This is a genomic window from Micromonospora sp. NPDC007208 (genome assembly GCF_042869175.1).
Taxonomy (GTDB): domain Bacteria; phylum Actinomycetota; class Actinomycetes; order Mycobacteriales; family Micromonosporaceae; genus Micromonospora; species Micromonospora foliorum.
Genome location: NZ_JBIAFG010000002.1, coordinates 170503 through 227085, shown reverse-complemented (window position 1 = coordinate 227085; position 56583 = coordinate 170503). Strand labels below are relative to the sequence as shown.

Annotated in this window: 52 protein-coding genes, 1 tRNA gene, 1 other RNA gene and 2 pseudogenes (2 of these 56 cut by a window edge); 20 read left to right on the top strand and 36 right to left on the bottom strand. The window is 71.4% G+C overall.

Features of this window, described 5'->3' with window-relative positions; all coding sequences use genetic code 11:
• Together ACFYL6_RS04510 and ACFYL6_RS04505 are read right to left on the bottom strand one after the other, a co-directional pair.
• On the bottom strand, positions 1-212 hold the beginning of the coding sequence (locus tag ACFYL6_RS04510; RefSeq protein WP_387167341.1) for a hypothetical protein. It extends 322 nt beyond the left edge of the window; only the first 212 of its 534 coding nucleotides appear in the window; the start codon lies at positions 210-212; the stop codon falls past the left edge of the window.
• A gap of 45 nt (positions 213-257) precedes the next feature.
• Entirely contained in the window at positions 258-1409 is a 1152-nt protein-coding gene (locus ACFYL6_RS04505) for a hypothetical protein (RefSeq protein ID WP_387167338.1), read from the bottom strand.
• A 134-nt stretch (positions 1410-1543) separates the two neighbouring features.
• Here ACFYL6_RS04505 and ACFYL6_RS04500 point away from each other — a divergent pair, with 134 nt between their 5' ends.
• On the top strand, positions 1544-3121 hold the full coding sequence (locus tag ACFYL6_RS04500; protein WP_387167335.1) for a gluconokinase: 1578 nt from the start codon (positions 1544-1546) through the stop codon (positions 3119-3121).
• A 22-nt stretch (positions 3122-3143) separates the two neighbouring features.
• Here ACFYL6_RS04500 and ACFYL6_RS04495 read toward each other — a convergent pair whose 3' ends face one another.
• Entirely contained in the window at positions 3144-3428 is a 285-nt protein-coding gene (locus ACFYL6_RS04495; protein ID WP_387167332.1) for a putative quinol monooxygenase, read from the bottom strand.
• Positions 3429-3582: 154 nt separating this feature from the next.
• On the opposite strand from ACFYL6_RS04495, the gene ACFYL6_RS04490 reads away from it, so the two are divergent.
• Positions 3583-4950, top strand: coding sequence for a serine hydrolase (locus tag ACFYL6_RS04490; protein WP_387167330.1), 1368 nt, complete (start codon positions 3583-3585; stop codon positions 4948-4950).
• 7 nt (positions 4951-4957) lie between these two features.
• Here ACFYL6_RS04490 and ACFYL6_RS04485 read toward each other — a convergent pair whose 3' ends face one another.
• The 4 genes from ACFYL6_RS04485 to ACFYL6_RS04470 form a co-directional block, all read right to left on the bottom strand.
• Positions 4958-5731 carry a hypothetical protein gene (locus ACFYL6_RS04485; RefSeq protein ID WP_387167327.1) on the bottom strand — a complete coding sequence of 258 codons (774 nt, stop codon included), beginning with the start codon at positions 5729-5731 and terminating at the stop codon, positions 4958-4960.
• 53 nt (positions 5732-5784) lie between these two features.
• A complete protein-coding gene (locus tag ACFYL6_RS04480) occupies positions 5785-6543 on the bottom strand; it encodes a MerR family transcriptional regulator (protein WP_387167324.1) in 759 nt (252 codons plus the stop codon).
• 50 nt (positions 6544-6593) lie between these two features.
• Positions 6594-8849, bottom strand: coding sequence for a putative bifunctional diguanylate cyclase/phosphodiesterase (locus ACFYL6_RS04475; RefSeq protein WP_387167321.1), 2256 nt, complete (start codon positions 8847-8849; stop codon positions 6594-6596).
• A gap of 315 nt (positions 8850-9164) precedes the next feature.
• Complete coding sequence (locus ACFYL6_RS04470) at positions 9165-9398, bottom strand: zinc-ribbon domain-containing protein (protein ID WP_328650828.1); 234 nt, start codon at positions 9396-9398, stop codon at positions 9165-9167.
• A gap of 102 nt (positions 9399-9500) precedes the next feature.
• Between ACFYL6_RS04470 and ACFYL6_RS04465 the strand changes: the two are divergent.
• A pseudogene (locus tag ACFYL6_RS04465) lies at positions 9501-9854 on the top strand (type II toxin-antitoxin system RelE/ParE family toxin); the annotation flags it as partial.
• Between the two features lie 7 nt (positions 9855-9861).
• A complete protein-coding gene (locus tag ACFYL6_RS04460; protein WP_238659418.1) occupies positions 9862-10179 on the top strand; it encodes a helix-turn-helix domain-containing protein in 318 nt (105 codons plus the stop codon).
• A 127-nt stretch (positions 10180-10306) separates the two neighbouring features.
• Here ACFYL6_RS04460 and ACFYL6_RS04455 read toward each other — a convergent pair whose 3' ends face one another.
• The 4 genes from ACFYL6_RS04455 to ACFYL6_RS04440 all read right to left on the bottom strand — a co-directional run bounded on the left by ACFYL6_RS04455 (position 10307) and on the right by ACFYL6_RS04440 (position 14565).
• Positions 10307-11176: an SRPBCC family protein gene (locus ACFYL6_RS04455; RefSeq protein WP_387167316.1), complete on the bottom strand. Its 870-nt coding sequence runs from the start codon at positions 11174-11176 to the stop codon at positions 10307-10309.
• The gene (locus tag ACFYL6_RS04450; RefSeq protein WP_387167313.1) at positions 11169-11726 is read right to left on the bottom strand and encodes an ArsR/SmtB family transcription factor; all 558 of its coding nucleotides are present in this window, start codon (positions 11724-11726) and stop codon (positions 11169-11171) included. The genes ACFYL6_RS04455 and ACFYL6_RS04450 overlap by 8 nt, the downstream gene beginning before the upstream one ends.
• Before the next feature lie 101 nt (positions 11727-11827).
• A complete protein-coding gene (locus tag ACFYL6_RS04445; protein WP_387167310.1) occupies positions 11828-13171 on the bottom strand; it encodes a class I SAM-dependent methyltransferase in 1344 nt (447 codons plus the stop codon).
• A complete protein-coding gene (locus tag ACFYL6_RS04440) occupies positions 13168-14565 on the bottom strand; it encodes an FAD-binding oxidoreductase (protein WP_387167307.1) in 1398 nt (465 codons plus the stop codon). The genes ACFYL6_RS04445 and ACFYL6_RS04440 overlap by 4 nt, the downstream gene beginning before the upstream one ends.
• A 93-nt stretch (positions 14566-14658) precedes the next feature.
• Here ACFYL6_RS04440 and ACFYL6_RS04435 point away from each other — a divergent pair, with 93 nt between their 5' ends.
• Positions 14659-15129: an aminoacyl-tRNA deacylase gene (locus ACFYL6_RS04435; RefSeq protein WP_387167304.1), complete on the top strand. Its 471-nt coding sequence runs from the start codon at positions 14659-14661 to the stop codon at positions 15127-15129.
• Positions 15130-15193: 64 nt separating this feature from the next.
• On the top strand, positions 15194-15907 hold the full coding sequence (locus ACFYL6_RS04430) for an RICIN domain-containing protein (protein WP_387167301.1): 714 nt from the start codon (positions 15194-15196) through the stop codon (positions 15905-15907).
• Between the two features lie 19 nt (positions 15908-15926).
• Here the strand turns inward: ACFYL6_RS04430 and ACFYL6_RS04425 are convergent, their stop codons facing one another.
• Positions 15927-17282, bottom strand: a complete 1356-nt coding sequence (locus ACFYL6_RS04425; protein ID WP_387167299.1) for an MFS transporter — start codon at positions 17280-17282, stop codon at positions 15927-15929.
• 1 nt (position 17283) lies between these two features.
• Between ACFYL6_RS04425 and ACFYL6_RS04420 the strand changes: the two genes are divergently transcribed.
• Complete coding sequence (locus ACFYL6_RS04420) at positions 17284-18291, top strand: GlxA family transcriptional regulator (protein ID WP_387167296.1); 1008 nt, start codon at positions 17284-17286, stop codon at positions 18289-18291.
• 114 nt (positions 18292-18405) lie between these two features.
• Here ACFYL6_RS04420 and ACFYL6_RS04415 read toward each other — a convergent pair whose 3' ends face one another.
• From ACFYL6_RS04415 to ACFYL6_RS04380, 8 genes are all read right to left on the bottom strand, one after another.
• The gene (locus ACFYL6_RS04415) at positions 18406-18870 is read right to left on the bottom strand and encodes a hypothetical protein (RefSeq protein WP_387167293.1); all 465 of its coding nucleotides are present in this window, start codon (positions 18868-18870) and stop codon (positions 18406-18408) included.
• A gap of 28 nt (positions 18871-18898) precedes the next feature.
• The gene (locus ACFYL6_RS04410) at positions 18899-20851 is read right to left on the bottom strand and encodes a VWA domain-containing protein (RefSeq protein ID WP_387167290.1); all 1953 of its coding nucleotides are present in this window, start codon (positions 20849-20851) and stop codon (positions 18899-18901) included.
• A 2-nt stretch (positions 20852-20853) separates the two neighbouring features.
• On the bottom strand, positions 20854-22314 hold the full coding sequence (locus ACFYL6_RS04405) for a magnesium chelatase (protein WP_387167288.1): 1461 nt from the start codon (positions 22312-22314) through the stop codon (positions 20854-20856).
• 56 nt (positions 22315-22370) lie between these two features.
• On the bottom strand, positions 22371-23447 hold the full coding sequence (locus tag ACFYL6_RS04400; protein WP_387167285.1) for a hypothetical protein: 1077 nt from the start codon (positions 23445-23447) through the stop codon (positions 22371-22373).
• 76 nt (positions 23448-23523) lie between these two features.
• Positions 23524-24174 (bottom strand): response regulator transcription factor, encoded by a 651-nt coding sequence (locus tag ACFYL6_RS04395; RefSeq protein WP_238666568.1) that lies wholly within the window; start codon positions 24172-24174, stop codon positions 23524-23526.
• The gene (locus tag ACFYL6_RS04390; RefSeq protein WP_387167281.1) at positions 24171-25415 is read right to left on the bottom strand and encodes a sensor histidine kinase; all 1245 of its coding nucleotides are present in this window, start codon (positions 25413-25415) and stop codon (positions 24171-24173) included. The genes ACFYL6_RS04395 and ACFYL6_RS04390 overlap by 4 nt, the downstream gene beginning before the upstream one ends.
• 55 nt (positions 25416-25470) lie before the next feature.
• The gene (locus tag ACFYL6_RS04385; protein WP_387167278.1) at positions 25471-25977 is read right to left on the bottom strand and encodes a hemerythrin domain-containing protein; all 507 of its coding nucleotides are present in this window, start codon (positions 25975-25977) and stop codon (positions 25471-25473) included.
• Complete coding sequence (locus ACFYL6_RS04380) at positions 25974-26954, bottom strand: aldo/keto reductase (RefSeq protein ID WP_387167275.1); 981 nt, start codon at positions 26952-26954, stop codon at positions 25974-25976. Before ACFYL6_RS04380 ends, ACFYL6_RS04385 begins: the two co-directional genes overlap by 4 nt.
• Before the next feature lie 70 nt (positions 26955-27024).
• Here ACFYL6_RS04380 and mgrA point away from each other — a divergent pair, with 70 nt between their 5' ends.
• Positions 27025-28020, top strand: a complete 996-nt coding sequence (gene mgrA, locus ACFYL6_RS04375) for an L-glyceraldehyde 3-phosphate reductase (protein ID WP_387167273.1) — start codon at positions 27025-27027, stop codon at positions 28018-28020.
• A 28-nt stretch (positions 28021-28048) separates the two neighbouring features.
• On the opposite strand, the gene ACFYL6_RS04370 is transcribed toward mgrA, so the two are convergent.
• On the bottom strand, positions 28049-28969 hold the full coding sequence (locus tag ACFYL6_RS04370; protein WP_387167271.1) for a lytic polysaccharide monooxygenase: 921 nt from the start codon (positions 28967-28969) through the stop codon (positions 28049-28051).
• 124 nt (positions 28970-29093) lie between these two features.
• Here ACFYL6_RS04370 and ACFYL6_RS04365 point away from each other — a divergent pair, with 124 nt between their 5' ends.
• Positions 29094-29216, top strand: coding sequence for a 50S ribosomal protein L36 (locus ACFYL6_RS04365; RefSeq protein WP_030490864.1), 123 nt, complete (start codon positions 29094-29096; stop codon positions 29214-29216).
• An 84-nt stretch (positions 29217-29300) separates the two neighbouring features.
• Here the strand turns inward: ACFYL6_RS04365 and ACFYL6_RS04360 are convergent, their stop codons facing one another.
• Positions 29301-29642 (bottom strand): VOC family protein, encoded by a 342-nt coding sequence (locus ACFYL6_RS04360; protein ID WP_387167268.1) that lies wholly within the window; start codon positions 29640-29642, stop codon positions 29301-29303.
• Positions 29643-30371: 729 nt separating this feature from the next.
• Here ACFYL6_RS04360 and ACFYL6_RS04355 point away from each other — a divergent pair.
• The 6 genes from ACFYL6_RS04355 to ACFYL6_RS04330 all read left to right on the top strand — a co-directional run bounded on the left by ACFYL6_RS04355 (position 30372) and on the right by ACFYL6_RS04330 (position 37310).
• Complete coding sequence (locus ACFYL6_RS04355) at positions 30372-32120, top strand: carbamoyltransferase N-terminal domain-containing protein (protein WP_387167264.1); 1749 nt, start codon at positions 30372-30374, stop codon at positions 32118-32120.
• Positions 32110-33435: an MFS transporter gene (locus ACFYL6_RS04350; protein ID WP_387167261.1), complete on the top strand. Its 1326-nt coding sequence runs from the start codon at positions 32110-32112 to the stop codon at positions 33433-33435. The genes ACFYL6_RS04355 and ACFYL6_RS04350 overlap by 11 nt, the downstream gene beginning before the upstream one ends.
• The gene (locus tag ACFYL6_RS04345) at positions 33425-34645 is read left to right on the top strand and encodes a hypothetical protein (RefSeq protein WP_387167259.1); all 1221 of its coding nucleotides are present in this window, start codon (positions 33425-33427) and stop codon (positions 34643-34645) included. The genes ACFYL6_RS04350 and ACFYL6_RS04345 overlap by 11 nt, the downstream gene beginning before the upstream one ends.
• A 50-nt stretch (positions 34646-34695) precedes the next feature.
• On the top strand, positions 34696-35661 hold the full coding sequence (locus tag ACFYL6_RS04340) for a sulfotransferase domain-containing protein (protein WP_238662816.1): 966 nt from the start codon (positions 34696-34698) through the stop codon (positions 35659-35661).
• Complete coding sequence (locus ACFYL6_RS04335) at positions 35654-36958, top strand: acetyl-CoA carboxylase biotin carboxylase subunit family protein (RefSeq protein ID WP_387167256.1); 1305 nt, start codon at positions 35654-35656, stop codon at positions 36956-36958. The genes ACFYL6_RS04340 and ACFYL6_RS04335 overlap by 8 nt, the downstream gene beginning before the upstream one ends.
• Before the next feature lie 91 nt (positions 36959-37049).
• Positions 37050-37310: a YciI family protein gene (locus ACFYL6_RS04330; RefSeq protein WP_387167253.1), complete on the top strand. Its 261-nt coding sequence runs from the start codon at positions 37050-37052 to the stop codon at positions 37308-37310.
• A gap of 133 nt (positions 37311-37443) precedes the next feature.
• On the opposite strand, the gene ACFYL6_RS04325 is transcribed toward ACFYL6_RS04330, so the two are convergent.
• A tRNA-Ala gene (locus ACFYL6_RS04325) sits at positions 37444-37516 on the bottom strand.
• Positions 37517-37604: 88 nt separating this feature from the next.
• Entirely contained in the window at positions 37605-38195 is a 591-nt protein-coding gene (locus ACFYL6_RS04320) for a YqgE/AlgH family protein (protein WP_112582369.1), read from the bottom strand.
• A gap of 322 nt (positions 38196-38517) precedes the next feature.
• On the opposite strand from ACFYL6_RS04320, the gene mdlC reads away from it, so the two are divergent.
• Positions 38518-40113 carry a benzoylformate decarboxylase gene (gene mdlC / locus ACFYL6_RS04315; RefSeq protein ID WP_387167250.1) on the top strand — a complete coding sequence of 532 codons (1596 nt, stop codon included), beginning with the start codon at positions 38518-38520 and terminating at the stop codon, positions 40111-40113.
• Positions 40114-40124: 11 nt separating this feature from the next.
• On the opposite strand, the gene ACFYL6_RS04310 is transcribed toward mdlC, so the two are convergent.
• The 10 genes from ACFYL6_RS04310 to pruA all read right to left on the bottom strand — a co-directional run bounded on the left by ACFYL6_RS04310 (position 40125) and on the right by pruA (position 48987).
• Entirely contained in the window at positions 40125-41078 is a 954-nt protein-coding gene (locus tag ACFYL6_RS04310) for a hypothetical protein (protein ID WP_387167247.1), read from the bottom strand.
• Positions 41079-41123: 45 nt separating this feature from the next.
• Positions 41124-41633: a hypothetical protein gene (locus tag ACFYL6_RS04305; protein WP_387167244.1), complete on the bottom strand. Its 510-nt coding sequence runs from the start codon at positions 41631-41633 to the stop codon at positions 41124-41126.
• A 167-nt stretch (positions 41634-41800) separates the two neighbouring features.
• Complete coding sequence (locus ACFYL6_RS04300) at positions 41801-42478, bottom strand: hypothetical protein (RefSeq protein WP_387167241.1); 678 nt, start codon at positions 42476-42478, stop codon at positions 41801-41803.
• An 82-nt stretch (positions 42479-42560) separates the two neighbouring features.
• Positions 42561-42936: a transfer-messenger RNA gene (gene ssrA, locus ACFYL6_RS04295) on the bottom strand.
• 104 nt (positions 42937-43040) lie between these two features.
• A complete protein-coding gene (smpB, locus tag ACFYL6_RS04290; RefSeq protein ID WP_387167238.1) occupies positions 43041-43520 on the bottom strand; it encodes an SsrA-binding protein SmpB in 480 nt (159 codons plus the stop codon).
• Positions 43521-43738: 218 nt separating this feature from the next.
• Entirely contained in the window at positions 43739-44614 is an 876-nt protein-coding gene (gene ftsX, locus ACFYL6_RS04285; protein WP_387167234.1) for a permease-like cell division protein FtsX, read from the bottom strand.
• A 67-nt stretch (positions 44615-44681) separates the two neighbouring features.
• Complete coding sequence (ftsE, locus tag ACFYL6_RS04280; protein WP_030331491.1) at positions 44682-45362, bottom strand: cell division ATP-binding protein FtsE; 681 nt, start codon at positions 45360-45362, stop codon at positions 44682-44684.
• A 118-nt stretch (positions 45363-45480) separates the two neighbouring features.
• Positions 45481-46602, bottom strand: a complete 1122-nt coding sequence (gene prfB / locus ACFYL6_RS04275; RefSeq protein WP_387167230.1) for a peptide chain release factor 2 — start codon at positions 46600-46602, stop codon at positions 45481-45483.
• Between the two features lie 64 nt (positions 46603-46666).
• On the bottom strand, positions 46667-47182 hold the full coding sequence (locus tag ACFYL6_RS04270; protein ID WP_091393967.1) for a PadR family transcriptional regulator: 516 nt from the start codon (positions 47180-47182) through the stop codon (positions 46667-46669).
• A gap of 176 nt (positions 47183-47358) precedes the next feature.
• On the bottom strand, positions 47359-48987 hold the full coding sequence (gene pruA, locus ACFYL6_RS04265; RefSeq protein WP_387167227.1) for an L-glutamate gamma-semialdehyde dehydrogenase: 1629 nt from the start codon (positions 48985-48987) through the stop codon (positions 47359-47361).
• A 292-nt stretch (positions 48988-49279) separates the two neighbouring features.
• Here pruA and ACFYL6_RS04260 point away from each other — a divergent pair.
• Positions 49280-50305: pseudogene (locus ACFYL6_RS04260) on the top strand (hypothetical protein); the annotation flags it as partial.
• Positions 50306-50659: 354 nt separating this feature from the next.
• On the opposite strand, the gene ACFYL6_RS04255 reads toward ACFYL6_RS04260, so the two are convergent.
• On the bottom strand, positions 50660-51169 hold the full coding sequence (locus ACFYL6_RS04255; RefSeq protein ID WP_387167224.1) for a DUF6912 family protein: 510 nt from the start codon (positions 51167-51169) through the stop codon (positions 50660-50662).
• A 217-nt stretch (positions 51170-51386) separates the two neighbouring features.
• Between ACFYL6_RS04255 and ACFYL6_RS04250 the strand changes: the two genes are divergently transcribed.
• Both ACFYL6_RS04250 and ACFYL6_RS04245 read left to right on the top strand, forming a co-directional pair.
• Positions 51387-51614, top strand: a complete 228-nt coding sequence (locus ACFYL6_RS04250; RefSeq protein WP_091393976.1) for a helix-turn-helix domain-containing protein — start codon at positions 51387-51389, stop codon at positions 51612-51614.
• Between the two features lie 231 nt (positions 51615-51845).
• Positions 51846-52436, top strand: coding sequence for an Rv3235 family protein (locus ACFYL6_RS04245; RefSeq protein WP_387167221.1), 591 nt, complete (start codon positions 51846-51848; stop codon positions 52434-52436).
• 254 nt (positions 52437-52690) lie between these two features.
• On the opposite strand, the gene secA is transcribed toward ACFYL6_RS04245, so the two are convergent.
• Entirely contained in the window at positions 52691-55618 is a 2928-nt protein-coding gene (gene secA / locus ACFYL6_RS04240) for a preprotein translocase subunit SecA (RefSeq protein WP_387167218.1), read from the bottom strand.
• Between the two features lie 168 nt (positions 55619-55786).
• Here secA and ACFYL6_RS04235 point away from each other — a divergent pair, with 168 nt between their 5' ends.
• Positions 55787-56583, top strand: partial view of a GNAT family N-acetyltransferase gene (locus ACFYL6_RS04235; RefSeq protein ID WP_387167215.1) — the 5' portion only. It continues 352 nt past the right edge of the window; 797 of the gene's 1149 nt are visible here — the first part of the coding sequence; its start codon is at positions 55787-55789; its stop codon lies beyond the right edge, outside the window.

Below are 56583 nucleotides of genomic sequence, written 5' to 3'. Positions count from 1 at the left end.
CAGCCGCCGAGCGCGCGGGCCTCCTCGACCATGAGGCTCGGGTAGTGGTGTGACCAGGTCTGGCCGTCGGCGGTGCGGGCGTCCACCTCGATGAGCAGCCAGTCGTGCCAGCCGGGCGTGGCCCCGTCGGGGTCGTCGGGCGGGTCGATGCCGGGCTGGTAGCCGACGGGGCGTACCCGCACCCGAGCGCCATCGTCAGACCGGATCTCCACTCGATCATTCTGGCGGAGCGAAGCGGACTTTAAGCACCGAATCGGTCACTTGGTAACGGTCCGCCGCACACCCCGGTGTTCGGCGCAGGCGTTGGACCGCCCGCCGGCCAGGCTCACCGAGCCGTCGCGGCACTGCACGAGGTAACCGCGACCGGCCCAGAACTGCGGTACGCAGTCGAACCAGTCGCACACCTCGGCGGCCGGCTTGCGGATCCGCGTGCCGCCGCAGAAGTCGTACCCCAGGGGGTTCTCCGGCGCCCCGCAGCGCGGGCCCGGGGTCGCGCTGGGCGACGGGCGTGGTGACGTTGTCGACTTCGGCGGCGGGGGCTTCAGCGCGAGCGCCGGGCCAGCCGGGCGGATCAGCGCGGGCTTCGCGCTGGCGGTGGGCGCCGGGGTGGCGGCGACGGCGACCTCCGCGCCGCCGGTCGGGTCGGACGGGTCCGACTCGATCAGCGCCGCCGGCACCAGCAGCGCGATGGCCGCCGCCACCGCGAGGGTCCTGCGGCCACCGGGCACGAACGACGACAGCCGGGCCTGCCCGGGGGTGGCCGCGGCCGGCCGGAACGGCTTGAGCTGGGCGTGCTCGGCGATCTGCTCGTCGAGTTGGGCGACCACCGCGGCGCGCTGTTCGATCGCGTCGGCGAAGGCCAGCGTGAGCTTGAACCGGAAGTCCGGCGCGGCATCGGTGGGCAGCAGCAAACCTGAGGTACGCCGCCGGTCCAGCACCTGGATCAGGGTGACCGGCGCCGCCGGGTCGTGGGCCAGGCCGGTTATTCGGCCGTACGCCCAGTCGCGCCGGCCCCGCCCGCCGAGCAGCACGAGTCGACGGCTGGTGATCACGGCCATGCCGGCGTCGGTGACGCGTACGCCGTCCGGGCGGCGCGGACGCAGCGGCCCGGTTCGCGGTGCGACAGTGAGGTCCGGCGCGGGCAGCACTGTGGTGTGCCGTACCTCGACCAGTTGTGCGGCGGGCAGCGCCCAGAGCACCACCTCGTCGGCGGCCAACTCCAACGCCAGACCGGCGCCGGCGGCCGCCGAGCCCCGGAAGTCGGCGGCCAGGGCGCGCAGCCGCCGTAACTCGTCGTCGCGTCGCCGCCACGCCGCCTCAGCGCCGCGGTACGTGCTGACCCGCCGCACGTTCTGCCGGTGCGCCCACCGGTACCGCCATGTGGAACCCGTCGAATCAGTCTTCGCCACGCCGACTCCTTCGCCGCGCTGGCCACCAATCTGGGGGTGTCACGAGGTTTAACAGGTCCGGCGCGGCGCCCGGACACGCCGAAACGGGCGAACTACCCGATCGGCGGAGCAACCAGCACGATAGGGGGATACTGGTGCCGACGTTCATGTTCTCCGAGGGGGTGGCGGTCGTGCCGGCAGTCACGCGGCCCGGGGTCGTGATCGGGGTCGACATCGGCACCACCAGCACCAAGGCCGTCGCGTACGACACCGACGGGCGGCAGCTCGGCAGCCACCTGATCGGCTACCCGCTGAACAACCCGCAACCCGGCTACGCCGAGCAGGACCCGCAACTCATCCTCGAAGCGGTGCTCAAGTCGATCAGCATGGTCGTGGCCGAGCTGGTCCAACCGGTGGCCGGGCTGTCGTTCGGCTCGGCCATGCACAGCCTGATCGGGTTGGACCGGGACGGCACTCCACTCACCCCGTCGGTGACCTGGGCTGACTCGCGGTCCACCCAGCAGGCCGAGCGGTTGCGGGCGGTGCCGTCGGGGCTGGCCCTGCACCGGCGTACCGGCACGCCGATGCACCCGATGTCACCGCTGCCCAAGCTGCTGTGGTTCGCCGAGCAGGAGCCGAAACTCTTCGAGCGGGTGGTGCACTGGGTGGGCATCAAGGAATGGGTGCTGCTGCGGCTCTGCGGCACGCTGGTCACCGACCACTCGATCGCCTCGGCCACCGGCCTGCTCGACATCCACAAGCTGGAGTGGGACGGCGAGGCGCTGAGCATCGCCGGCATCACCGAGGAACAGCTCCCGCAACTGGTCGCCACCACCGCCGTGCTGCCCAACCTCACCCCGCAGACCGCGGCCGAGACCGGCCTGCCGGAGCGCACCCCGGTGGTGGTCGGCGCGGGCGACGGACCACTGGCGAACCTTGGCCTGGGCGCGGTGCACCCCGGCATGGTGGCCTGCTCGATCGGCACCAGCGGCGCCATGCGGGTGATGGTCGAGCGGCCCGGTGTGGACCCGCTCGGCGGGGTGTTCTGCTACGCGCTGACCGAGCAGCGCTGGGCGGTCGGTGGCGCGATCAACAACGGCGGCATCGTGCTCAAGTGGGCCGGTGCGGCGCTCGCCCCGGATCTGGGCGAGCACTCCGAGGAGGATCTCGTCGCCCTGGCGGCCCGCGCGCCGGTCGGCTCCGGTGGGCTCATCATGCTGCCGTACCTGCACAGCGAACGGGCACCGCACTGGAGCGCCCTGCCGCGCGGCGCGTACGTGGGGTTGACCCACGCACACCGCCGCGAGCACCTGGTGCGGGCCGCGCTGGAGGGTGTCTGTCAGCAGCTCGCGCTGGTGCTCAGCTCGGTGCGCGCCGCCGGAAACGAGGTCCGCGAGGTCCGGGCCGGTGGCGGTTTCGCCCGCAGCGGGCTGTGGCGGCAGATGCTCGCCGACGTGCTCGGCCTGCCGGTGAGCTTCCCGGCCGCGCACGAGGGGTCGAGCTTCGGCGCGGCGCTGCTCGGCATGGAGGCGCTCGGGCTGATCCCCAGCATCGACGTCGCCGCCGACCTGGTGCGGATCGAGGAGACGATCCGCCCCGACCCGGCCGCCGCCGCCACCTACGCGGCGCTGCTGCCGCTCTTCGCCGAGCTGTACGAGGCCCTCACGCCCGCCTTCGCCTCGATCCGCCGGATGGCACCCGGCCTGCCCACCGGCCCGTTATCACCGACGTGAGCGGTGCCGGCTCGCCGTTGGGTCAGGGTGCCTCGACGCCGGCGATCAGGTAGCGCCGCACATCGGCGTCGAGGATGGCCGCTTCCTGCGCGTCGTCCGGCCCGGAGCCACGGAACGCGGCCAACTGCTCCGCGGACTCCCAGCGTTCGTAGACGTGGATCCGGTCGGGCTCCAACGGGTCGGCCGCCAGCAGGAAGTCGAGGCAGCCGGCGGTGGCGCGTGCCCGCGCCATGACGTCTTCGCAGCCGGCCAGGTACGCCTCGCGGGTGCCCGGTTCGACCTGCAGACTGCCGGCGATGATCAGCATTGGGTCCCCCGGGGGGTGAGTGGCTGAGGAGCGTGATGCCTGTGAGTCATATTTATACCTGTGGGTCATGGCGTTCGCCGGGACATTGCCGCCCGGACGGGTGACGCCGGTCCCGCCGGTCTCACCAGCCTCCGCGGCTTCATATCGTGCAAACGTGAGAAAAAGCGACAAGAGGCGCTCATCTTCCCTGCTGGGGAACTCTGCCCGCGTACCCCTGAAGGTGCTGTCGGCGGCGGTCGCGCTCGCGGTGCTCGCGACGACCGGGCCGGCCACCGCGGACGGCCCGGGCCGCGGGCCCGGCGCGGACCCGGCGCAGACGACCGAGCCGGGGTACGGGGTGGGGCCCGGTGACGGCCAGAGCCACGAGCCCGGGTTGGACCCGTCGCCGGAGCGTCCGCCGACCAGCGAGGTGTCCTGGCTGTCGTTTCCCGGTGGGGTGTTCGCGGTGGACTCGCTCGGGCACACCGTGCGCTACCGCGCCTGCGACGGCGACACCGGTCGGGTCGCCGACCCGACCATGCGGGTCGCCGCCGGGGTGGCCAGTGGGGCGGTGGTCGTCGGAGGCACGGCGTACCGCTACCGGGTGCCGCTGGTCGGGCGTGGCGAGGGCACGCTGGAGGTGATCCAACGGCACCGCCCGCCGACGACGCTGACCGGCGTGGTGGTCACCAGCCCCCAGCCACCCACCGACCCGGCCGCCGGGGCCCAACTGTTCCCGCTCAGCGGGCAGCTCGCCCGGGTGGTCGCCGACGCGAGCCTCAACCCGGCCGGGGTCACCGTCCGCGACCTGTCCGGCCGCTACGGCGACCAGCAGATCGCCGTCAACGGATCCCTGCGCCCCAAGGCGGCCAGCGTCATCAAACTGTGGATCCTCGTCGAGCTGCTGCGTCGGGTCGACTGTGGACAGGTCTTCCTCGACGACGGGGTGCTGGTCACCCCCGAGGACGTGGTCGGCGGCACCGGTCAGCTGCAGTTCGAGACGTTCCCGCAGGTCGTCACCCTGCACCGGCTCGCCCAGTACCTGATCAAGTACAGCGACAACGTGGCCGCGAACGTGTTGATCACCTACCTGGGTGGGTTCGCCCCGGTCAACGCGCTGATCGACTCGATGAACCAACGCTCCACCATCCTGGCCCGCCGGATGCTCGACAGCGCGGCCGCGCAACGCGGCGAGGAGAACTACACCAGCCCGGACGACGTGGTGTCCCTGCTCGGCGCGGTCTGGGACGGCGAGATCCTCACCCCCGCCTCCCGCGACCTGATGATCGGGTTCATGCGGGAACAGACCCTGAACACCAAGATCCCGGCGGCGTTGCCACCCGGCGTGCCGGTGGCCCACAAGACCGGTGACCTGCCGGACGCCTCACACGACGTCGGCTACTACCTGATCCCCGGCACCGAGACCGCCGTCGCGTTCCTCACCGCCGGACCCATGGCCACCGGCGACGAGACGGTCCGACGGATGGCCCGCACCGTCTACGACTTCCTGGTCACCCCGGTCGAGGGGGCGGTCGAGGAGTGAGCCGACGTCACGCGCCGGGGATGTTCGCCGGCGGGTCCTCGCCCACCAGGTCGGCCGCCGGCGGGTCCGCCGACACCGGCAGCCCGAAATCCGAGTACGTCAGGTCGAGCTGCGCGGTCTGCGACTGCTCGCTGGCCAACTCGATGCGGTAGCGGACCAGCCGCCCCTGCTCGTCGACGGCGGCGGTGAACGGCACCGCCCCGGCCCGGTCACCGAGCACGCTGCCGACGCCGCTGCCCAGCACCGCGCCGCTCTGGCGCAGGTCCAGTGTGCCCGCGTACTCCCGCTCGGCGGTCTGCCGAACCCCCGCGGGCGCGCCCAACGTGCTGGCCAGTCGGGTGTTGTCCAGGCCCTGCTTGGCCGCCGGGGTGCCTGGGGCGCCGACGTGCCACCAGGTCTTGCCGTCCCAGACCGGGACGCGGCGGTCCGGGGCGGTGACCCGCACGTACACGTCCGGCCCGGTGGTCAACCGCTCGATCTTCACCACGCCGGCGGGCACCTTCAGCGAGGTCGTCTCCAGACCACGCCTCGCCGTCGGGTCCCAGAGCAGCACCGTGGCGTCGCCGTCCGCGCCGCCGGTGCCCACGGTCAGCTTGTACGGCTGCTCGTCGGCCTTCGCGGCGGCGGCCTTCAGCACGCCGACCGGGTCGGCCGCGTTCGCCGACGCCGCCGGGCGACCCGCGTCCGGTTCGTCGTCACCGGCGGCGACCAGTGCCCACGCCCCGGCCCCCACCGCCACCACGACCACGGCGACAGCGGCGATCAGCTTCGGTTTCTGCACTGTCATCTCCCCCGGGCGGTGCGGTCCGGCCAGACTAGCCGGACCGCACGCTGTCACGCCCGGCTGATCGCGTTGGCGTGGATCGCCTCGTGCAGATACCCGGCCAGCCCCGGCGCGATGTTCTCGTAGTGCGCGGTGAACCGCTCGTCGGCCAGGTACATGTCGGCCAACCCGGTCTGCACCTCGTACGAGCACTCGTAGAACCAGCGGCTGATGAGCTGCCGGTGCTCCTCGGCCAACTCCATCGCCTCCGGGCTGTCCGCCGGTGCGCCCGAGGCCATCAGCGCGACGATCCGCCGGCCCCAGTCCTCGTTCTCGGCCTTGATCCGCAGCCAGTCGTCCTTGGTGTAGCGGGAGGCCCGCCGGTTCGACTCCCGGTACGCGTCGGTGTCGCCCCACCGCCGCTCCGCCTCGGCCTCGTGCTCCTCCGGGCTGAAGTCGCCGAAGACCTCGAACCGCTCCTCCGGTGTGAGTTGGATGTTCAACTTGCTCGCCTCCATCGCGAACTCGATCGCCGCGACCATCTCCTGCAACCGTTTGAGCCGTACCGTCAGCAGTTCGTGCTGTCGGCGCAGGTGCGCGGCCGGATCGGCCGCCGGGTCGTCGATGATCGCGGTGATCTCCTCAAGCGGGAAACCCAGCTCGCGGTAGTACAGGACGAGCTGCAACCGTTGCAGGTCCGCGTCGTCATAGCGGCGGTAACCGGCCGAGGTGCGCCCGCTGGGCGAGAGCAACCCGATCTCGTCGTAGTGGTGCAGCGTCCGCACCGTCACGCCGGCTACCTTCGCCACCTGACCCACCGTGTACGCCATGGTTCCCCTCCCTTCCGGGAACCAGGCTCCTGCCTGCCGTTACGTGAGAGTCAACTCCGATTCTGGCCCACCATGGCGGGGCCGTCCGGCCGCCCGTACAGATAGCCCTGGCCGCGTGGGCAGCCGATCGCGGTGACCGCCTCGTGCTGACGCTCGGTCTCCACCCCCTCGGCGACCACCGCCAGGTCGAACGCGCCGGCCAGGCGGGTGACCATCTCCACCGTGGCGTACGCCCGGTCGTCGGTGCCCAGCCGGGCCACGAACGACCTGTCGATCTTCAGCTCGGTGGCCGGGATGCGGTGCAGGTAGCTCAGCGACGAGTAGCCGGTCCCGAAGTCGTCGATGGCGATCCGGATGCCCAGCTCCCGGAGCTGGTGCAGCCGCTCCAGCACCGCCTCGGTGCCCTCGATCAGCGCCGACTCGGTCAACTCCAGGGTCAACGCCCGCGGCGCCAGGCCGGCGGCGCTGGTGGCCGCGGTGACCGTGGCGATCAGGTCCGGCCGACGCAGGTGCGCGGCGGCGATGTTCACCGCGACGGTCGCCTCCGGTGCCCGGCCCCGCCAGGTCGCGGCGGCCCGGCACGCCTCGTGGATCACCCAGCGGTCGATCGGCAGGATCAGCCCGGTCTCCTCGGCCAGCGGCAGGAACCTCGCCGGCGGCAACATCCCCAGGCGGGGGTGCCGCCAGCGCACCAGCGCCTCGGCGCTGCGCACCGCACCGGTGGCCAGGTCGACGATGGGTTGGAACTCCAGGTGCAGCTGGTCCTCGTCGACCGCGCGGCGCAGGTCGGCGATCAGCTCGGCGCGGGAGACGGCCGACTCGCGCAGCGCCGGCGTGCACGTGCGGTACGCGGACTTCCCGGCCGCCTTGGCCGCGTACATGGCGATGTCGGCGTCGCGCAGCAGGTCGGTGTGGGAGGCGTGCTGCGGGCCGAACTCGGCGATACCGATGCTCGCCGACGGGTGCACCCCGACGTCCTCCTCGTCGTCGGAGGGCCGCAACGCGTCCAACAGCCGCTCCGCGAGCCGTTCGGGAGACACCGGCCCGTCGCCGTCGACAAGCACCGCGAACTCGTCGCCGCCGAGCCGGGCGATGGTGCCGTCGCCGTTCACGGCAGTATGCATCCGGGCCGCGAGCCCGGTCAGCAGGGTGTCGCCTGTGGCGTGCCCGAACCGGTCGTTGACCTGCTTGAACCCGTCCAGGTCGAGCAGCAGCACGGCCACCGGTCGCCCGTCGCGCAGGGCCAGGCGCAGCCGCCGGTTGAACAACAGCCGGTTGGGCAGCCCGGTGAGCTGGTCGCCGTACGCGAGCCGGCGCAGCCGGGCCACCAACCTCAGGTTCTCGTTGGCGGCCAACCCCTGGCGGACGGCGAGGGCCCCCAACAACACCATCATGGTCACGAACACCAGCTGCGGGGTCTGCCCGGTGGGCCGACGGGCCAGCACCACCGCGATGATCGCCCCACCCACCGGCAGGTACGGCAGTGCCACCCGCCACCAGGGCGGCAGCGGCGACTCGGCGGTGTCGTCGGTGCTGTCGCAGTCCGGTGGCGGCGGGTTCCGGGTGGCCAGGCCGATCAGCAGGTAGCTCAACGGCCAGCACAGGTCGATCGGGTGACCGGCGGCGTAGTCGGCGCGGGCGACAAGCGACACGTAGACGACGTCGGCGACGACCCGCAGGGTGAGGCTCGCCGCGAGGATGGTCATCGGCCGCCACATCGGCCGGGCCGGCCCGGAGACCGCGACCAGGATGGTGAGCTGCATCAGATCGAACATCGGGAAGAGCAGCCCCAGCGTGCGCGCCGGGTCGGCCAGCTCGGCGGCGGCGACCCCACGGAAGACCAGCACCCAACCGATCGGCACCAGCGCCAGGGCGACGATCACCCCGTCCAGCAACGTACGGGCCCGTCCGACCGCGGTCCGCGGCGCGGACGGTGAGCTGAGCAGCGCGGCCGTGCCGGTGAGGATGCCGGCGGTGAAGACCACCCCGACCACCGGCGTGTGCGGCAGGTCCCCGCCGACGAGCCGCTGCGCCGTCCAGATCGCCCGGCCGATCGCGGCGAGCGCCATGGTGGCGGCGAGCAGCGTCCAGAACCGGCGCAGTGGCGCCGGATGCCGACGGGCCACCCCGACGCACGCGAGCGTCGCCCAACCGGCGACCAGCATCGCGCCGACGTCGCTGACCAGCGCGGCACCGGGCAACGCGGCGACCAGCCAACCCGCCTCCAGCAGGATGACCGCAGCCGCGACGAACGCACCGGCGGGGTTCAGTGTCCCCGCAGCCTGCTTTCCGTCCTGTCGGGACACGGTCGCTCCGGCTCTTTCGTCGTGCGTGCACCCTCGGCAGCACCGGTCCACGGCAAACCCCGAAAGCCTAACCAGCGCTCAGAAACGCCGCCAGGGCCGAACGTGCACGCCGTTCCCGACCCCGCCCGGAGTCAGCGGCCCGCGGATCGATTCCAGGGTGAGCGGGGCAGCGCGGTGCCGGCCGACGGACGGCGTGCGCGCCGGCGTCTGCGCCGGCCAGGAGTGCAGGGCGGGCGGGCAACGGTGTGCACCGCCACGTCGGCCGAGGACGTTGGTCGGCCGATCAGCCAGCAGAGGAAGCGTTCCATCGTCGGATCAGCCGACCGGGAGGCGCTCGGCCTCGGACTTGGAGATCTCGTACTCCGCCCCGCAGAACGTGCACTGCTGCGCGTACCGGGTGCGGATCGGAATGAGGGGAATGAAGAAGAGTGTGAATTTCGTCGAGCGGCGAGTGATCACCTGCGCGGCCTGGTTGCCGCAGTGGCGGCAGACCTGCTGCACGACACCGGACCGGTCGACCTTGGTACGCAGACCAAAGATGAAGAACATCGCCCGCCAGTACCCACTCAACCGCGAAAAGTCACCAAATCCCGCCAACCGCTCACCGAAACTTGAACCACGGTTGGGTATAGCGATTGATATACTCTCGTCGTGGGCCAGGAAGAGTGGGATGTCTTCGTCGTCGACGAGGTTCGCGCCTGGATCGACAGCCTGGACGAGGCGACGTTCGCCCGGGTCGTCCAGGCCATCGACGCGCTCGCCGAAGCTGGACCGGGGCTGGGGCGACCCCTGGTCGACACGATCAGCGGGTCGTCGATAGCGAACTTGAAGGAGTTGCGCCCCGGTACGGTCCGCATCCTCTTCGTCTTCGACCCCTGGCGCGCGAGCATTCTGCTGGTTGCCGGCGACAAGTCAGGCCAATGGACGAGCTGGTATCGACAGGCCATCCCGCTCGCCGAGCAGCGGTACGAGATTTACTTGAAGGAACGTGCACAGCAGGAGGGGGACAGCGGTGAGTGGTCATGTGCGGTGGACGGACATCCGAGCGGAGTACGTGCAGCGTGCTGGCGGCGAGGCGGCTGTCGAAGCGGGTAAGGAAGAGCTGCTAGCGCAGGTCGTCGGGCACCGCCTCGCGGAGGTACGACGCTCTCGCGGCTTTACCCAGCAGCAGATCGCTGAGCGGATGGGCGTGACCAAGGGCCGGGTGTCCCAGATCGAGCAGGGCAGGATCTCCGGTCAGGAGGTGGTGGCCCGCTACGCTGCCGCCCTCGGGGGCCGGCTCCACCAGGCAATCTATTTCGACGACGGTGACATCGCCGCCATCGCCTGAGGCCACCGGATACGAGATCGTGCTCGATCCAGGATGTAGGGGCCTCCGGGGTGGACGAGGCCACTACATCCCTGATCGAGCACGATCAAGGCGAGACGATCAACGCGAGCCGGTCACGGCGAGACGATCAGCTGGCCGGTGCGGGCTCCAGGCCGGGGATCTCCTCGGAGATCCAGATCGGCTGCCAGTTCGGCACCTCGTGGAAGCGGCGCAGCTCGAACAGCCCGGCAACCGACCCACTCCAGGCCCCGTACGGGGGGTTGGCCTCGTCGAAGCCGCTCTGCACGAAGGTCAGCGTGGTCTTGCCGCCGGACTCGGCCAGCTCCCAGTTGGTGACGCCGACCGGCCCCCAGTCGACAGACATCCGCCGGCCGGGCTCCAGGTCGACGATCTTGGCGGCGTAGCCGGACTCGAAGCCGCCCATGGCGTACCGGCCGCCGACCCAGGGCTCGATGCCGATCGGGTAACCGAACCAGGCGCTGGCCTGCTCGGAGTCGGTCAGCGACTCCCACACCTTGTCGGCGGGGGCGGCGATGACCAACTCCCCGCGCAGGTCGGCGGAGGTGAAGTCGGTGCGGGGCAGCAGCGGCTTGCCCTCCAGGTGGGCGGCCAGGTTGGCGATGGACAGCGCCCAGTACGTCTGGAGCACGCCCCGGATGCTGGAGCCGCTCATCGCCTCGGTGAAGTCGAAGTGGCTCTGGGTCAGCGTCAGCACGGTGGCGTCGGTGCCCTCGGCGGTCAACTGGAGCTCGGTGGTGGTCTCCACCCCGTCGAGCAGCCAGCTGAAGCGCAGCGTGTCGTCGTCGGCGTGCAGCAGCCGCTGGTGCGGGGCGTCACCCTCGGGCGTGTAGCGGCCCCAGAACTCGTACCGCTGCGGCAGCTCGACCTCGGCGTGCTCGGCCAGCCAGAGACGCAGCTCGGCCGGGTCGGTCAGGGCCTGGCGGACGCGCCCCACGGGCGCGGAGAGACGGGCCTGCACCTTCATCGGCTCACTCATTGTCGTTCCCTTTCGGATAGCAGGCGACGGCCAGCTTGAAGGCATCTCCTTCGCTGCCGCCATAGCGGGTGAACAGGTCCTGAAGTGCGGTTTGCAGGTCGTGCAGGAACTGCTGGCGCTGCTCGGCCGGCACCCGGATCTCGCCGGAGACCCCGATCGAGGGCAGCTCGGGTGCCGCCCGGTCCAGGCCGGCGATGTCGGCCTGGACCTCCTCCATCAGGTCGAGCAGGTAGCCGAGGCTCAACTCGTCGCGGGCCCGGCGCAGGCCGATCCGGCCGACCAGCCGCGGGGAGAGCCAGTAGGACCGGGCGGCGGCCTGGTAGATGCCTTCGGTGATGCCGCGGACCTTGCGTTCGTTGACCAGCTCGACGAGGCCGGCCGCGACGAGCTGCTTGACGTGGTAGTAGACGCGCTGTGGCGTCTGGTCGAGTCGGGCCGCGACCTCGGTGCAGGTGCGCGGCTCGGCCAGTTGCCGCAGCACCTCGACGCGCTGCGGCTTGAGCAGGGCTTCGGCCTGCTCGATCTGCTCCAGGTACAGGACTTCTCTCATGGCAAAATCAGTTTGTACGTACAAAACTTCTTTGTCAATCGCTTCGCGAGAAGCCGCGCCGACTTTTTTCGACGCGGCTTCAGGCGGCTCTCAGCAGGTGATCAGGGCAACCAGTCCGGCCGCAGCGGGTAGCCGCTCACTCCGTTCGGGCCGTTGTGGGTGGCCAACACCTGGTGCAGCTGGATGCCGTTGCGCTCGAACGCCATCCGCGACCCGGCCATGTAGAGCCCCCACACCCGGGCGGTGCCCGCGCCCACCTCGGAGACGCAGAAGTCCCAGTGCTCGACCAGGTTGCGGCACCAGGCGGCCAGCGTCAGCGCGTAGTGCTGGCGCAGGTTCTCCTCGTGGTGCACCTCGAACCCGGCGTCGTGCACCTCGCTGATCAACCGGCCCGGACCGGCCAGCTCACCGTCCGGGAAGACGTACCGGTCGATGAACGCCCCGGAGCGGTGCGGCGCCCGGTTGTCCGCGCGGGTGATGCAGTGGTTGAGCAACCGCCCGCCCTGCCGCAGCCGGCTGCGCAGCGACCCGAAGTAGGCCGGGTAGTTACGCACCCCGATGTGCTCGGTCAACCCGATCGAGGAGATGGCGTCGAACTGCTCGGCCGGCGCGTCCCGGTAGTCGAGGTAGCGCACCTCCGCCAGCCCGGTCAGCCCCTCCCGCTCGATCGCGGCCTGCGCCCACTGCGCCTGCGCCTTCGACAGCGTCACGCCGAGGGCCTTGACGCCGTACTCGCGCGCGGCGTGGCGCACCATGCCACCCCAGCCGCACCCGACATCCAGCAGCCGCATCCCCTTCTTCAGCGCCAGCTTGCCGGCGACCAGGTCGTACTTCGCCGCCTGGGCCTGCTCCAGCGTGTCGTCCGGAGAGCGGAAAACCGCGCAGGTGTACGTCATCGACGGGCCGAGCACCTTCTCGTAGAAGGCGTTGGAGACGTCGTAGTGGTGCGAGATGGCCGTGCTGTCGCGCACCCGCGAGTGCCGCAGCCCGTTCATCACCCGCTTCCAGCGGGGCTGCGCCTCCTGCGGCGGTGCCGGCGGCGGCATCAGCCGCTCCCAGCCCAGCCCCCGGACCAGCGCCAGCCCCTCAGCCAGCGACGGTGGGCGTAACCGCAGCTCGTCCTTGAGCACCCGCAACGCCTCGTAGGGGTCACCCGGGTGCACGCCCTGCAACGCCAGGTCACCACTGACGTACGCCCGGGCCATGCCCAGGTCGCCGGGAGCGGTGAGCAGGTACGACAACCCACGCTCGGTACGGATCGCCAGGGTGATGCCGGCGTCGGACGGGCCGACGGCGCTGCCGTCGTACCCGGTGATCCGCACCGGCAACGGCCCCGCGGTGACCGCGCGGACGACATCCGCGACGGTCGGACCCGTGTGCCGGCCCCCCGCCGGCGGGGTGGCGGGGACGCTCGCCGCCCCCTGATCTCTGTCGGTCAGGCTCATGCTCGTGCTACCGCCTTTTCGTACAGTCCCGTCAGCCGGTGGTCCGGGTCGTAGCGGTCTTTCACCGCGCGCCACGTGTCGCCGCCGTAGAGGCGATCGAAGGCGTCCCGGTCGTAGTACGCGTCCGAGTAGAGCGACTTGTGCCCGCCCGACTCCGACACCCTGCGTTCGATCGTGCGGTTGACGTCGCCGTCGGCGGCGCCCGGCGCGATCGGCACGCTCCCCCAGAACCCGATGTTGACGTAGTCCTGCCCGGGCCGCAGCGGATACAGCGGCCAGGACCGCGCCGAACCGGGCCCCGCCGGCTCACGCAGTCGCAACGGGCACAGCCACACCGGGTTCATCCCCACCGCGCCGGCGAACCAGCGCAGGAAGTCAGCCGTGCGGTCCAGCGGGATCTCCACGTCCTGCACGACCCGCTCCCGAGCCGGTTGCTTGCGCAGCCGGTCGATCCGGGCCGCCACCTGGTGGCGGTGCTCCAACCGGACCAGTCGGTGGTAGAAGTCGCTGCGTCGGTAACGCGCCGGCCAGAGCCTGCGCACGACCGGGTGCTGCGCGCCGAACGCCGCCGAACACCAGAACCAGTCGGTGTCCCAGCGCCACAGATAGTCGTACGCGGTGAGCACGTCGCGGGTGCGCTGGCGCAGCGACCGGTAGTAGATCGCCTGACCGGTGTAGTCGCTGGGCGGGTCGGCCGCGTCGGTGAACGTGGCGAACACCAGGTACGCCTCGCCGGGGCTGAACATCACCCCGTCCATCGCGTCCACCGGCTCGCCGGCCCAGGACCGGGTGGCGGTCACCTCCGCGATCGCGTCGGTCAGCGCCTCCAGTTGGGTGAACCGGACGTTGCGCAACGCCACGTACCGGCCGACCGGTTGCAGCTCGATGCGCAGCCGGGTGGCGTAACCGAGGCTGCCCAGCGAGTTGGGGAACGCGGTGAACAGGTCGGCGTGCTCGCCGTCGGGTCGGGCGGTGACGATCTCGCCGGAACCGGTGAGCACGTCCATCTCCCGGACCGACTCGTGCGGCAGGCCGTTGCGGAACGAGGTCGACTCGATCCCGAGGCCGGTCACCGCGCCGCCCAGCGTGATGGTGCGCAACTGCGGCACCACAAGCGGCATCAGCCCGTGCGGCAGCGTCGCGTCGACCAGGTCCTCGTAGGTGCACATGCCCTGCACGTCGGCGGTGCGGCCGGCCGGGTCGACCGACAGCACGCCGTTCAGGCCACTCACGTCGAGCCCCGGGGTCCGGGGAGCGGACCGGGGGCGGAACAGGTTGGAGGTGCGTTTGGCCAGCCGGACAGGCTCGCCCGTGGGCACCGCGGCGTACGACCGCCGCAGCGTGTCCACCGCTTGATCATGGTCAATCGGTTGATCCACACGCTCAGCGCGCATGTGATCACCTTACGCTCGCCGGTCGGAAACGGTGGGATGTCGGCGCGGGCAGTTTCCCGTCCGGCGGCACGCCCGACGGCTACCGTGACGGGCATGCCATCGCCAGCGATCACCGCCCTGGACGCCGCCCAACTGCCGTATCGGCTGGTCAGCCACGGTGCGGTCGGCAGTCTCGCGGAGGCCGCGGCCGCCCGGGGCGTGGCCGTCCCCGACGTGGTCAAGACGATCGTGGTCCGCCGTAGTGAAGCCGATCACCTGTTCGTGCTCACCCCCGGCGACCGGGTCATCTCCTGGCCCAAGCTGCGCGCCCTGCTCGGGGTGCACCGGCTCTCCATGCCGGACGCGGCGGGCGCCCTGGCCGCCACCGGCTACGAACGCGGCACCATCACCCCGTTCGGCGCGAGCACGGCCTGGCCGGTGGTCGCCGACGAGCGACTGCGCGGCCGGGAGATCACGTTGGGCGCCGGCGAGCGTGGTCTCGCCATCGCGATCGACGCCGACGCCGCGATCGCCGCCCTCGACGCCACCGTGGCCGACGTCACCGACCCGCAGCCCACCCGCTGAGCCGCGCCGACCGTCGCACCGCCGGGCTGGCTCCGACGCGACGTCGTGGGTGAGGATGGCGCGTATGTCCGCGCCCGAGGAACGCCCCGACCCCGCCGGCACCGTCTACGGCGGTCACCGGGCACCGCGCTCCGGCCCGCTGGCCGACCCGCTGCTGCGGGCCGCGTTGGCGGTCGGGGTCGTCGGCGTACTCCTGGGGGTCGTCTTCGCCACCGGGCTGCTCGACGGTGACGACGAGCCGGCCGTGCCGGCGTCGGTCGGTACGCCGTCCAGCGCGGCCCAGCCCAGCGACCCGGCCGGCGAGCCGAGCCCGACCGCACCGGCCGAGCCGTCACCGACCCCTTCGGCAAGCACGCCGGCCGCCCCGCCCACCGGGCCCCGGGTGCTGCGCGCCGCCTCGGGCCTCTGCCTGGGGCTCGACGGTGACGGCGAAAAGGCCGAGGCCGAGTTGGCCGTGTGCACCGGTGGCCCGGAGCAGCAGTGGGTGGTCAACCCGACCGGCGCGGGCGTGCTGTCGTTGACCAATGCCGCGTACGGGCAGTGCCTCGACGTCGAGGGTGGCAGTCGGGACGACGGCGCGCGGTTGCAGCAGTTCCCCTGCCACGGCGAGGCCAACCAGCAGTGGCGGTTCGGTGGGACCGGCACCAGTGCCGTGCTGCTCGTCGCCGCGCACAGCAACAAGTGCGCGCAGGCCGACGACGACGCCGTAGAGGCCGGCGAGGACATCCGGCAGCGACCCTGCGACGGCCGGTCGGCCCAGCAGTGGACGCTGGGCTGACCGGCCGACGCGTCGCCGTTCAGCCCCGGAAGCTCCACGCCCTGGGCGCGGTCGCGGCGACCAGCACGGCCTCCGGAACTCCTCGGCCCGGTCGGCGGCGCAGCAGCAACGACAGCCCAGCGGCGCCGATCGACAGCGCGCCCGCCACGTACCAGGCCATCGCGTAGTCCCCCAGCCGGTCCCGGACCAGCCCCGCACCGGTGGCGGCTACCGCCGCGCCGAGTTGGTGCGCGGCGAACACCCAGCCGAACACCACAGCCCCGGCGCCACCGAAGTACTCCCGGCACAGCGCCACGGTCGGCGGCACGGTGGCCACCCAGTCCAGGCCGTAGAAGACGATGAACACCAGCATGCTCGGCTCGGCGGTACCGGAGAACAGGCTCGGCAGCACCAGCAGCGACAACCCGCGCAGCGCGTAGTACATGCCGAGCAGCAACCGGCTGTCCACCCGGTCGGTGAGCCAGCCGGAGGCGATCGTGCCGACGATGTCGAAGAGCCCCACCAGGGCGAGCAATCCGGCCGCGGTGGTCTGGGCCATGCCGTGGTCGTGCGCGGCCGGCACGAAGTGCGTACCGACCAGACCGTTGGTGGTCGCCCCGCAGATCGCGAACCCTCCGGCGAGCAGCCAGAAGGGTCGGGTCCGGGCCGCGGTGGTCAGCGCGCCGAGCGCCCGGGTCGCCGCGCCGCCGGTCGCCGGCGGCGCCGCGACGACCTCGGTCGCCCCGTAGGCGGGCAGGCCGAGATCCGCCGGGTGCTCGCGCAACAACCACACCACCAGGGGTACGACCGCCAGCGCCGCCGCGGCCACGGCGAGTGCGGCGGTACGCCAGCCGTGGTCGCGTACCAGGATGGCGATCAGTGGCAGGAACACCAACTGTCCGGCCGCCCCGCCGGCGGTCAGGACTCCGGTGACCAGGCCCCGCCGGTGGACGAACCAACGTCCGGTGACGGTGGCCACGAACGCCAGCGCCATCGAGCCGGTGCCCAGCCCGACCAGCACACCCCAGCAGAGCAGGAGCTGCCAGCTGGCGGTCATGAAGACCGTCAACCCGCTGCCCGCGGCGACCAGCAGCAGTGCCACCGAGACCACCCGGCGGATGCCGAACCGGTCCATCAGGGCGGCGGCGAACGGCGCGGTCAGCCCGTAGAGCAGCAGGTTGACCGAGACGGCCGCGGAGATCGTGGCCAGCGGCCAGCCGAACTCCTCGTGCAGCGGGTGCAGCAGCACCGACGGGGTGGCGCGGAAGCCGGCCGCGCCGACCAGCGCCACGAAGGCGACGGCGGCGACCAGCCAGGCGGGATGCAGACGGCGGTTCTTGGTCACGGGACAAGTCTGAGCTGGCCCACTCACCTCGACGAGTGGCCGGAAAGCCATCATGCGCAATAATCGGGCCATGACCGCTCGCCCGCACCGGATCGCCGTACTCGCTCTGCACCAGGTGGTTGGCCTGGACCTCGGCACCCCGTCCCAGGTCTTCAGCACCGCCCGGGCCGCCGACGGGACACCGTTCTACGACGTCCGGGTGTGCACCCCGGGCGGGCAGCCGGTGCGTAGCACCGCCGGTTTCCAGGTGGTCCCCGACCACGGTCTGGAGCTGCTGGACACCGCCGACACGGTGATCGTCCCGGGCATCCACGACGGCACCCCGTTGACCTCGGGCACCGTCGAGCCGGAGGTGACCGGGGCGCTGCGCGCGGCGTACGAGCGGGGTGCCCGGATCATGTCGATCTGCACCGGGGCGTTCGTGCTCGCCGCCGCCGGACTCCTCGACGGGCGGAGGGCGACCACCCACTGGGCGTACGCCGAGCGGTTCCGCCACCTGCACGCCCGGGTGGACCTCGATCCGGGTGTGCTCTTCATCGCCGACGACCGGGTGCTCACCTCGGCCGGAGTCGCCGCCGGCATCGACCTCTGCCTGCACGTCATCCGCCTCGACCACGGCAGCGAGGTGGCCAACAGGGCGGCCCGCCGCTGCGTGATGCCACCGTGGCGCGACGGCGGCCAGGCGCAGTACATCGAGCAGCCGGTGCCGAAGGCGACCGACACCAGCACGGCGGGCACCCGGGAGTGGGCCCGGCAGCGGCTGCACGAGCCGATCGCGCTCCGCGACCTGGCCGAGCAGGCGCGGATGAGCGTGCGGACCTTCACCCGACGCTTCCGGTCGGAGACCGGCCTGAGCCCGGCCCAGTGGCTGCTGCAACAGCGCACCGACCACGCGAGACTGCTGCTGGAGACGACCGACCTCACCGTCGACCAGATCGCCCACCGCTCGGGTTTCGGTACCACCGCCGCCCTACGCCAGCAGCTCCACCAACGCATCGGCGTGGCCCCGTCCACCTACCGCCGCACCTTCCACCCCCGCCCCGAGCTGGTCGAAAGCTGATCCACCCCAGCCCAGCCCCCGTCGATCTTGCACTTTGGGTTGTCGAAAAGTCACTTAGGTCTATTTTTGTCGAGACAGAAAGTGCAAGATCGACGAGGGTCTGGGGGCCGCGGCTTACGAGCGGAGCAGGTGCAGCTGGGACTGGTGTTTGGGCAGGTGCACCCGGGTGTGCAGGTCCAGGGTGCGGGACCAGGGCAGCGGCTCGTCGACGATGAGGTCGAAACCCTCGCGAAGGTGCGTCTCGACCGGGGTCTCCGCGGCCAGGCCGAGCTGGTCGACCAGCCCGCACAGCCGGTCGCTGGTGCCGTGCAGCAGCGCGGTCAGACCACGCAGACCGCCCTGCTCGGCGGCGAGCGCGTCGAGCTGCGGACGGTGAATGTCCTCTTCCAACTCGTAGTAGGCGAACGGCGACCCGGCCAACAACGCCTCGGTGGCCTGGATCATCAGCTCGTCGTTGGCGACCAGATGCGCGACGATCTGCTCGGCACTGAGCTGCCCCTCCGAAGCCGGACCGAACCCGCCAGCGTCGACCTCCGCGAACAGGGCACCGTAAGCCCGCCGCAATCCCCCGCTCTCCATCCCCCCAGTCAACCCGCCCCGCCGGCAGTTAGCGGCGGGATTGGCGGGAGCGGAGGTAGTCGCTGACCACGTACTCGCCCAGGTCGTCGGTGTCCGGGGTGAACATGCGGCCCCGGCTGCGGCGGGCCACCGCGTCGACGAAGCGCCGCAGGCCCGGGTCGTCGCCGAGCATGAACAGGTTGAGCGTGGCCCCGTAGCGGCTCAGCCGGTCCACCTCGCGGACCGTCGCCTCGATCGTCTCCGGCAGCGGCGGCCAGTGGAACAGCGCCTCGCCGTCGTCCGGGTCCAGGTGGGCGGTCGGCTCGCCGTCGGTGACCACCAGCACGATCGGCTCGGCGTCCGGGTGGCGGCGCAGGTGCCGGCCCGCCAACCGCAGCGCGTGCTGGAGGTTGGTGCCCTGCTCCATGTCCGGCTCCACGGCCGCCAACTCCTGCTGGGTGAGCGTCATCGCCTCCCGGCCGAAGCCCACGATCTGCAGGGCGTCCTGCGGGAATCGCGTCTCCATCAGGTGCGCCAACGCCAGCGCCATCTGCTTCATCGGCCCCCAACGACCCTGGGAGATCATCGAGTACGACAGGTCGACGCAGAGCACCACCGCGGCCGAGGCCCGCCTCTCGGTCTCCACCACCTCGAAGTCGTCCACCTCGAGCTGCACCGGAACCGTCGGCCCGGCCCGACTGACCGCCCGAGTCAACGTCCGGACCACGTCCAACGGTTGCTCGTCGCCGTACTGCCAGGGCCTGGACGCACCGCTGACCTCGCCCGCCGCACCGGCCGAGCGCAGGTCGTGCTGGCCGCGCGGCCCGGCGGTCAGCTCGGCGAAGACCTGCCGCAGCGCGGTCCCGCCGAGCCGGCGCAGCGCCTTCGGGCTCAGGGTGAGCCCCTCCGCGTCCCGGCTCACCCAACCCTGGCGGCGCAGCTCCCGCTCCAGATCGCGCAGACGGCGAACGTCGTCGGCCGCGTCCCGGCCCAGCGTGCGGGCCACCGCGTCGACGTCGACGTCGTCGAGGGTCGCCCCCGGGTGTTCCTGGTCGAGCTGGTCCAGCAGGTCGTCCAGATCGCCGATCTCACCCAGCGCGCCGGCCGCGTCCGCGTAGTCCAGCGGCTGGTCGCCGCGGACCCGCTCGCCCCGTCCCCAACGGAGATCGGGTCGCAGGGCCCGCAGGTTCGCGTCGAGGGCGGACAACTCCCCCGCGAGGCGGTCGCCGAGCGACTGCTGCATGAGGCCGGCCAGCTCGGCGCGCTGCCGCTCGGAGAGCGAGTTCATCAGCCGCTCACCGGCGGCCGCCCGGCGGGCCAGCACGTCGATCAACTCGTCCACGGTCTCCGGCTTCTCCGGGAAGAAGTCGCCGTGCCGGCGCATGAACTCGGCGAACGCGTCGGTGGTGTCCTCCGCGCGACCGTGCCGGGCGAGCAGGTCGTTCAGGTCACCCATCATCTCGGCGAGCCGCTGCTGGGCGGCCGGGTCGGCGGAGGCGCGCACCGCGTCGCGCAGCCCGGCGAAGCGCTGACCGAGCACGTCGTCGCGGAGTTGGTCGAGGATCTGCTGGTACGAGCGGCGGGCGTCGTCGCTGACCCACTGGTAGCCGGACAGCTCCTCCACCGCCCGTGCGGTCGAGCGGGGCAGATTGTCCAGTACCGCCTCGGCGAAGCGGGCGGCCTCGTCGTCGCGACCCCGCAGCTCGTCCCGCTCGGCGGCGAGGGCCTGGTCGAGCAGGGCCTGGGCCCTGGTCACCGCGCCGTCCAGGTCGCCCCGGCGCAGCGCCTCCCGGCGCAACCGCCGAGCCCGGGCGGCCAGGTCGTCCAGGCCACCCCGTCCCTGCGGGCCACGGCGCAACAGGTCGCGCAGCGCCTCCCGCAGGCTGCCGCCGGCCAGCACCTCCGCGCCGACCGCGTCCACCGCCTCGCGCACGTCGTACGGGGGTGCGAGCGGGTCGGGCCCGCCGTTCCACTGCCCGTAACGGAACCGGTTGCCGGCCACGGTCAGCCCCGGCCGCCGTAGACGGTGCGCCCCGAGTCGGTGACGTCCTTGCCGAGCCGGCGGGTCAGGTGCAGCCCTTCCAGCACGAACTCGACGGCCGCGGCGGCCTCCCCCGAGGTGGGCGCGTCGCCCAGGTCGAGCCGGTCCAGGACCTTCGCCAAGCCGGGTACGGTGCCGACCTGGCGCAGCAGCTCGGTGGCGCTTACCAACTCGCCGGTCTCGATCGCGGCGCCGTCCTCGACCAGGGCGGTGAACCCGGACAGGTCCAATCCGGCGAGGTGGGCGCGGAACGTCTCGGCGGTCGCGGTACGCAGCAGGTGCGCGAGGATCTCGGTCTCCCGGCCCTCCTCGCCGCTCTCGAACTCGACCTTGCCGCGCAGCGTGCTGGTCACCGACACCGCGTCACCGACGCGGGCGACGGCGGCCTCGGGACGTCCCTCCGGGGTGGCGGAGGCGGCCAGCAGCCCGGCGCGACGCAGCGCGGCACCGGCGACCGTCTCGGCGGCGGCGATGGCGAACCGGGCGGAGACACCGGAGCGCGGGTCCACCGACGGCGACTCCCGGACGGCGCGGGCGAAGCGGGCCAGCACCTCCAGCACGTGCTCCGGTACGTGGGCGACCAGATCGGCCTCCTGACGGATCAGCGCCAGCTCCAACTCCAGGTCGACCGGGTAGTGGGTGCGGATCTCCGCGCCGAACCGGTCCTTGAGAGGAGTGATGATGCGGCCCCGGTTGGTGTAGTCCTCCGGGTTGGCGCTGGCCACCAGGAGCAGGTCCAGTGGCAGGCGCAGTTGGTAGCCGCGAACCTGGATGTCCCGCTCCTCGAGCACGTTGAGCAGCGCCACCTGGATGCGCTCGGCCAGGTCGGGCAGTTCGTTGACGGCGAAGATGCCCCGGTTGGTGCGCGGTACCAACCCGAAGTGGATGGTCTCCGGGTCGCCGAGGGTACGACCCTGGGCGATGCGGATCGGGTCGACGTCACCGATCAGGTCGCCGACGCTGGTGTCCGGGGTGGCCAACTTCTCGCCGTACCGCATCGAGCGGTGCAGCCAGCCGATGGGCAGATCGTCGCCGGCCTCGGCGACCTGGGTGCGGGACGCCGGGGTGAGCGGGTGCATCGGGTGCTCGTTGAGCACCGAGCCGGGGATGACCGGGGTCCACTCGTCGAGCAACGCGCCCAGCGCGCGGATCAGCCGGGTCTTGCCCTGGCCGCGCTCGCCGAGCAGCACCATGTCGTGCCCGGCGAGCAGGGCCCGCTCGACCTCGGGCAGCACGGTGTCGTCGTAGCCGACGATGCCGGGGAATCGGGTCTCGCCGGAGCGCATCCGGGCGAGGAGGTTGTCGCGGAGTTCCTGCTTGACGGTGCGGTACTGGTGACCGGCCGCCCGTAGCGCGCCGAGCGTGCCGGGCAGGTCGGCCGGTGGAACCGGGATTACCGGGGTAGGCGCAGTCACCCGACCCACGCTAGCTCACTTTCGCAGGGGTGCCCCGGGCATAAGGGGCACCCCCGCTACCACCCTCAGCCCCTGTCGCAACGCCGGCAGGCGCCGCGGCGGCGCAGGTGGTACGCGTAGGCGGCCGCGCCGAGCGCCACGCCCCACAGCGGCCAGAGCAGCATCGGCGCCCCGGTGATGCTCAAGCCGCCGGTCAGCCGCCAGAACTGGGGGTTGCTGAGCAGCCCCAGCGAGGCCGCGGTCACGGAGATGGCGACCAGGGTGGCCGGCACCACGGCCAGCTTCACCGGCACCCGCCGGCCGGCGAGCCCGAGCATCCAGCGCGGGAACCGTTCGCCCCAGCGCTGCACCAGGCCGAGGGTGAGGATCGCGCCGACGGTGGCGAACGCGGCCAGCCCGAACCCGGCCCAGACCAGCCCGGTGTCCTGCATCTCGGTCAGGAACTCGCGGGAGATGCCGAGCGGGATGCCGGCCGCCCAGGCGAACCGGGTCAGCGCGTACGTGAAGGGGATGGCCGCGGCGATGCCGACGGCCCACCGACCCCAGCGGGTGGCGGCGGCCGGGGTGGTCCACCCCTGGACGGTGTCGGCGCGGCCGCAACCGACACAGGCCCCGGCGGTACGCCGCTGCCAGGTGAGTACCGCCCCGACCAGCAGCAGCCCGCCGGCCAACGCCGCGAACCGGCCGAACAGCGCCCAGTTGAAGATGTCGGAGTAGTCGACCGGAGGCCAGCCGAACGGCGCCCCGACGATCAGTATCGGCAGGTAGCCGAGGACGATCAGCACCCGGACATCCGGCACGACCAGGACGAGCACGAACGCGACCGCCCAGCCGTAGCCGGCGAGCAGCGTCCGCAGCGGGCCGGGTGGGCGTGCCGCCGGGCGGCTCATGGCCAGCGCGGCGACCGCGGCGGTGAGCAGGACGCCGGCGAAGAGCGGGGTGGCCACCTCCACCGGCACCAGGCGCAGCAGGCTGACGTCGCCGCCGTGGGGGTCGTTCGGGCCGAACGGGTAGCCGGCGCCGGTGAGCGTGCCGACCAGGGCGAGTACGCCCCACAGGCCGAACCAACCGGCGGCCAGTGGGGCGAGCCGGTCCGGCCAGCGGGAGCCGGCGCGGGGTGGGGAGGCAGTGATCGTCGTCATGCTCTCAGCCTGGTCCGACAGCAGGTCGGCGCCCTCCCGGCCGGCGGTGAACCCACTCCCCCGGCCGAGGGACCGATCAGCCCGACGGGGTGACGAAGCCGGACTCGTAGGCGGCGATGACCGCCTGGGTACGGTCGCGGACGCCAAGCTTGGCCAGCACGTTGCCGACGTGCGTCTTCACCGTCTCCACCCCGACCACGAGGTGCGCGGCGATCTCCGGGTTGGACCGGCCGGTGGTCATCAACCGCAGCACCTCGGCCTCCCGTTCGGTGAGCCGGGCGGCGCTCAACCGGTCGCCGCCCGCCGGCCCGTACGCCCCGACCAACTGGCGGATCGCGGCCGGGAAGAGCAGCGACTCACCCGCCGCGACCACCCGGACCGCCTCCACCACCTCGGCGGGCCGGGCCCGTTTGAGCAGGAACCCCGAGGCGCCGGCGCGTAGCGCCTCGTAGACGTACTCGTCGTTGGCGAACGTGGTGACCACCAGCACCCGGGGCGGGTCGGCGGAGGTGGCCAGCAGGTGCCGGGTGGCCTGGATGCCGTCGATGCCGGGCATCCGCACGTCCATCAGCACCACGTCGGGTCGGTGCCGGGCGACCAGCGGCGGCACCTCGGCCCCGTCGGCGGCCTCGGCGAGCACACGCAGGTCGGGTTGGGCGTCGATGATCGCCCGCAGCCCGATCCGGATCAGCTCGTCGTCGTCGACGATGAGGACGCCTGTGGTCATCGCGTCTCCTCGTAGGGCAGGCGGGCCCGGATCAGCCACCGGTCGCCGTCCGGGCCCACGGTGAGCCGGCCACCGAGCAGCAGCACCCGCTCCCGCATGCCGTCCAGACCTCGACCGCCCCGCCCCGGCCGGGGCCGGCCGGGGTGGTTCACCGCGTTGACCAGTTCCAGCTCCAACGCGTCCCGGTGCAGGTCCAGGCGTACCGTCACCGGCCCGTGGCCGTGCCGGGCGGCGTTGGTCAGTCCTTCCTGGACGATCCGGTAGCCCTCCCGGGAGACCGCCGCGGGCACCCGCGTCGGGTCGCCGGCGCGATGCGCGTGCACGGCCAGGCCGGCCGCGCGGGCGTCGGTGACCAACCGGTCCAGGTCGACGAGGGTACGCTGCGGTGCCACCAGGGGCCGGTCGCGTCCGTTCTCCCGGAGCAGCCCGAGCACGTGGTCGAGGTCGTCCATCGCGGTCCGTCCGACGTCCTCGATGGCGGTGAGCGCCCGCCGGACGAACTCCGGGTCGGTGTCGAGGACCTCGCGGGCGGCCCCGGCCTGGAGGGTGGTCACGGTCAGCGCGTGGCCGACCGAGTCGTGCAGCTCCCGGGCCAGCCGGTTGCGTTCGGCGAGCCGGGTGGCCTGTGCTTCGAGGGCGGCGATCCGCTCCGCCTGAGCCGGGCCGAGCAGCACCGGCGCCATGGACCCGGCGAGCGCGCCGAGCCCGGCGACGGCGTAGCCGAGGCCGACCAGCATGAGCACCCCGGTCAGTGTCAGCCATCCGCTGTCCTGTCCGTCCAGCGGCCCGAACCGTTCCCGACTGGTCAGCTCGGCGCCGACGCCGAACTGTTGGGCGATGAACGCCAGCGCCATCGGTAGGGCGCTGAACAGCGCGAGCATCACCAGCGCGCCGACGATGAGGTGGGTGGCGATCCAGAGCGCGCTGCGCAGCCGGGTCTCCCGGTCGCCGTGGTGCCCGGGCGCGGGTTCGGGCAGGTCGACACCGAGCAGGGCCCGGACGGCGGCGATCTCCAATGCTCGGCTGCCGTCCAGCAGCAACGGGACGACGGCGATCAGCACCGCGATGACCAGCAGGACGTACACCAGTGGGCGCGGGATCTCCGTGTCGGCGAGCAGTTGGGCGAAGGTCACCGCGAGGAGCCCGTACGGCAGCGCCAGCACGCCGCCGAGCAGCAGGAAGACGCCGCGTCGCCAGGTGGTGCCGGCGACCAGCGGGGCCAGCGCCGCTCGGAGGTTCACCTCGCCATTCTGCTGCCCGGATCGGTCCCGGCGACTCCCCCGCGTCGGGGAGATGTCAGCGGTGGTCGGCGACGTACTGCTGCGGGTCCTTGTCGCGGAAGGGCAGGTTGCGGCCGTTCTTGTGCTCGCCGTAGAAGGTCAGCCAGCGTTGGCCCAGCTCGGCGCGGAGTTCGGTGCTGGCGTGCCGGCGGAAGTCGGGCAGCGCCTCGTCCTCCTCCTCGGCCAGGTGTTCGCTGTTCTCCCGGCGGGCCGTGCCGACCGCCTCCCACCACTGGTCCGAGCCGACCGGGTGCAGCTTCGACTCGGCGATGGCGTCGCGGATCTTGTTGTGGTCACCGATCGCGTCGGCGGTCTCGTCCTCGCCGTCGTCGCCGTGCTTGACCAGGTGCGGGTAGAGGATCGCCTCCTCCGCCTCGGCGTGGATGTCCAGGTGCAGGGCGAGGGCGTCCCAGATGGCGAGCATCTCCTGCTCGTCGCGGGCGTCGTCGAGGCGGGCGAAGCCACGCCGGAAGGCGGCGTGGTCGTCCAGGATCAGCGCGGTGATGTCGTCCACTGTGCTCACTTCTCCGTTGCGTTGGCGAACCGGGCCCGCAGCATCGCGGGCATCGCGGCGAGTCCGGTGATGGGGCGGAAGCGTTTCGCGGCCTCGGCCAGCGCCGCGTACTCGTCGTCGGCGAGGTCGATGTCCGCGGCGGCGGCGTTGCGTTCCATCTGCTCGACCCCGGAGGCCCCGGGGATGGCGAGCACGTTGGGGTGGCGCAGCAGGTAGGCGAGCGCGATCTGGCTGGGGGTGGCGTCGTGGGCGTCGGCGACCTGGCGCAGGGTGTCGATCAGCGCCGCGCCGCGCTCCAGGTTCTCCGGCAGGAAGTACGAGTTGGCGCGCCGGACCGCGCCGGTCGGCGGGTTCTTCGCGTCGTAGCGGCCAGAGAGGAAGCCCTGCGCCAGCGGGCTGTACGCGATGACCACCCGACCGGCCTGCCGCGCGTACGACAGCAGGTCCTGCTCGGGTGCGCGGTCGAGCATGCTGTAGCGGACCTGGTTGCTGAGCACGCGCCGGCCGAGTGCCGCTTCGGCGACCTGCCAGCGGCGCAGCCCGTAGTTGCTCACCCCCACCTCGCCGACCAAGCCGACATCCTGCAGGGTTCGCATCCCGCGCATTGTGGTGTGGTCGGCGACGAGCGGGTTGGGCTGGTGCACCTGGTAGAGGTCGATGCTGGTGACACCAAGCCGGGCCGCCGAGGCGACCGCCCGCTGCTGCACCACCGCGGCCACCGGCAGTACCGGCAGGATCTTGGTGGCGACCACCACCTTCGGCCGGTCGTCGCCGAGGGCCGCGCCGAGGATGCGTTCGCTGCGCCCGAAGCCGTAGACCTCCGCGCTGTCGAAGACCGTCACGCCCAGCTCGACGGCCCGACGGACGATCTGCGCCGCCTGCCGCTCGAAGTCCGGGCCGTACCCCCATTCCCGGGAGCCGAACTGCCAGGTGCCCAACCCGATCTTGGACAGCGGTTTGGGGGTGTCGAGCGCAATGAAACGCATGGCGTCGAAACTACCCCGATGTCCCGGTTTCCACGCCCGATCCGCAGCACGCTGGGCCGGAGCTAGGCTCATGATCGTGACCTACCTCGCCGCGGATGACCGCTACGACACCATGACCTACCGGCGCAGCGGACGCAGTGGCCTGCGGCTGCCCGCCGTCTCGCTCGGGCTGTGGCACAACTTCGGTCCGGACCGCCCGTTCGAACGGCAGCGCGACATCGTGCGCCGCGCCTTCGACCTGGGTGTCACCCACTTCGACCTGGCCAACAACTACGGCCCGCCGCCCGGTTCGGCGGAGGAGAACTTCGGCCGGATGCTCGCCACCGACCTGAAGCCCTACCGGGACGAGCTGGTCATCTCCAGCAAGGCCGGGTACCTGATGTGGCCCGGCCCGTACGGCGAGTGGGGCTCGCGCAAGAACCTGATCTCGTCGCTGGACCAGTCGCTGGGCCGGATGGGGCTGGACTACGTCGACATCTTCTACTCGCACCGGTTCGACCCGGACACCCCGCTGGAGGAGACGATGGGGGCGCTCGACGCCATCGTCCGCTCCGGCAAGGCGCTCTACGTCGGCATCTCGAACTACAACTCGGAGCAGACCACGCGGGCCGCCGCGATCCTGCGCGAGCTGGGTACGCCGCTGCTGATCAACCAGCCGTCGTACTCGATGCTCAACCGCTGGACCGAGTCCGACGGCCTGCTCGACACGCTGGAGCAGGTCGGCGCGGGCTGCATCGCGTACAGCCCGTTGGCCCAGGGCCTGCTGACCGACCGTTACCTGGGCGGCATCCCGGCCGACTCGCGGGTTCGCACAAGCGCCTTCCTCAACGAGAGCGACCTCAGCGAGGAGAAGATGGCCACGATCCGTGGGCTCGGCGCGGTCGCCGAGCGGCGCGGCCAGTCGCTGGCCCAACTCGCGTTGGCCTGGGCGTTGCGTGACCCGCGGATGACCAGCCTGATCATCGGGGCGAGCAGCGTCGAGCAGTTGGAGACGAACATCGCCGCGCTGGACAACCTCGACTTCTCCGCCGACGAGTTGGCCGAGATCGAGCGCCACCTCGGCTGATCAACCGCCGGGCCCCGGGCGGGTCGGGTCACCAGATCCGGCGCCGCCCGGCCCGGTGGTTGCGTACCTCGCACAGCCGGCCCACCGGGGCGGTGGCGCTGCGACGTCGCCGCCCGGCCCCGATCAGCAGCGCCAGGACCAGCACGGCGGCGGCACCGGCCAGCACCGGCCACCGGCCACCGAGGTCGGTCACCGAGGCCACCGGCACGCCCGGGTCGGCCGCCGCCGGCGCCGCCGACTCGGTGGCGGTCGGGCTACTCGCGGCGGTACGCGGAGCAGCCGGCGCGCTCTTCGCCGCGCCGGCCTTCGCCGGGGTGGCGGTGGCCTTGGCACCACGGAACACCACGTCCGAGCAGGAGTAGTAGGTGTCCGGGGTGTTGGAGTTCTGCCAGATCGTGTAGATCAGGTGCCGGCCGCTGCGGCCCGCCGGCAGCCGGCCCGCCAACTGGTACGCCCCGGCCCGCACCGGCGGGTCGGTCAGCGTCAGGAACGGGCGCGACTCCAGATCCGCCCAGGTCAGTTTCTTGCGGGGGTCGTAGTCGGGCGTGGTGACGTAGAGCCGGAAGGTGCCCCGGTGCTCGATGGTGGTCCGGTACCGGAAGGTGAACGTGGCGCCGGTGGTCAGCTCGGTGCTCGGCCAGTCGGTGCGGGGCAGGTCCAACCCCCGGTACGCGGACAGCCCGCCGCTGCACAGCTCACCGTCCGGGATCCGTTCCCGGTCTCGCCCGTTGATGGCGGCGACGCGTACGTTGTCCCATTCGCGGACCGCCGCGCCGGCCTGGATCGCCGCCCGGCAGGCGCTGGTGGTCGCGTAGCGGCCCTCGGGTCCGCAGGCCGCCGCGCGACTGACCGGGTCGGTCGGGGCACCGTGGGCGACGGCGGGCGTGGCGGCCAGGGGCACGGTCGCGGCAGCGACCAGCACCGTGGCGAGGAGCCGGCGTACGGGCATGAGGATGACCTCCGCCCACTGGTACGGCTGCGAGGCGGCAAAGGTTCGACGCTGACCGGCCGGGAATCCGGCGGGTGGGTGTGGCGTTTCGATACACGGAACCGCTTGCACCGAGGAGGCAGAGATGAAGGTACGTAGCTCGTTGCGTGCGCTGAAGCAGAAGCCGGGTTCGGTGGTGGTCCGCCGTCGCGGCCGGGTGGTCGTGGTGAACCGCGCCAACCCGCAGTGGAAGAGCCGTCAGGGCTGATCCAGCCCTTAACGGACATACAGTCGTCAACGCCCTGACCGGGTCATCCGGTCAGGGCGTTTCGCGTGTGGCGGGCGGGCCCGGTCAGGCGGGCGCACCGCCGAAACCGATTTCGTTGCCGTCCGGGTCACGGAAGATGGCCTTGCGGACGCCGTTGTCGTAGGTCTCGCGTTCGGTCGGCTTCAGGCCGCGCTCGGCGATCTGGGTGAGCCGAGCGTCGAAGTCGTCGACGAAGATGGTGTGCAGGGCGTGCCCGGCGTGCTCGGGCCGCACCTCGATGAAGACGTACCGGTGGTCGGCGAGCTCCCACACCGCCTCGGTGTCGTTGGGCAGGAACGCCGGCGGGGCGCCGAGGAGCTGCTCGTACCAGGCCGCTGCCCGGCCGTAGTCGTGGACGGGGATACCCGCGAAGAGGTCGATGGCCATCGGGCCATGGTAAGGGTGTGGACCGACGCACCGGCCCGGACAATGAGAAGACAAGCCTGACGGACCGGCGCTTTTCTTGACCCGAAAGCGCAGGTGGCGCGTGCCCGATGCGGGACGCTCAATCACGCCTGTTCATTGTTGCCGCGACGGCACGATGGACCGCTTGAGCAATTGTCGGATCGGAGAATCTGGCTCTCGCGGCGCGCTCGGCGCGCCGCAGTTCCGAGCCGAGTCGGAGTGGATGCGTCGATTGCAGGATATCGCGTATCCATCGCTCAAGATCCGCTTCGTCGACCGGGAGGCCCCCGCACCGCGCGGCACCCCCGGTCGAAGATAGACGCCAACTGGCCTCATCGCCACTCATTAATCCCCCATGCACGTCACAGCCATGCTGAGCTGCTGATATGCCGCCCGAGACAGCCCAGGCGGCGATCGGGCTCCCCACCAACCCTGGCAGCCGACATCGCTGGGTTACCAACTCGTAACGCGCAAATTTCAGATGACGGAAATTCCATATCCCATCACGCCGATAGGCATTGCGGGATCTCCGAGATGGCTCTCGACAACCCTTCCTGGTATGACGCCGGGCGATGCGCTACATCGATCGACACCACTTCCCTTCGCCCAGCCGACAGCAACCCTGACCGGTGTCGGCAATGGCCGAGGGGTTGACTTGCCGGTGGAACATCGATAGGACTTTGAAGTCGCCAAAAACGGGGAGAGGCATCTATGCGTATTACGTGCGGAGTAAAGCTCACCCAGAGCGGGGGCGTCGCTCTCTTTCAGGACGACGTGTTGGAGTTCAACGTCGAGGCGCAAAAGCTGGAGAACAACCGCCGATACAGCGACGTGGACGACCTCACGCTGATCGCCCGGATCCTGGGCGACTTCGGGTACAAGATCTCCGACGTCGACGAGTGGGCACTGGACGGCTGGGACGGCGCCATCCACGGGCAGGCCCACCGGCTCAACAACGGCAGCCCTGTCGACGTCCGCCTGGCGCCCTACCGGGAGACCGAGCGGGTGCCGAATCCGGCACAGCCGGGCCACCGTGGCGAGTTGCCCATCGGCGACGCCACCGTCCCGTACGTCAGCCACGTGCACGTGGCGAGCCACCTCGCCGCCGCGTACAGCACCAGCCCCTTCGCCCGACGGGGCGAGCCGAGTCTCGTCCTGGTCTGGGACGGCGGTTGCTTCCCCCGGCTCTACTCGGTGGACAAGGACGGCCGCATCGAGCCCGGCGGCGAGGTCTTCCCGCTGATCGGGCACTTCTACTCGATGGCCTCGCAGCACTTCGGGCCGTACCGCCGCGACAAGCTGTCCCGCAACGTCGACGACCTCTCGGTGGCCGGGAAGCTGATGGCCTACATCGCTCTCGGCACCGCCCGGGAGCCGATCAAGCAGGTCCTCGGGGAGCTGTTCCACGAGCACTTCGAGGCCAACAGCCCGGCCGTCCGCAAGTACCGGGAGGAGATCATCGGCTGCGGCAGCACCGGCGAACCCTCCCACGCCTACGTCCACGCCTATCTGGAGGACGTCCGTCGGCGCACCGACCAACTGGGCGTCTCCGACGACGACGTGCTCGCCAGCGTGCACGAGTTCATCGAGGAGTTGCTCGTCGAGCGGCTCGTGGCCAAGGCCCAGTCCTGGAAGGGCGACGGCCCCTGGAACCTCTGCTTCGCCGGCGGCTGCGCCCTGAACATCAAGTGGAACAGCGCCATGCGGGCGCACAAGGCCATCCGCGAGATGTCGGTGCCGCCCTTCCCGGACGACTCGGGTTCGGCCGTCGGCACCGGCGCCATCCTGGTCAGCGGCGAGCAGCGACTGGCGCCGATCTCGTGGAACGTCTTCGCCGGCCCCGACCTCGTGCACAACTCGCACGTCCCGGCGGGCTGGACGGTGGCCCCCTGTCGACCGGAGGAGCTGGCCCGGCTGCTGCACCGCACCGGTAAGCCGGTGGTGGTCCTGCACGGCCGCGCCGAGTTGGGCCCTCGCGCCCTCGGCGCCCGCAGCATCCTCGCCCCGGCGGTGGACCCGGCCATGAAGGACGAGCTCAACCGGATGAAGCGTCGGGAGAACTACCGGCCGGTCGCCCCGATCTGCCTGACCGATCACGCTCCGGCGGTCTTCGACCCGGGCACTCCAGACCCGTACATGCTCTTCGACCACCGGGTACGCCCGGACTGGGTGGACCGGATTCCGGCGGCGATCCACCTCGACGGCACCGCCCGGTTGCAGACGGTAAGCGCCGAGGACAATCCGATGCTCGCGGCCGTCCTGCGCGAGTACCACAAGTGGAGCGGGATCCCGGTGCTCTGCAACACCAGCGCGAACTACAACGGCCGCAGCTTCTTCCCCGACGTGGTGTCGGCGATGGAGTGGGGCCAGGTCGACCTCATCTGGAGCGAGAACGCGCTGTACCGCAGAGTCACCTCATCGGACGCGTCAGCGAGCGTCACCGGCACCGGTGTCAGCTGACATCCGGCGCCTGCCCGAGGGTACGGAGGTTGGCGCACCACCGCGCCCGCCGCTGCGGGAGCCGGCCTTCCGTACCCTCTGGCTCGGCGACCTGGCCGCCCGGTCGGCACACCAGATCACCGCCTTCGGGCTGCCCCTGCTGGTCGTGACGTTGCTGGCCGGCAGCGGCACCCAGGTGGGGTTGGTCGGCGCGGCCCAGTTCGTGCCGGTGCTGGCGTTCTCCCTACTCGTGGGCACCTGGACCGCCCGTACCTCGTTGCGCTGGATCCTGGTCACCGGCAACGCGGCGCGCGGCGTCGTGCTGTTCGGCATCGGGGCCCTGGCCGCCACCGACCGTCTGGTCTTCACCGCGCTGTTGGTGGGCGCGTTCCTCATCGGCTCGGCGGCGGTGCTGCACGACATCGGGTCCCAGGTCACCGCGCCCCGGTTGCTCGACGGCGATCGGCTGGTGGCCGGCAACGGCCTGTTGCAGGCCACCACGTCGGTGACCCAGATGGCCGGGCCGGCGGCGGCGGGGTTCATCGTGCAGTCCGCCGGCGCCTCCTGGGCCTCGGTGGTCACCGGGGCACTGTTCTGCGCGGCGGCGATGGCGATGGCCGCCCTCCCCGCGCGGGCGCTGCGGCCGGCGACCGACCGGGGCGACGCGCCCACGATCCGGGCCGGGCTGGCCTACGTCTGGCGCAGCCGACCGATCCGGGACCTGTGCGTGCAGTCGGCCCTGTTCAACCTGCACGAGCAGGCCTTCGCGACTGTCTTCCTGGTGTACGGCGTGCGCACCCTCGGGCTCTCCGGTGGCCTGATCGGCCTGGTCATCGGGCTCGGCAGCGTCGGGGCGCTGGTCGGCTCCCTCGTCGCCGGGCGGGTCGGGGCCCGACTGCACCTCGGCCGGGCGCTGACCGTCTCGATCACGGTCGCCGCGCTCGGGTTGCTGCTGGTGCCCGGGCTCGCCGCGGCCGGCACGGCGACCGTGCTGCTCGGGGCGGGCTTCGTGATCAACGGGGCGGCTCTGGCGGTCTACAACGTCCTGGCGGTCACCGTGCGCCAGCAGGTCCCCCCTCCCGTCCTGCTCGGCGCGGTGACGGCGAGCTACCGCATCGCTGCCTTCGGTTCGCTGCCGGTCGGGGCACTGATCGGCGGGGTGTTGGCCGACCTGGCCGGGGCGACCACGGCGGTCTGGGTGGTGGCCGTCTCGCTCACCGTCTCCTCGCTACTGCTGTACGCCTCTCCGCTGCGCACCGCGGCCCAGATGTCCGAGGTGCGGGCCCTCGCGGACACGACGACCCGGAAGGAACGGTCCACCCGGCATGGCGACTGACGTGACCGACGGCATCGGCGCCGTCGACGAGGAGACCTGGGCCCGGCTGGCCGCCGACGCCGAACCCGACGCGGCCCACGGCTACCTGCTGTTCCGCGAACGGCTGGAGCCGGGCACCGCGGTGCTGGTCACCGCCGACGACGACCGGGGGCCGGTGGCCGCGATCCACGCGGTCACCGCCGTGGCCGGGACGGGCCTGTTCAGCCACCCGTGGAAACTCCTCACCGAGGAACAGTTCCTCCGGCTCACCCCGGACGACGACGCGACCCGGATCCGCGCCGAGCACCGGGCCCTGCTCGGCGCGCTCGGCCCGGACGCACCGGAGTCGGGCGATCTCGCGGACTGGCTCACCACCACCGTCGGTGAGCCCCTCGTCGTCCGTACCTACGACCGCAGCCCGCTGTTCACCGCCCCCGACGTCGACGTCACCCGCCGGCGGCAGGCCGGCCGGGAGGTGGTGGCGGCCCTGCAGGAGCTGGTCCGGCAGGGTCGCGCGGGAGCGGTGGTCCTGCCGTACGTGGACACCGACGACGACCTGCTGCGTGACCTGCTGGAGGCCGCCGGCTTCGTCCGAGGCTCGGTCACCGCCGCGTCCGCGCTACACCTGGGCGGCTACGCCACCTACCAGGCGTTCCTGGACGGGCAGAACGCCGAGACGCGCCGCAACTACCGGCTGGCCGAGCGCGAGGTGACCCGGGCCGGGCTCCAGGTCCGCGAGGTGCCGCTGGCCGAGCACGTCGACCGGATCGTGGACCTTGAGGCACGCACCGGCGAGCGCAACGGCGCGGCACCGAACCGGCCCCAGCTGCGGGCGGCCCGCGCGTACCTGGCGGCGGTGCTCCCCGGGGCGATCCGGGTGGCCGTGGCGGGCCGTTCCGACGCGGAGGTCCTCGCCTGCACCGTGCAGATGTACGGCCGGCACGGCTGCTGCACCCTCGGCTACGGCAGCGACTACGACGTCACCGGTACCAGCGTCGCCTACCACCACCTGGTGTTCGGGCAGCCGGTCGAGTCGTGCATCCGGGCCGGCGTACCCCGGTACCGCCTCGGGTTCGAGGCGTTCGCCCCGAAGTTCCGCCGGGGTGCCCGGGTCGCCAAACGGGAGCTGTGGCTGTGGACACCCGATGAGCGACGGCGGGAGCCGTTCGCCCGGCTCCTCCGCTTCCTCGACGAGCGCACCACCGGCCACCTGGCTGCCTTCGTCCGCTGATTCCCCCTCATTTCGCGTCGCATCCGACGCACGACCACCGGGAGACCGACATGCCGCTGGCCCCTCGTGCCATGGTGATCTCGCTGCAGAAGACCGGCACCCACCTCATGCAGGGTCTGATGACCAATCTGGGGTACAAGATGGCCGGGGTGCCCCGGCCGACCCCGCGCAACACCCCGGAGTTCACCGACGCGCAGCGGCGTCAGATCGCCGCGCTCACCCTGTCGAAGTCCGACTACGACGAGCTGCTGGAGCTGGAGGGCACGGAGGAGTACCTGCTCCGCACCCAGGAGGCCTGGTCCGCCCTGGGCTGGCACTGGCAACGCCGGCTGGGCCAGCACGTCGTCAACCGGTACGGGCAGACCCGGTTCGACTTCGCCGACTCGGTGATCACCAACCCGCACCTGCCGTACTCCCGGTTCGCGGACACCCCGGCCGGGCTCTGCTGGATCTTCCACGAGCTGGACATCAGCAAGGTGGACGGGTCCTTCTTCGCGGAGTGGGTGGAGACCGCCACCCCGCCGCTTGTCTACAACTACCGCGACCCCCGCGACGCCCTGGTCTCCATGGTCAACTTCTTGGAGGGGCGGACCCGCGAGGGGTACGGCAACTTCTACGAGTTCGACATCTTCCACCGCATCCTGACCTCCCTGCCGACCTGGGAGGAGAAACTCGACTACGCGATGCGGGACACGTCCTTCCTGGGCCGCGACCAGTTCGAGAGGGGGCTGTGGCTGCTGCGCCACCCCGACGTGTGCAAGGTCAGCTACGAGGACCTCGTCGGCGAGCGCGGGGGCGGGTCCCGGCAACGCCAGCTTGAGGCCGTGGACCGGTTGCTGAGCCACGTCGGGTCCACCGCGGACGCCGAGGAGGTCGCCGGCAAGGTCTACGACCAGGGCTCCTGGAGTTTCTTCCGGGGCACCACGGGCACCTGGCGGGAGCGGTTCACCAAGCGGAACGAGGCCCGCTTCACCGAGCTGTTCGGCGACATCCTGGAGCAGTACGGCTATGAGTGAGGCCCGTGCCTTCCTGCTGCTCGGCGGCTACCGGGTGATCGCCCGCAACTGGGGCTTCCTCGCCGACCTCGCCGGTCGAGGGCTGCGGATCCTGCTGATCACCTCGGAGCAGTGGCGGGCCGACACGACGGCCGCCATGGCCCGGGGCGAGGGCCCCGGGACGTACCTCACCGACGCGGCGTTCGTCACCGGTGAGGTCGGCATCGAGGGGAGTTTCACCTCCGGTGTGGTCGCCCACGTCCAGCGCTGGCAGCAGGAGTACGACATCGTCGGCGTCTATGCCGCAGGCGAGATGCTCGTCGAGCAGACCGGGATCGTGGCGGATGCCCTCGGCCTGCCCGGGCCGGGGGTACGCGCGGCGCGGGTGTGTCGCAACAAGTACCTGCAACGGTTCTACCTGGCGCAGTGGAGCCCCCGGGTGGTCGTCGTCCCACCGCAGGGGCGCGCCGAGCTCGACGTGGGTTCGGTGCGGTTCCCGGCGGTGCTGAAACCCTCGGGCCGGCGGTCGAGTTCCGGGGTCCAGGCGGTGCGTGACCCCGCGGCCCTGCCCGCGCTGCTCACCGAGTATCCGGCGGCGGAGACCCTGCTGGTCGAGGAGTACGTCACCGGCGCCGAGTACTCGGTGGAGGCGGTCGTCCAAGACGGTCGGATCATCTTCGAGTCGGCGACCCAGAAACGGACCACCGAGGACGACTCGGACTGGTTCGTCGAGATGGCCCACACCGTGCCCGCACCGCCCGGCGCGGAGCACGAGAGGTTGCTCGCCGCCAACCGCGACATCGTGGGCCGGCTCGGTCTCGTCGCCGGCATCGTGCACACCGAGCTTCGCCTCGACCGGGACGGCCGGCCGGTGCTGATGGAGGTGGCCGCCCGTACTCCCGGCGATGGCATCATGCCGCTCTACCACCTGGCGACCGGTCGGGCGCTGGAGCAGACGATCATGGAGGTGGCGCTCGACGAGCCGGCGACGCACCCCGCACCCCGGCGGTACGCCCGCCAGGTCTACCTGCCCCAGCCGACCGGAGTGTTGCAGGACGTGAAGCTGCGCTGGCCGGGCGTGGAGCCGCAGTGGGTGCCGGAGGGACAACCGTGGCCGGTCATCACCCCGGGCGAGGCCGACGACCCGCCGGCCCTGCGGCACGTCATCGTGCTCAAGGAACGCGGAGCCCGCCTCGGTGAGCTGCGCGAGTCCGGTGACCGCGGTGTGACGTTCCTGATCGACGCCCCAACCCTCGACGACCTCGACGAACTGGAGCGTCAGGTGAGCGCGGCGATCGACGTCATCGTCGATCCCTGACCGCCGCCGACGGGCGTCCGCGACAAGACGGTGGTGACGCGCCGAATCGACTAGGGTGCTTCGAGAGATCGCCCCCGATGAGGAGGAACCGGTGTTCATCTTGGAGCTGTCCTTCGGCGACGAACCCGACCGGCTCGCCGCCCGACCGGCGCACCGGGAGCGTCTCCAGGCCCTGCACCAGGAGGGCCGGCTGGTCATGGCCGGGCCGTTCGCCGACGACTCCGGAGCACTGCTGGTCTTCGACGTCCCGGATGCCCAGGCGTTCGCCGCGATCGTCGCCGAAGACCCCTACTACCGCACCCCCGGGGTGACGATCGCCAGCCAGCGGGAGTGGTCACCGATCGTCCGGTAGCCAGGCGATCTGGTGGGCGCCCCGGGACTGCGGGGTGCCGGTCCACCGACGGCCGCGGGAACGCTCTGGACGGCACCGCCAGCAACAGCGAACGCCCTGGTCGGATTATCCCGACCAGGGCGTTTCTCAAGGGTGGAGCCGAGGGGACTCGAACCCCTGACCCCCACACTGCCAGTGTGGTGCGCTACCAGCTGCGCCACGGCCCCTTGCTGTCGTCCCGGTCGCCCGGGCACTGGGAAACTATACACAGACCGGCCCGCATGGTCATCTCGCGGGGTCCCCCGCCGAGCCGGGTCAGTTGAGCGCCACGTCCGGCGGGAAGTGCGCGACGGCGGCCATCATCCCGCCCTGCCGGCGCAGCACCATCGGCCACAGGTCGTCGGGCCGGTCGACGAAGGCGTCCCCCGGCAGCCCGTCCAGCACGAACCAGGACCCGTCGGCGATCTCCTGCTCCAACTGGCCGCTGCCCCAGCCGGAGTAGCCGGCGAAGACCCGGATGCCGCCGATGCTCTCCCGCAGCCGTTCCGGGTCGACCGAGAGGTCGATCGTGCCGACCGCCCCGGAGACCTGGTGGAAGCCCTTCACCCGGCGCATGGGGTGCCGCATCCGGGCGAGGCAGATGGCCGAGTCGGGCTGCACCGGGCCGCCCTCGAAGAGCACCGCCGGGTGGCGGGCCAGGTCGCTCCAGTCACCGAGCACCTCGGCCACCGGCACCTCGGTGGCCCGGTTCAGCACCACGCCGAGCGCGCCGCCCGGCTCGTGGGCGACCAGCAGCACCACCGTACGGTCGAAGTTGGGGTCCTTGAGCGCCGGAGTCGCGACCAGCAGCCGCCCGGTCATCGACTCCATCGCTCGTCCGCCGATCGCCTGGCCCTCTCCCTGCATGCCACACACCCGTCAACCGTGAGCCCGCGCCGGGGGCCGGTCATCGACCGGATCCGCCCGGCGCATCGGGTTCAGCCGCGCTGTCAACGCCATGCCTGGCACCATAGCCTGCGTCCTGGGTGCTGGCTAAGGTCTGACCGGCGGGTGATCGGACAGTTAAGACGAAGGGCCGATACACCCGGCGACAGACCTCCCGGTGATCGACGGGTCGGGACCACCGACGGCTGGGAAACGCCCGAAAGGTCCGTCACATCCCGATAGATTCGGCTGATCGGGAGGGCGACCGCGGTCGCCCCTGCCCGCGACAAGGAGGCGGGTGGCGATGGCAACTGTCCGGGACGCGACGTACGACGTGCTCCGCACCCTCGGTATGACCACCGTCTTCGGCAACCCCGGCTCCACCGAGGAGCCGTTCCTCCAGGACTTCCCCGCCGACTTCCACTACGTCCACGCGCTGCACGAGGCGACGGCCGTCGCGATGGCCGACGGCTACGCCCAGGCCGGCGGAGTGCCCGCCCACGTCAACCTGCACACCGCCCCGGGCACCGGCAACGGCATGGGCAACCTGGTCACCGCCTGGCACAACAAGACCCCGCTGATCGTCACCGCCGGCCAGCAGACGCGGGAGATGTTGCTCCTCGAACCCCGGCTGACCAACCGCCGACCCACCGAGCTTCCGCAGCCCTACGTGAAGTGGGCCTACGAGCCGGCCCGGGCGCAGGACATCCCCGCGGCGGTGCTGCGGGCGTACGCGACGGCGGTGCAGCCACCGGCCGGGCCGGTCTTCCTCTCCCTGCCGATGGACGACTGGGCCCAGCCGGCCGACCCGCCGCCCGCGCCGCGAACGGTGGCCACCCGGTTCGCACCGGACCCCCAGCGGTTGGACGAGTTCGTTCGGGTGCTCGCCGGCAGCCGTAACCCGGTGCTCGTGTACGGGCCGGGGGTGGACCGCTCCGCGAGTTGGCCGGCCGCGGTCGCGCTGGCGGAGCAGCTCGCCGCGCCGGTCTGGTCGGCTCCCGCCCCCGAGCGGGCGGTGTTCCCCGAGGACCACCCGCACTTCCGCGGCGTGCTGCCGTACGCGATCGGTCCGCTCGCCGAGGCGCTGCGCGGGCACGACACGGTGCTGGTCATCGGCGCCCCGGTGTTCCGCTACTACCCGTACGTGCCGGGCGGGCACCTGCCCGACGGCGCCCGACTGCTGCACGTCACGGACGACCCGGACGAGGCCGCCCGAGCCCCGGTCGGTGACAGCCTGCTCAGCGACCCAGGGCTGGCCCTGGCCGCGCTTGTCGAACGGGTGCCGCCGAGCGACCGGCCGGCACCCGCGCGCCGGGACGCACCGCCACCGCCGGAGGTCGGCACCCCACTGAGCGCCGACGCCCTGTTCGCCGCGCTGGCCGCACACTGGCCGGCCGACGGCGTGCTGGTCCAGGAGTCACCATCCAATCTGTCCGCGCTGCGTCGTCGGCTGCGGATCACCCGCCCGGCGTCGTACTTCACGATGGCCAGCGGTGGCCTCGGCTACGGCCTGCCGGCGGCGGTCGGCGTCGCGCTGGCCGAGCGGGACACCGGGCGCGGTCGCCCGGTGGTGGCGGTGATCGGCGACGGTTCCTTCCACTACTCCGTGCAGGCACTCTGGACGGCCGCGCGCCTGGCACTGCCGGTGGTGGTCGTCGTCCCGGTCAACCAGCAGTACGCGATCCTCAAGGCGTTCGCCGAACTGAAGCACACCCCCGGGGTTCCCGGCCTGGACCTGCCGGGGTTGGACATCATCGCGATCGCGGCCGGCTACGGCTGCGCCACGGAGGTGGTGCAGACCCCCGACCAGCTCGGCGCGGCGCTCGCCACCGGGCTGCGCGCCGACCGTCCCACGGTGTTGCCGATACCGATCAGCACCGAGGTGCCCAGCCTCCTCTGAACCGGCTCCGGTCAGCGCGGTGCGATCGACAGCGGGGCACCGGTGAAGACGTCCAGCACCGGCCGGGTGCCCAGCGGCGCCGCGAGGGTGACGGTGACCGGCTCCAGCTTCAGCAGGTCGATGCATTCGCCGGTGGCCCGGGTGACGCTTCCACCGACCACCACGACGTCCGGCCGTTCCCACACCAACGGCGTGATCCCGGTGTCGCACGCACCGACGCCGAGCCGCACGGTCAGCCGGGCGCCGTCGACGGCTGCCAGGTTCTGGGCCGCCACCAACCCGTCCGGTAGCGGCCGGGCCGGCGCGGTGGGCTCCGGGACGGGGGTGACCGCCGTCGGCGCGACGGCGAGCCGGGCCACCGGGGTGGCCAACTCCTTGGTGGTGAACAGCCAGGCCGGAACCTGCGCCACACCCCGGCTCGTCCGGACCGGCACGGCACCGAACGTGACAGCGGTGACGGTGAGCGGGAGACAGGCGGTCTGCGTGCTGCTCGTGGCCCACCCGTCCGGTCCCGGTTCGACTGTGGGGCCGCCGGGGGTGGGCCGGCCGGGCCGCTTCGGCCGCCCCGGGCAGGGCAGCGGGTCACCCTGGTCGAGCTGCTGGTACGCCTCCGCGGCGCTGACCAACGGCAGCCTCAGCCGACCGTCCGGGAACTGGATCTCGCCGCCGACCCGGGTGGGCGGTATCCCGACCTGCTCGCGGTACCACCCGGCCCGGAAGGCCGCCTCGGTCTCGGGTGTGAAGCCCGGGTCGCCGGTGAGCAGGGTCGGCCCCTCCAACGGTACGTAGCCCGTGCGCCACTCGGGCCCGGGCCGCCACGCCTCGGCGACCTGACCGGCCCGCTGGTCGAACGCCTCCGCGCCGCGGGTGGGGCTGCCCGGGCCGCCGGCCGGACCGGCATCGGTCGCGGCGCAGCCCGCCGCGAGCAGCAACGGGAGTACGAGCAGCAGGCCGGATCGACGCATGTACGGTTCGACGCGTCCGCCGACCGGCCGGTTCCCAACCTGGGCTCAGGTCTCGCCACCCAGATCCGTCTGGTACGCCTCCCAGAGCAGGTCGGCGCCGCGCCGCCGATGCCGGGCCAACCTCCGCAGCAGGTGCCCGGCCCGATGCCGCAGCTCGTCGGGGTGCGCCTCGGGCCGCTCGGCGATCTGCTGGACCGCCAGGATCGCGGCGACGATCGCCGTGTGTTCCCGGGTCAGCAGCCGTACGCCGTGGTCCAGTCGCGGCGACTGGGTGAGCAACTCCCGGTAGAGGCCGGTGGGGCCCTCGGTGGCCCGGACGTGCTCGGCGAAGCCCTTGCGCACCGGACCAAGCCGAAGGAGAACGTCTTCGCGCCAGCGCGGCTCGGTGGTGGCCGCCGCGACGGCCCGGCCGAGGGCGTGCACGTCGCCGGCGAGGCCGGCCGGGCGCGGCTCGCCGGGTAGAACGTTGGTATGTGGGTCGGCGGGGAGCCCCGCCGGATGCGCGACGCGAGGTCGGGCGACGAGTGACGGCTGCTGGACCGGACCGGCGACCATGGCACCTCCCGCGCGGCGCTGTTACCCCATACCGCGATGGTGAGGCTGCCCCGCGTGCCCTGTCCAGGGCCCTGGTTCGCCTCATCTGCCCCTTTGGGCCCACTGACCCCACCAGCCGCACTGGTACGGCCCTGGCCGCCGCACAGACCCCTGGGAGGTACGCCGGCTCAGTCGGTCGACCGGCGCTCCGCCAGGCGGCGCAGGTGGTCGGACACGGCGTGCGCGTCGCCGTCCCGCCCGTCGGCCGGTCGACCGGTCGTGATCGCCTCGGCCAGCGCCCGCAGTTCCGACGGTGGCAGGCTGGGCAGCCCCATGCCGCGCAGGGGGATGATGACCCCCCGGGTACTCCCCGGGTCGGTGGCGAGGATGGCCCGCGGCTGCGGTCCGCCGGCCGGGCCGTCGTCGTCCGCGTCGCGGTACGACACCGCGCCGGACTCGATCCGGGCGGTGGCGAGGTCGACGGTGCGGGTGCGCAGCGCACCGCGTACCCGCGCACGGCTGCCGTCCAGCCAGGCGGCCGTGCGGAGCACCCTCAGCACGAGGTAGAGGCCGAGCAGGACGAAGGGCAGGCCGCACAGGCCGATGAAGGGGCTGGGACCGGACTGGTTCGGGTCGGCGGAGTCGCGGAGCCCGGGCGGCAGCAGCCCCGGTGGCAGGTCGCGAGCCTCCTCGTAGGAGGCGAACGCGTCACCCGGACCGGTCAGCCGACGCAGCAGCCCGTCGGCGACGAGGGGCAGCGCCACGAACGCCGCGCCGACGGCCGCGAGGAGGACGCCGGCCACCACCGCCGTGACGCGCTGGCCGGGCGACGCGCCGACCGACAGGCGCAGCTCCTGGTTGGTCACAGGGGGCAGCGTAGGCGAGTCGCGTCGCCGCCCGTGAACAACGAAGCGCCCCGGCTGGTGGGCCGGGGCGCTTCGTTCGAGGTGGTGGAGGTGCCGGGAATCGAACCCGGGTCCTTCGCCGGTTTGTCAGGGCTTCTCCGAGCGCAGCTCGCTGTGCCTCTACTCGGCCCCACCGCTCACGCGAGCAAGTTGGTGTGACGGGCCCAGTCGCTGATTAATCTCGCCGCACGGACCCCGCGACCGGGTCCGATTGGCCAGCCTCCTAGCTGATGCCGGCTACTGGGACGAAGGCGTTCCCAGACCGACAGACTTAGCTACTCGCCTCAGGCGGCGAGAGCGAAGTCAGCGCGTTGGTGATTGGCGCTTATAAAGTTCCGACGACCGATTCTCGAGACGACGTCGGCTTCCTCGGCTCGCTTCCCCTGTCGCTGCGTACGAAGTCGAAACCAGTCACCCCCTCGACAGGCCGCCGATGTGGCGGCACTGACAAGCCTAACGCCTGGCGCAACAGCTTTCATCCCGAGCCCCGGGCCGGCACGCCGACCCGGACAAATGGGATGAACTAATCGTCCATCCCCTTGCCGCGGCGACCGGACACCCGGGCGATCTCCCGGTCCGCGTCGCGCTTGGCGAGGTCCTGACGCTTGTCGTACGACTTCTTGCCCTTGGCCAGGGCGATCTCGACCTTGGCCCAGCCGTCCGAGAAGTAGACCTGCAACGGGACGATTGTGAAACCGCCCTCGCGGGTCTTGCCGACGAGCTTGTCGATCTCGACCCGGTTGAGCAGGAGCTTGCGGGTACGCCGGGGCTCATGGTTGGTCCAGGTGCCCTGCGTGTACTCCGGAATGTGCATCGAGTGGAGGTACAACTCGCCGTCACGTTCCTGCGCGAACGCGTCGACAAGCGACGCTCGCCCGGCCCGCAGCGACTTGACCTCGGTGCCGGTCAGCGCCATGCCCGCCTCGTACGTGTCGAGGATGGCGTAGTCGTGGCGCGCCTTCTTGTTGGAGGCGACCACCTTGCGCCCCTTTTCCCGTGGCATCGGTGCCACCCCCTCTCCTGGAGTCCGTGGCCGGGTTCACCCCGGCCGGACAACCGATCATGCTACCCGAATGAGGCTTATTCGGGCTCTCGCCGCCGAGCAGGCCGTGCCATCGTCAGGGCCGCCCGAATAAGCCTCATTGACAAGGACCCTCCCGCGCCGTTTATTTCCGGCCGCGGGAGGGTCCTTGGGAGACGACGGGACGACCCGTGCGGTGCCTAGACCCGCAGGTAGAAGCGCAGGGTGACCCAGGCGGTGCCCGCGCTGACCAGAACACCGACGCCGGCCATCAACGGGAAGACGAACAGGATGTCGCCCCAGGTGACCGGCGAGAGCAGACCCTGCAACGCGCTCAACGACCCGTCGAAGAGCAGATACTTCGCCGCGACCAGGGCGACCAGGGCGAGCAGTGAACCGATCAGGCCGGCCACCACGGCCTCCAGCACGAACGGCGCCTGGATGAACCAGTTGGACGCGCCGACCAGCTTCATGACCGCCACCTCACGCCGCTTGCTGTACGCGGCCACCTGAATGGTGTTCGCGACCAGCAGCAGGGCGGCGATCGCCATCACGACGGCGGCGGCCAGGGCGATGTTCTGGATCGAGGTGAGGATGTTGAAGATCTTGTCGAGCAGTCGACTCTGGTCGATGATCTCCTCGACGCCCGCCGTGTCCTTGTACTGGTCGTAGACGTTCTTGTACTGCTCCGGGTTGTTCAGCTTGAGCCGGAACGCCTCGGGCAGCTGGTCGGGCTTGACAGCGTTCACCAGGTCCGGCGCGTCCTGGTACATCTCCTTGAAGCGCTTGTACGCCTCGTCCTTGTTGACGTAGAGGACGTCCTTGACCAGGGGGTCGCTGTCGAGCTTGGTCTGCAGGTCGGTGCGCTCCTGCTCGGTCACCTCCTGGGTCAAGAAGATCGAGACTTCGATGTTCTTGTAGTAGAGGTCCTTCATGTCGTCGACCTGGCGGTACATCAGACCGCTGGCGCCGAGCATGGTCAGCGAGACCGCCATCGTGATGATCATCGCGATGGACATGGTCACGTTGCGCCACAGTCCGACCAGTACCTCGGACAGGACGTATTTCACGCGCATCGGGATTTCCTCCGGGTCTCCGGCATGAGGTGTTCGTCGTCAGGCTGCGCAGGGGTGGAGCGCCGGCTCACCCGTAGACGCCGCGGGCCTGGTCACGCACGATGCGACCGCTCTCAATCTCAACGACGCGGCGGCGCATCTGGTTCACGATGTTGGAGTCGTGGGTGACCATCACGACGGTCGTGCCGGTGCGATTGATCCGGTCCAGCAGACGCATGATCTCGATCGAGGTGTCCGGGTCCAGGTTTCCGGTGGGCTCGTCCGCCAGCAGGATCAGCGGACGGTTCACGAACGCCCGGGCGACGGCGACCCGCTGCTGCTCACCACCGGAGAGCTCGTGCGGGTAGCGGTGCTCCTTGCCACCGAGCCCGACCAGCTCCAGCACCTCCGGCACGACCCGGCGGGCAACCGCCTTCGTCTTGCCGATCACCTCGAGGGCGAACGCCACGTTCTCGTAGGCGGTGCGGTTGGGCAGCAGCCGGAAGTCCTGGAAGACACAGCCGATCGAGCGCCGGAAGTGGGGTCGCTTCCAGGAGCGCATCGACGTGACGTCCTTGCCGTTGACGACGACGCGGCCCTTGTTGGGGGCCACCTCGTGCAGCAGCATCTTGATGATCGTGGACTTGCCGGAGCCGGATGGACCGATGAAGAAGACGAACTCGCCCTTCTCGATCGAGACGGACACGTTGTCGAGCGAAGGCCGGGACGCCTTCGGGTACGTCTTCGTCACTTGCTCAAGCTGAATCACGGGTGGTGAGTCTACGCGGTGTAACAACTGAGCCAAGCCCCACGCCCCGCCGAACCGGCGCGAGTCGTCGAATCAGGCTTCTACCTGGAGATCGATGACGCGCTCCGCCCGCGCCCCGTCACGCACCGTCGCCGGAGAGCTGCCGCTGCTTGCGCCAACGGATGCCCGCCTCGATGAAGCCGTCCAAATCGCCATCGAAGACCGCGCTCGGATTGCCGGTCTCCTGCTCAGTTCGGAGATCCTTCACCATTTGATACGGGTGCAGGACGTACGAGCGCATCTGGTCGCCCCACGAGCCCGCCGCGTTCTCCTTGAGCCCTTCGAGCTTGGCCTGCTCCTCCTGGCGCTTGCGCTCCAACAGTCGAGCCTGGAGCACCCGCAGCGCGGAGGCCTTGTTCTGCAGTTGGGACTTCTCGTTCTGGCAGGTCACCACGATGCCGGTCGGGACGTGGGTCAGCCGGACCGCCGAGTCGGTGGTGTTGACGCTCTGCCCACCCGGGCCGGAGGAGCGGTAGACGTCGACGCGTACCTCGTTCTCCGGGATGTCGATGTGGTCGGTCTGCTCGGTGACCGGCAGGACCTCGACGCCCGCGAAGCTCGTCTGCCGACGGCCCTGGTTGTCGAACGGGCTGATCCGGACCAGCCGGTGGGTGCCCGACTCGACGCTGAGCGTGCCGTACGCGTACGGCACCTTGACCGCGAAGGTGGCCGACTTCAGGCCCGCCTCCTCGGCGTACGAGGTCTCGTAGACCTCGGTCGGGTAGCCGTGCCGCTCCGCCCAGCGCAGGTACATCCGCAGCAGCATCTCGGCGAAGTCCGCGGCGTCCACGCCACCCGCGCCGGCCCGGATGGCGACCAGCGCCTCCCGCGAGTCGTACTCGCCGGAGAGCAGGGTGCGGACCTCCATCTCCTGGATGGCCTTGGTCAGCCCGGTGATCTCCGACTCGACCTCGGTCAACACGCCCGGGTCGGCTTCCGCCTCGGCCAGCTCCAGCAGCACCTGGGCGTCGTCGAGGCCGGAACGCAGGCTGCCCAGCTTGCTGATCTCGCCGTTGACGTACGACAGCTGCGAGGTCACCTGCTGGGCCTTGGCCTGGTCGTCCCAGAGGTCGGGGGCGGAGGCCTCCTGCTCAAGGCGGGCCTTGTCCTCGTGGAGACGGTCGATGTTGAGGACGGCCTCGATGTTTCGCAGGGTCGCGTCGAGTTCCTTGAGCTGTTCGGCGTAATCGGCAGCGGTCACGACAGACAAGCGTACTGTGCCGGGAGCGGAGCAGCTCGTTCCCTATGCGCGAACTGGCCGCAGGTCACCCGACGGGGGCGGACTTCAACCACGACAGGGCCGCCCGGTGGTAGGCGACGGCGAACTCCAGCGCGCTGGCGTCGTACGTCTCGCCGTCCCGTTTGGCGTTCTTCACCTGTTCCCGGACCTGGGCGAGGGCCTCGGTGTGGTATTCGTTGGCCGAGGCGTACAGGCCCTTGAGCTGGCTGGCGGAGTGCAGGTTGCCGAAGGCCATCCGCAGCGCTATCGGGTTGCGGATGGTGTCCCGCCCCGGGTTCTCCGCGAGCCAGCGGGAGAACGTCCGTTTCCCGCTGGCGGTGAGCGCGTACGGCTGGCTCATCCGCGGACCCGGCTTGCCGAGCCGCACGAAACCCCGCTCAGCCAGCACCGGCAACTCGCGGTACACCTGACTGCGGGTCATCGACCAGTACGGCGCCAGACGGCGCTCAGCGGCGGCCATCAACTGACCGCCTGTCATCGGGCCCTCATGGAGGAGGCCGAGTAGGGCCGCCGCCGTAGGGTTGACTCCGGAATCCGCCATGCCCACTACGCTGCCACTTTGCGCACGCGGCGTCCAGGATTTGCCAGTTTGCCACCCAACAGGACTTCCTAAGTGCACTGTCGGCGACAGACTGTCCGTTGAGGACTATCGATGGATTGCGACATTCCGGGCGCCCGCCGGCGGTGCCACGCACGCCGCCGGCGGGTCGTCGCCGGTCAGCCCATGTGGGGGTACGTGTGGTCGGTCGGCGGCACGAAGGTCTCCTTGATCGTCCGCGGCGAGATCCAGCGGACCAGGTTGAGCCAGGAGCCGGCCTTGTCGTTGGTGCCGCTGGCGCGGGCGCCACCGAAGGGCTGCTGCCCGACCACCGCGCCGGTCGGCTTGTCGTTGATGTAGAAGTTGCCGGCCGCGTACCGCATGCGCTCGCCCACCGACTCGACGACCCGGCGGTCGGTGGCGAACACCGAGCCGGTCAGCGCGTACGGGGCGATCGACTCGGCCTGCGCGACCACCTCGTCGAAGCGCGCGTCGTCGAACACGTGCACGCCCAGGATCGGCCCGAAGTACTCGGTGGTGAAGGTCTCGTGGGCGGCGTCGGAGCACTCGAAGAGCGTCGGCCGGACGAAGTACCCGACCGAGTCGTCGGCCGTGCCACCGGCCAGCACGCGGCACGTGTCGTCACCGCCGATCAGCTCCAGCGCGGCGGTGTGCCGGGAGAACGCCTTGTCGTCGATCACCGCGCCACCGAAGTTGCCGAAGTCGGCCACGTCGCCGTAGGTGAGCGAGTCGGTCGTGGCGGCCAGCCGGTCCCGCAGCCCGCCCTCCCAGATCGAGCGCGGCACGTACGCCCGCGAGGCCGCCGAGCACTTCTGGCCCTGGTACTCGTACGCGCCACGGATCAGCGCGGTGTGCAGGGCGTCCACGTCAGCGCTGGTGTGCGCGACGACGAAGTCCTTGCCGCCGGTCTCGCCGACCAGGCGCGGGTAGCCCCGGTAACGGGCGATGTTGTCGCCCACGGTCCGCCACAACTGCTGGAAGACCTTCGTCGAACCGGTGAAGTGGATGCCGGCCAGATCCGGGTCGGCGAGCACGACATCGGAGACCTCCTCGCCCCGGCCGGTGACCATATTGATCACGCCGGGCGGCAGGCCGGCGGCCTCGAACAGCCGCATGGTGAAGTGCGCGGCGAACTGCTGGGTCGGGCCCGGCTTCCAGACCACCGTGTTGCCCAGCAGGGCCGGCGCCGACGGCAGGTTGCCGGCGATGGCGGTGAAGTTGAACGGGGTGACCGCGTAGACGAAGCCCTCCAGCGGGCGGTGGTCGAAGCGGTTCCAGACGCCAGGCGAGGACGCCGGCTGCTCCTCGAGCAGGCGACGCGCGAAGTGCACGTTGAACCGCAGGAAGTCGATGAACTCGCACGCCGCGTCGATCTCGGCCTGGATGGCGGTCTTCGACTGGCCGAGCATGGTGGCGGCGTTGAGGGTGTCGCGCCAGGGACCGGCGAGCAGCTCGGCGGCGCGCAGGAAGATCGCGGCGCGCTCCTCGAAGGGCAGCGCACGCCACATCGGCGCGGCGTCCTTGGCCGCCTTGGTCGCGGCACGCGCGTCGTCGTGGGTGGCGTGCCCGGTCACACCCAGCACGTGGGCGTGCTTGTGCGGCTGCACCACGTTGATCGGGTCACCGCCGGCCATCCGCTGCTCACCGCCGATGGTCATCGGCAGGTCGATGCGCTCGGCGGCGAGCTCGGTCAGCCGCCGCTGGAGCCGGTCCCGGTCGGGGCTGCCCGGCTCGTAGTTGCGAACCGGCTCGTTGCGCGGCTCGGGAACGGAGAACACGGCATCCATCAAGGCTCCTGGCGATCTCGACAGCAGTGGCGAAACCGGACCCGCGGGCACCGACCGGACGGCCGGACACCGGACGCCGCACGGGAGGCCGAGCAGCGGCGGGACCTCCCGTGATTCTCCCACGACGGGCCGCACGACCCACCTCGGCCACCGGCCCTGCACCAAGGACCGCCCCACCCCTCCTCCCCTTACCGACCGGCCTCGATCCGTCCCGCCGTCCCGGGGCGACAGGCAGCCCAGCGGGCCCGCGTACCCTGAATGGTCGGTGACCTGCCGCCTCGAAGGGGAGACGATGACCAAGCAGCCCGGCCGCGTCCCCGCGGTCAAGCAGCCCGGCCGCGTCCCCGCGGTCAAGCAGCCCGGCCGCGTCCCGGCCGCTGAGTCGGACGAGCCGGCGGTAGACGCGCCCAGCACCGGCGGTCGGCCGCTGCCCGCGCCCGGCGCCGCAGTGCTCGCGCTGCTGGCGCTCGGTTGGCTGGCCGCCATGCTCTGGTCCACTCGGGAGGCCATCACCTCGGCGGCCGCCGGGGTCACCGCGATCAGCCTCTCCGCGTTCGCCCTGCCCGGTGTGATCTCGGCCGCGCTGGTGGCCGGGGCGGCCGTCGCGTTGGCCGGCGGCAACCTGCTGGCCCGCCGGTACGGCGACTGGGCCACCCTGCGCTTCGCCGGGGCGATCGGCGGCGGAATGCTGGTAGGGCTCGCTGCCGCGGTGGCCATCAACCTCACCTACTTCGACACGTCCACCACCAACGTGATCGCCGGCACCACGGCGGCCGCGGCGATCATCGGGGGCGCGCTGGCCGGCGCGCGGACCGCCCCGGCGATCGGTGCGGTGGTCACCGCCGCGCTGGGCACACTGATCTTCGTGGTGGCGTTCAGCCGCGCCCGGGACCCGCTGTTCGACCTCTTCGGTGGCGGCGACAGCCAGGAATCGTTGGTCAACGCGGCCAAGTGGGTGTCCCGCACCGAATCGCTCGTCGCCGGGATTCTGGCCGGGCTACTGGCCTTCGGCTACCTGACCTGGGCACGGCGTCGAGCCGTCCGCCGCGACCCGGAGGCCGCCGCGCTGCGCTGGCCGGCGTACCTGCTCGCCGGCGCCGGGCCGGGGCTCCTCCTGCTGCTCGCCGAGGTGATCATCCGAATCGGCGGCCGGTCGCTGCTCGACCTCGCCAGCGCGCTCAGTGAGGCGGACGCGGTGGCGCAGACCTCGCTGGGCACCTCGCGGGTGGACAACGGCATCTGGGTGCTCTTCGTGGGGGCGCTGACCGCGCTCATCGCGTTCGGCCGCACGCTCGGCCCGGCCCACAGCGACGACGACCCGGCCGACGACCCGAGCCCGGTCGCCGACCAGCTCGTCGACCCGAAGGACGACAAGCCGGGCTACGCCAAGGCGTTCGACCCGGACCCGGCCGAGACGTTCGACGCGCCCGAGACGTTCGACGCGGCCCAGACGTTCGACGCGGACTCGGCGAAGGCGGAGCCGTCGAAGGTTGACCCGGCGAAGGCGGACCCGGCCCGCTGAAGCCGGATCTGGGCCGACGTCCGACTGCCTGGCCCGACGTCCGGCTGCCTGGGCCGGTGTCCGACTGCCTGGGCCGGTGTCCGACTGCCTGGGCCGGTGTCCGGGTCAGGCGGGTCCGCCCGCTGTCCGGCTGCCGGGCTGGTCTCCGGCTCAGTCGGCCGCGCGGAGCAGCTGGTCCAGCTCCGTCACGTCGTACCACTCCAGCTCGTGGTCCTCGGCGCCGTCGACGGTGAACTGGGCGTCGGGGTCACCAGCGGCCGCCTCTGCCACCACGTCGGCCGCCGCACCGACCTCCTCGACCGCGTCCGCGCCGTCCACGTGGATGGCCGCGACGGCGCCCACCGGCACCGTGTCGGTCAACGTCACAGTGCTCGAACCCAGCTCACCGTCACCGCGCCCGAGCGCTCCCGACGGCAGGTCGACCGAGACGACGACGCGGCGGCGGGGAGCAGTCGGATCGGCCCGGAGCAGGTGCAGGGCGTCCTGGGCAGCCCGGATGAACGCGACGTACTCCAACTCCTCCTCGTCGCCCTCGGCATACCACTCGCGAAGCGCCGGGGTCACGGCGTGCGCCTGGTCGGCGGTCAGCCCTTCCTCACGCAGCCGGGCCAGCATCGGTACGGTCGCCGGCACGTACACCCGGACAAGCTCGTCGGTCACCGGTCGTCTCCCCGCGTCGTCCTCCCACCGGCGGCCGCCGGCACGGGCGCAGATCATGCCGCACGCCGTGACCGTCATACACCCCGCCTCCGACCGGAGGAAGTTCCCCGCCGGTGTGTCCTCCATGGTTGCCCTGCCGCCGACGCGGTCCGGGTGCTGGGCGGTCGGGGCTGTCGGTGGCAAACTGAGCCAAACGACATCAACCCCGGGAGTTCCTGTGGAGCCGAGGTTCCTGCTGCTCTCCGACGTGGCCACTGAGCTCAACGTGTCGGACTCGCAGGTCTACCACATGGTGCGCAGCGGCGAACTGCCGGCGATCAAGATCGGCGGGCGCGGCCAGTGGCGCGTCGAACGCGCCCGGCTGGAGGAGTACATAGCGCGCAAATACGACGAGACGGCAGACTGGGTGCAGAGCAACCCGCTGGTCGACCGCGACCCCGAGTAGCAAAGCCCGGCCCGCTCGGCCCGCTCGGCCCGCCCGGGGGCATGATCCACTCGGTTTTGCGGAAGTCGCGGTATCGGGGCTGCTGGGATGCCGTGACATCAAGGAACGCGAGTGGATCATGTGCTTTATTGGGCGGAGGCCGCCAGAAGCCATTGACCGAGGCCGTTCTGTCACCCAGAATCAAGCCTGTCGGAGGCAAACGTAGGTAAACGCAAGATCGAAGGGGCCATCATGAGCGGAGCGCGACCCGGTCCTTCCCGCCCGCCCGTACGGCTGCGCCCGGTCCCGCCCTTCGACCCGCCGTACGCTGACGAGACCGACGGGTCGTACTGGCCGTCACCGACCGACGGTCAGCTCGCCCTCGACCTGTTCGCCTCCACCCGACCCAACCCGGTCCGGCCGCCGGAGCGGCGAGCCGCCCTGCGCCCGGTGCCCAGCCGGTCCACCACCCACCCGGCCGTGTCGTTGCCGCCGGCGACCGCCCCGGAAACGACCCGAGCCGCGCACCGCTTCGTCGGCACCTGCCTGGAGGTGGTCAACGGCTACCGTTCGCCGGCCCAGGCGCGAGCGCTGCTCGACCCGGCCCGAGCGGGCGACCTGCTGACCGAACTCGCCCGCGCAACCGGCCGGGCCGGGACAGCCCGCCGCCGCACCGGCCGGCCACTGGTCCGGCTGCTACGCCTACGAGTCTGCGAGCCCCGGGAGGGCGCGGTGGAGGCGGCAGCGGTCCTCACCGGCGCGGGCGGCCGAAGTTGGGCGATGGCCCTGCGCCTTGAGCATCGCCGGGGCCGCTGGCTCTGCACCGCCCTCCACGTGCTCTGACCACACCCGCCGGGCCGGGTGATCCACTCGCGTTTCAGGAAACCGGGCGGTCCGGCCGTCGGTGATGCCGCGCTTTCCTTGAAGGCGAGTTGATCACAAGCGCGGCCGCCAGGTAACCCCACGAGACGCCCGGGGATGGGCGTTTTGTCGGGCAGGCGGGGCTGGAAGACGCCGACGGGCCCCGGTCTGGTCGGCCGGGACCCGTCGGTCAGACGCTGTTGGTGCGGACGCACCGTCGGTGCAGCTGCTGTTGCTCAGTTGCCGCCGTTGGGGGCGCCGTGGCAGCGCTTGTACTTGCGGCCCGAGCCACACGGGCACGGCGCGTTGCGGGACGGGCCGTTGCTCGCCTCCGCCTGGTTCGGGGCCGGCCGACGGGCGGCGGCCGACGGGACAGCCGGCCCACGCAGGCCCGATGCCGGCCGCTGCGGAGCGGACGGCGCGGTCTGCCCCGGTGCCGCTGGGGCACCCGGAGCCGGTCGGCCCACACCGAGCGCGGGAGCCTGCTGCTCGGCCTGCTCCACTGCGACCGCACCCGGGCTGGACTCACCGTCGATGGTGGGCGCGGAGTATTGCAGGCCCTGCCGCCGCGGCGCCTGGTTGAGGCCCTTGGCCCGGATCTCCACCGGCTTGTCGAGCAGCGCGACCTCGTCGGCCCCCGCCTCCGGCTCCGGTTCGGTCACCTGGACGTCGATGTTGTAGAGGAAACCAACGGTCTCCTCCTTGATGCCGTCCATCATGGTGGCGAACATGTCGAAGCCCTCGCGCTGGTATTCCACCACCGGGTCGCGCTGGGCGTACGCCCGGAGGTTGATGCCCTCCTGGAGGTAGTCCATCTCGTAGAGGTGCTCGCGCCACTTGCGGTCGATGACCTGGAGCAGCACCATCCGCTCGAGTTGGCGCACCCCCTCGGTGCCGAGCTGCTCCTCACGCCGGTCGTACGCGGCGTTGGCGTCCTCCTTGAGGCGGGCCACCAGGAAGTCGGCGTCCATGCCGGCCCGGGAGCCGCCGGCCTCCTCCTCCAACTCCTCGATCGTCACACCGACCGGGTAGAGCTGCTTGAGGCTGGACCAGAGCTGCTCAAGGTCCCAGTCTTCGCCGTAGCCGTCGGAGGTGGCGCCCCGCACGTACGCCTCGACGGTGTCGTCGATCATGTTGCGGACCTGGTCGGACAGGTCTTCACCGTTGAGCACCCGGAGCCGCTCGGCGTAGACGACCTGGCGCTGCTTGTTGAGCACCTCGTCGTACTTGAGCACGTTCTTGCGGATCTCGGCGTTCTGGCCCTCGATCTGGGCCTGGGCGCTCTTGATCTGCCGGGTGACCATCTTCGACTCGATGGGCACGTCCTCCGGGATGTTGAAGCGCTCCATCACCGCCTCGACCGCTCCAGCCCGGAAGCGCCGCATCAGCTCGTCCTGCAGGGACAGGTAGAAACGGGACTCGCCCGGGTCGCCCTGCCGGCCGGCGCGACCGCGCAGCTGGTTGTCGATCCGCCGGGACTCGTGCCGCTCGGTGCCCAGCACGTAGAGGCCACCGGCGGCGGAGACCTCGTCCGCCTCGGCGTCGCAGGCCTGCTTCCAGTTGGGAAGGACCTCCTCCATCGCCTTGGCGTACTCTTCCTCGTTTTCCAGCGGGTCGAGGCCGCGCTGGCGCAGCTCGTTCGCGGCGAGGAACTCGGCGTTGCCGCCGAGCAGGATGTCGGTGCCACGGCCGGCCATGTTGGTCGCCACGGTGACCGCGCCCTTACGCCCCGCCTGGGCGACGATCTCGGCCTCCCGCGCGTGGAACTTGGCGTTCAACACGTTGTGCGGGATGCCCCGGCGGCGCAGCAACTGGGAGAGGATCTCGGAGTTTTCCACCGAGACGGTGCCCACCAGCACCGGCTGGCCCAGCTGGTGCCGCTCGGCGATGTCCTCGATGACGGCGTTGAACTTGGCCTTCTCCGTCTTGTAGATGACGTCCGGCCGGTCCTCGCGAACCATCGGGCGGTGGGTCGGAATGGTCACGACGCCGACCTTGTAGACCTTGTTGAACTCGCTCGCCTCGGTCTGCGCCGTACCGGTCATCCCGGACAGCTTCTCGTAGAGGCGGAAGTAGTTCTGGAGGGTGATGGTGGCCAGGGTCTGGTTCTCCTGCTTGATCTCCACCCCCTCCTTGGCCTCGATCGCCTGGTGCATGCCCTCGTTGTAGCGACGGCCGTGCAGGATGCGACCGGTGAACTCGTCGACGATCAGGACCTCACCGTCGCTGACGATGTAGTCCTTGTCGCGCTTGTAGAGCTCCTTGGCCTTGATGGCGTTGTTGAGGTAGCCGACCAGTGGGGTGTTCACCGACTCGTACAGGTTGTCGATGCCGAGCCGGTCCTCGACCTTGGCGACGCCCCGCTCGGTCACCGCGATGGTGCGCTTGGAGTGGTCGACCTCGTAGTCGCCCTCACCGTCGGTGCCGGCCTGGAGTCGGGCCACCACGCCGGCGAACTCGCCGTACCAGCGGGCCGAGTGCTCGGCCGGGCCGGAGATGATCAGCGGGGTGCGGGCCTCGTCGATCAGGATGGAGTCGACCTCGTCGACCACGGCGAAGTTGTGACCGCGCTGCACCAGCTCGTCCTTCGACCACGCCATGTTGTCGCGCAGGTAGTCGAAGCCGAACTCGTTGTTGGTGCCGTAGGTGATGTCGCACTCGTAGGCGGCCTTGTGCTCGGCGGCCGGCCGGTTGGGCAGCACCACGCCGACGGTCAGCCCGAGGAACTCGTGCACCCGACCCATCCACGCCGCGTCACGCTGGGCGAGGTAGTCGTTGACCGTGATCACGTGCACGCCCTTGCCGGACAGCGCGTTGAGGTAGACGGCCATGACCGAGGTCAGCGTCTTGCCCTCACCGGTCTTCATCTCGGCGATGTTGCCGAAGTGCAGCGCCGCGCCGCCCATCACCTGGACGTCGTACGGGCGCTGGCCGAGCACCCGGGCGGCCGCCTCGCGGGCCACCGCGAAGGCCTCCGGCAGCAGGTCGTCGAGGGTTTCCCCGTCGGCGAGCCGCTCCCGGAACTGTTCGGTCATGCCGGCCAGTTCCTCGTCGGTGAGGTTGACGTAGTCGTCCTCGATCGAGGTGACGGCGGCGGCGATGGCCTTGAGCCGGCGCACCATGCGGCCCTCGCCCGCGTTAAGGACCTTTTCCAGAATCGACACGGATCAACGCTCCCCTAGACAGTCTCGAACCATCGTAGGCGCTCCATCGGCGCGATGGTCACTGGTGGCGGTGCTCGACCCCGCAGAACCCGACATAACTCGCGTCCTGCGCGCGCCCCAAACGTTATCCGGTTACGCCGTCGGCGAACGCTACGGCAGGATGCACGGGTGGAGCCCGTAGAGATCATCGAGGATGGCGTGCTGCTGCGGCCCTGGCGAGAAGCTGATGCCGAGGCCGTACACCGAGCCTGCCAGGACCCGGACATTCAGCGCTGGACCACCGTACCGCGCCCATACCGGCCGGAACACGCGCTCGGATTTGTCACCGAGATGAGCCGGAAGGCCTGGGCCGAGGGCACCGGGGCACCGTTCGCGGTGTGTGACCCGGGCACCGGGGACCTGTTGGGCGCGAACGGCCTGGTCTCCATCGACAACGGCACCGGCGAGATCGGCTACTGGACGGCGCCGTGGGCGCGTGGTCGGGGCGTGACGGTCCGGGCCACCCGGGCGGTGGCCCGCTGGTCCTTCGACACCCTCGGGCTTCGTCGGCTGATCTGGCAGGCCGAGGTGGGCAACCACGCCTCCCGGTTGGTGGCCCTCCGGGCCGGTTTCCGGGTCGACGGCCGGTTGCGGCTGGCCGATCCGGCCCTGTATCGCAGCGCGGATGGCTGGATCGGCTCGCTGCTGCCCGGCGAGGTGCCCGCCGCCGGGTCGACCGGTCCGGCCGGGCCGGGCACCGTCGCCGCCCGCCGGGCCGCCGTCTTCGGCCGTCCGCAGCCCGTTCTGTTCGCCACCACCGGGGCCGGCGAGCTGCGTCTGCGGCCCATGGAGGAGCAGGACCTGGACGCCGTGGTGCAGACCTGCCGGGACCCGGAGACCATCCGGTGGACGACCGTGCCGGACCCGTACGAGCGCGCCGACGCGCAGGGCTACCAGGCCCACAGCCGGGACGCCTGGGATCGGGG

Coding starts and splice junctions, on each gene's coding strand:
- ACFYL6_RS04495 (WP_387167332.1), bottom strand. CDS start 3,428: ATGCTGATCATCGCCGGCAGTCTGCAGGTCGAACCGGGCACCCGCGAG.
- ACFYL6_RS04480 (WP_387167324.1), bottom strand. CDS start 6,543: ATGGCGTACACGGTGGGTCAGGTGGCGAAGGTAGCCGGCGTGACGGTG.
- ACFYL6_RS04470 (WP_328650828.1), bottom strand. CDS start 9,398: ATGTTCTTCATCTTTGGTCTGCGTACCAAGGTCGACCGGTCCGGTGTC.
- ACFYL6_RS04455 (WP_387167316.1), bottom strand. CDS start 11,176: ATGAGTGAGCCGATGAAGGTGCAGGCCCGTCTCTCCGCGCCCGTGGGG.
- ACFYL6_RS04450 (WP_387167313.1), bottom strand. CDS start 11,726: ATGAGAGAAGTCCTGTACCTGGAGCAGATCGAGCAGGCCGAAGCCCTG.
- ACFYL6_RS04445 (WP_387167310.1), bottom strand. CDS start 13,171: ATGAGCCTGACCGACAGAGATCAGGGGGCGGCGAGCGTCCCCGCCACC.
- ACFYL6_RS04440 (WP_387167307.1), bottom strand. CDS start 14,565: ATGCGCGCTGAGCGTGTGGATCAACCGATTGACCATGATCAAGCGGTG.
- ACFYL6_RS04435 (WP_387167304.1), top strand. CDS start 14,659: ATGCCATCGCCAGCGATCACCGCCCTGGACGCCGCCCAACTGCCGTAT.
- ACFYL6_RS04430 (WP_387167301.1), top strand. CDS start 15,194: ATGTCCGCGCCCGAGGAACGCCCCGACCCCGCCGGCACCGTCTACGGC.
- ACFYL6_RS04425 (WP_387167299.1), bottom strand. CDS start 17,282: ATGGCTTTCCGGCCACTCGTCGAGGTGAGTGGGCCAGCTCAGACTTGT.
- ACFYL6_RS04420 (WP_387167296.1), top strand. CDS start 17,284: ATGCGCAATAATCGGGCCATGACCGCTCGCCCGCACCGGATCGCCGTA.
- ACFYL6_RS04415 (WP_387167293.1), bottom strand. CDS start 18,870: ATGGAGAGCGGGGGATTGCGGCGGGCTTACGGTGCCCTGTTCGCGGAG.
- ACFYL6_RS04400 (WP_387167285.1), bottom strand. CDS start 23,447: ATGACGACGATCACTGCCTCCCCACCCCGCGCCGGCTCCCGCTGGCCG.
- ACFYL6_RS04395 (WP_238666568.1), bottom strand. CDS start 24,174: ATGACCACAGGCGTCCTCATCGTCGACGACGACGAGCTGATCCGGATC.
- ACFYL6_RS04380 (WP_387167275.1), bottom strand. CDS start 26,954: ATGCGTTTCATTGCGCTCGACACCCCCAAACCGCTGTCCAAGATCGGG.
- mgrA (WP_387167273.1), top strand. CDS start 27,025: ATGATCGTGACCTACCTCGCCGCGGATGACCGCTACGACACCATGACC.
- ACFYL6_RS04370 (WP_387167271.1), bottom strand. CDS start 28,969: ATGCCCGTACGCCGGCTCCTCGCCACGGTGCTGGTCGCTGCCGCGACC.
- ACFYL6_RS04365 (WP_030490864.1), top strand. CDS start 29,094: ATGAAGGTACGTAGCTCGTTGCGTGCGCTGAAGCAGAAGCCGGGTTCG.
- ACFYL6_RS04360 (WP_387167268.1), bottom strand. CDS start 29,642: ATGGCCATCGACCTCTTCGCGGGTATCCCCGTCCACGACTACGGCCGG.
- ACFYL6_RS04355 (WP_387167264.1), top strand. CDS start 30,372: ATGCGTATTACGTGCGGAGTAAAGCTCACCCAGAGCGGGGGCGTCGCT.
- ACFYL6_RS04345 (WP_387167259.1), top strand. CDS start 33,425: ATGGCGACTGACGTGACCGACGGCATCGGCGCCGTCGACGAGGAGACC.
- ACFYL6_RS04340 (WP_238662816.1), top strand. CDS start 34,696: ATGCCGCTGGCCCCTCGTGCCATGGTGATCTCGCTGCAGAAGACCGGC.
- ACFYL6_RS04335 (WP_387167256.1), top strand. CDS start 35,654: ATGAGTGAGGCCCGTGCCTTCCTGCTGCTCGGCGGCTACCGGGTGATC.
- ACFYL6_RS04320 (WP_112582369.1), bottom strand. CDS start 38,195: ATGCAGGGAGAGGGCCAGGCGATCGGCGGACGAGCGATGGAGTCGATG.
- mdlC (WP_387167250.1), top strand. CDS start 38,518: ATGGCAACTGTCCGGGACGCGACGTACGACGTGCTCCGCACCCTCGGT.
- ACFYL6_RS04310 (WP_387167247.1), bottom strand. CDS start 41,078: ATGCGTCGATCCGGCCTGCTGCTCGTACTCCCGTTGCTGCTCGCGGCG.
- ACFYL6_RS04305 (WP_387167244.1), bottom strand. CDS start 41,633: ATGGTCGCCGGTCCGGTCCAGCAGCCGTCACTCGTCGCCCGACCTCGC.
- smpB (WP_387167238.1), bottom strand. CDS start 43,520: ATGCCACGGGAAAAGGGGCGCAAGGTGGTCGCCTCCAACAAGAAGGCG.
- ftsX (WP_387167234.1), bottom strand. CDS start 44,614: ATGCGCGTGAAATACGTCCTGTCCGAGGTACTGGTCGGACTGTGGCGC.
- ACFYL6_RS04270 (WP_091393967.1), bottom strand. CDS start 47,182: ATGGCGGATTCCGGAGTCAACCCTACGGCGGCGGCCCTACTCGGCCTC.
- pruA (WP_387167227.1), bottom strand. CDS start 48,987: ATGGATGCCGTGTTCTCCGTTCCCGAGCCGCGCAACGAGCCGGTTCGC.
- ACFYL6_RS04245 (WP_387167221.1), top strand. CDS start 51,846: ATGAGCGGAGCGCGACCCGGTCCTTCCCGCCCGCCCGTACGGCTGCGC.